General features: G+C 39.6%; 48 protein-coding genes and 1 pseudogene. 25 read left to right on the top strand and 24 right to left on the bottom strand.

Translation table 11 applies throughout. The annotated features are described in order from the left end of the window. Window positions 1–621 precede the first annotated feature (621 nt). The 3 genes from H5158_RS09875 to H5158_RS09885 all read right to left on the bottom strand — a co-directional run bounded on the left by H5158_RS09875 (window position 622) and on the right by H5158_RS09885 (window position 2,256). Complete coding sequence (locus tag H5158_RS09875) at window positions 622–1,101, bottom strand: YchJ family protein (protein ID WP_149982847.1); 480 nt, start codon at window positions 1,099–1,101, stop codon at window positions 622–624. Window positions 1,102–1,141: 40 nt separating this feature from the next. Beyond that, a complete protein-coding gene (locus H5158_RS09880; protein ID WP_182739938.1) occupies window positions 1,142–1,576 on the bottom strand; it encodes a SulA-like leucine-rich domain-containing protein in 435 nt (144 codons plus the stop codon). A gap of 224 nt (window positions 1,577–1,800) precedes the next feature. Beyond that, complete coding sequence (locus H5158_RS09885) at window positions 1,801–2,256, bottom strand: sel1 repeat family protein (protein WP_182739939.1); 456 nt, start codon at window positions 2,254–2,256, stop codon at window positions 1,801–1,803. A 127-nt stretch (window positions 2,257–2,383) separates the two neighbouring features. On the opposite strand from H5158_RS09885, the gene H5158_RS09890 reads away from it, so the two are divergent. Then, window positions 2,384–3,676 carry an NCS2 family permease gene (locus H5158_RS09890; protein ID WP_182718438.1) on the top strand — a complete coding sequence of 431 codons (1,293 nt, stop codon included), beginning with the start codon at window positions 2,384–2,386 and terminating at the stop codon, window positions 3,674–3,676. Window positions 3,677–3,698: 22 nt separating this feature from the next. Here H5158_RS09890 and H5158_RS09895 read toward each other — a convergent pair whose 3' ends face one another. After that, on the bottom strand, window positions 3,699–4,457 hold the full coding sequence (locus H5158_RS09895) for a hypothetical protein (protein WP_149982843.1): 759 nt from the start codon (window positions 4,455–4,457) through the stop codon (window positions 3,699–3,701). A 317-nt stretch (window positions 4,458–4,774) separates the two neighbouring features. On the opposite strand from H5158_RS09895, the gene cysB reads away from it, so the two are divergent. Beyond that, complete coding sequence (cysB, locus tag H5158_RS09900; protein ID WP_145241047.1) at window positions 4,775–5,752, top strand: HTH-type transcriptional regulator CysB; 978 nt, start codon at window positions 4,775–4,777, stop codon at window positions 5,750–5,752. Between the two features lie 59 nt (window positions 5,753–5,811). Here the strand turns inward: cysB and H5158_RS09905 are convergent, their stop codons facing one another. The 3 genes from H5158_RS09905 to pabB all read right to left on the bottom strand — a co-directional run bounded on the left by H5158_RS09905 (window position 5,812) and on the right by pabB (window position 9,233). After that, complete coding sequence (locus H5158_RS09905; protein ID WP_145241045.1) at window positions 5,812–7,188, bottom strand: L-serine ammonia-lyase; 1,377 nt, start codon at window positions 7,186–7,188, stop codon at window positions 5,812–5,814. A 99-nt stretch (window positions 7,189–7,287) separates the two neighbouring features. Continuing rightward, window positions 7,288–7,881 carry a CoA pyrophosphatase gene (locus H5158_RS09910; protein ID WP_246175607.1) on the bottom strand — a complete coding sequence of 198 codons (594 nt, stop codon included), beginning with the start codon at window positions 7,879–7,881 and terminating at the stop codon, window positions 7,288–7,290. Window positions 7,882–7,886: 5 nt separating this feature from the next. Further along, window positions 7,887–9,233 (bottom strand): aminodeoxychorismate synthase component I, encoded by a 1,347-nt coding sequence (gene pabB, locus H5158_RS09915; protein WP_182718437.1) that lies wholly within the window; start codon window positions 9,231–9,233, stop codon window positions 7,887–7,889. A 165-nt stretch (window positions 9,234–9,398) separates the two neighbouring features. On the opposite strand from pabB, the gene H5158_RS09920 reads away from it, so the two are divergent. The 8 genes from H5158_RS09920 to H5158_RS09955 all read left to right on the top strand — a co-directional run bounded on the left by H5158_RS09920 (window position 9,399) and on the right by H5158_RS09955 (window position 24,345). Further along, window positions 9,399–10,925, top strand: coding sequence for a fumarate hydratase (locus tag H5158_RS09920; protein ID WP_145241038.1), 1,527 nt, complete (start codon window positions 9,399–9,401; stop codon window positions 10,923–10,925). A 401-nt stretch (window positions 10,926–11,326) separates the two neighbouring features. Continuing rightward, window positions 11,327–12,367, top strand: a complete 1,041-nt coding sequence (locus H5158_RS09925) for a Glu/Leu/Phe/Val dehydrogenase (RefSeq protein WP_182718436.1) — start codon at window positions 11,327–11,329, stop codon at window positions 12,365–12,367. 93 nt (window positions 12,368–12,460) lie between these two features. Next, window positions 12,461–13,096 (top strand): CatA-like O-acetyltransferase, encoded by a 636-nt coding sequence (locus H5158_RS09930; RefSeq protein WP_182739940.1) that lies wholly within the window; start codon window positions 12,461–12,463, stop codon window positions 13,094–13,096. A gap of 174 nt (window positions 13,097–13,270) precedes the next feature. Further along, window positions 13,271–16,165, top strand: coding sequence for a ligand-binding sensor domain-containing diguanylate cyclase (locus tag H5158_RS09935; RefSeq protein ID WP_182739941.1), 2,895 nt, complete (start codon window positions 13,271–13,273; stop codon window positions 16,163–16,165). A gap of 318 nt (window positions 16,166–16,483) precedes the next feature. Then, window positions 16,484–18,421, top strand: a complete 1,938-nt coding sequence (locus H5158_RS09940; RefSeq protein WP_149982837.1) for a hypothetical protein — start codon at window positions 16,484–16,486, stop codon at window positions 18,419–18,421. A 436-nt stretch (window positions 18,422–18,857) separates the two neighbouring features. Further along, on the top strand, window positions 18,858–20,090 hold the full coding sequence (locus H5158_RS09945; RefSeq protein ID WP_182718433.1) for a M23 family metallopeptidase: 1,233 nt from the start codon (window positions 18,858–18,860) through the stop codon (window positions 20,088–20,090). Between the two features lie 141 nt (window positions 20,091–20,231). Next, window positions 20,232–21,056: a M90 family metallopeptidase gene (locus H5158_RS09950; protein WP_182739942.1), complete on the top strand. Its 825-nt coding sequence runs from the start codon at window positions 20,232–20,234 to the stop codon at window positions 21,054–21,056. A 106-nt stretch (window positions 21,057–21,162) separates the two neighbouring features. Further along, the gene (locus H5158_RS09955) at window positions 21,163–24,345 is read left to right on the top strand and encodes an amidohydrolase family protein (RefSeq protein ID WP_182739943.1); all 3,183 of its coding nucleotides are present in this window, start codon (window positions 21,163–21,165) and stop codon (window positions 24,343–24,345) included. Between the two features lie 46 nt (window positions 24,346–24,391). Here H5158_RS09955 and H5158_RS09960 read toward each other — a convergent pair whose 3' ends face one another. Continuing rightward, window positions 24,392–24,973: a TetR/AcrR family transcriptional regulator gene (locus H5158_RS09960; protein WP_182739944.1), complete on the bottom strand. Its 582-nt coding sequence runs from the start codon at window positions 24,971–24,973 to the stop codon at window positions 24,392–24,394. A 99-nt stretch (window positions 24,974–25,072) separates the two neighbouring features. Here H5158_RS09960 and H5158_RS09965 point away from each other — a divergent pair, with 99 nt between their 5' ends. Continuing rightward, a complete protein-coding gene (locus tag H5158_RS09965; RefSeq protein WP_182739945.1) occupies window positions 25,073–25,546 on the top strand; it encodes an HPP family protein in 474 nt (157 codons plus the stop codon). A 33-nt stretch (window positions 25,547–25,579) separates the two neighbouring features. On the opposite strand, the gene H5158_RS09970 is transcribed toward H5158_RS09965, so the two are convergent. Further along, complete coding sequence (locus H5158_RS09970; protein WP_182739946.1) at window positions 25,580–25,945, bottom strand: hypothetical protein; 366 nt, start codon at window positions 25,943–25,945, stop codon at window positions 25,580–25,582. A 150-nt stretch (window positions 25,946–26,095) separates the two neighbouring features. On the opposite strand from H5158_RS09970, the gene H5158_RS09975 reads away from it, so the two are divergent. Then, on the top strand, window positions 26,096–26,848 hold the full coding sequence (locus tag H5158_RS09975) for a Nif3-like dinuclear metal center hexameric protein (protein WP_182718427.1): 753 nt from the start codon (window positions 26,096–26,098) through the stop codon (window positions 26,846–26,848). Window positions 26,849–26,882: 34 nt separating this feature from the next. Here the strand turns inward: H5158_RS09975 and H5158_RS09980 are convergent, their stop codons facing one another. Further along, window positions 26,883–27,647 (bottom strand): ElyC/SanA/YdcF family protein, encoded by a 765-nt coding sequence (locus H5158_RS09980; protein WP_182739947.1) that lies wholly within the window; start codon window positions 27,645–27,647, stop codon window positions 26,883–26,885. Window positions 27,648–27,699: 52 nt separating this feature from the next. Continuing rightward, window positions 27,700–28,587: a LysR family transcriptional regulator gene (locus tag H5158_RS09985; RefSeq protein WP_182718425.1), complete on the bottom strand. Its 888-nt coding sequence runs from the start codon at window positions 28,585–28,587 to the stop codon at window positions 27,700–27,702. Window positions 28,588–28,876: 289 nt separating this feature from the next. Here H5158_RS09985 and metE point away from each other — a divergent pair, with 289 nt between their 5' ends. Beyond that, window positions 28,877–31,150, top strand: coding sequence for a 5-methyltetrahydropteroyltriglutamate--homocysteine S-methyltransferase (gene metE / locus H5158_RS09990; protein WP_182739948.1), 2,274 nt, complete (start codon window positions 28,877–28,879; stop codon window positions 31,148–31,150). Window positions 31,151–31,189: 39 nt separating this feature from the next. On the opposite strand, the gene H5158_RS09995 is transcribed toward metE, so the two are convergent. Together H5158_RS09995 and H5158_RS10000 are read right to left on the bottom strand one after the other, a co-directional pair. Next, a complete protein-coding gene (locus H5158_RS09995) occupies window positions 31,190–31,336 on the bottom strand; it encodes a DUF2897 family protein (RefSeq protein WP_145241011.1) in 147 nt (48 codons plus the stop codon). A 54-nt stretch (window positions 31,337–31,390) separates the two neighbouring features. Continuing rightward, complete coding sequence (locus H5158_RS10000; protein WP_182718423.1) at window positions 31,391–31,933, bottom strand: acyloxyacyl hydrolase; 543 nt, start codon at window positions 31,931–31,933, stop codon at window positions 31,391–31,393. A gap of 238 nt (window positions 31,934–32,171) precedes the next feature. Here H5158_RS10000 and H5158_RS10005 point away from each other — a divergent pair, with 238 nt between their 5' ends. Together H5158_RS10005 and H5158_RS10010 are read left to right on the top strand one after the other, a co-directional pair. Next, window positions 32,172–32,768: a phospholipid-binding protein MlaC gene (locus H5158_RS10005; RefSeq protein ID WP_149982826.1), complete on the top strand. Its 597-nt coding sequence runs from the start codon at window positions 32,172–32,174 to the stop codon at window positions 32,766–32,768. Between the two features lie 260 nt (window positions 32,769–33,028). After that, the gene (locus tag H5158_RS10010; RefSeq protein WP_182718421.1) at window positions 33,029–34,366 is read left to right on the top strand and encodes an ankyrin repeat domain-containing protein; all 1,338 of its coding nucleotides are present in this window, start codon (window positions 33,029–33,031) and stop codon (window positions 34,364–34,366) included. A gap of 131 nt (window positions 34,367–34,497) precedes the next feature. Here H5158_RS10010 and H5158_RS10015 read toward each other — a convergent pair whose 3' ends face one another. From H5158_RS10015 to H5158_RS10035, 5 genes are read right to left on the bottom strand one after another with little or no spacing between them, the layout of a single operon-like run. Beyond that, window positions 34,498–34,962: a DUF2069 domain-containing protein gene (locus H5158_RS10015; protein ID WP_145241003.1), complete on the bottom strand. Its 465-nt coding sequence runs from the start codon at window positions 34,960–34,962 to the stop codon at window positions 34,498–34,500. Further along, window positions 34,959–35,513, bottom strand: a complete 555-nt coding sequence (wrbA, locus tag H5158_RS10020) for an NAD(P)H:quinone oxidoreductase (RefSeq protein ID WP_145241001.1) — start codon at window positions 35,511–35,513, stop codon at window positions 34,959–34,961. Before wrbA ends, H5158_RS10015 begins: the two co-directional genes overlap by 4 nt. Next, window positions 35,513–35,860: an arsenate reductase (glutaredoxin) gene (arsC, locus tag H5158_RS10025; RefSeq protein ID WP_182739949.1), complete on the bottom strand. Its 348-nt coding sequence runs from the start codon at window positions 35,858–35,860 to the stop codon at window positions 35,513–35,515. The genes wrbA and arsC overlap by 1 nt, the downstream gene beginning before the upstream one ends. Before the next feature lie 54 nt (window positions 35,861–35,914). Further along, entirely contained in the window at window positions 35,915–37,375 is a 1,461-nt protein-coding gene (locus H5158_RS10030) for a M48 family metalloprotease (RefSeq protein ID WP_182718419.1), read from the bottom strand. Window position 37,376: 1 nt separating this feature from the next. Beyond that, the gene (locus H5158_RS10035) at window positions 37,377–38,042 is read right to left on the bottom strand and encodes a hypothetical protein (RefSeq protein ID WP_149982822.1); all 666 of its coding nucleotides are present in this window, start codon (window positions 38,040–38,042) and stop codon (window positions 37,377–37,379) included. 133 nt (window positions 38,043–38,175) lie between these two features. Here H5158_RS10035 and H5158_RS10040 point away from each other — a divergent pair, with 133 nt between their 5' ends. The 3 genes from H5158_RS10040 (at window position 38,176) to H5158_RS10050 (ending at window position 41,888) form a co-directional block, all read left to right on the top strand. Continuing rightward, window positions 38,176–38,394: a sulfurtransferase TusA family protein gene (locus tag H5158_RS10040; RefSeq protein ID WP_149982821.1), complete on the top strand. Its 219-nt coding sequence runs from the start codon at window positions 38,176–38,178 to the stop codon at window positions 38,392–38,394. Beyond that, a complete protein-coding gene (locus tag H5158_RS10045) occupies window positions 38,387–39,460 on the top strand; it encodes an AI-2E family transporter (protein WP_182718418.1) in 1,074 nt (357 codons plus the stop codon). Before H5158_RS10040 ends, H5158_RS10045 begins: the two co-directional genes overlap by 8 nt. Window positions 39,461–39,638: 178 nt before the next feature. Next, on the top strand, window positions 39,639–41,888 hold the full coding sequence (locus tag H5158_RS10050) for an aminotransferase class V-fold PLP-dependent enzyme (RefSeq protein ID WP_182718417.1): 2,250 nt from the start codon (window positions 39,639–39,641) through the stop codon (window positions 41,886–41,888). A gap of 81 nt (window positions 41,889–41,969) precedes the next feature. Here the strand turns inward: H5158_RS10050 and H5158_RS10055 are convergent, their stop codons facing one another. Further along, complete coding sequence (locus H5158_RS10055) at window positions 41,970–42,998, bottom strand: LacI family DNA-binding transcriptional regulator (protein WP_182718416.1); 1,029 nt, start codon at window positions 42,996–42,998, stop codon at window positions 41,970–41,972. A 349-nt stretch (window positions 42,999–43,347) separates the two neighbouring features. On the opposite strand from H5158_RS10055, the gene pgi reads away from it, so the two are divergent. From pgi to H5158_RS10080, 5 genes are all read left to right on the top strand, one after another. Further along, window positions 43,348–44,994 (top strand): glucose-6-phosphate isomerase, encoded by a 1,647-nt coding sequence (gene pgi / locus H5158_RS10060; RefSeq protein WP_182739950.1) that lies wholly within the window; start codon window positions 43,348–43,350, stop codon window positions 44,992–44,994. 302 nt (window positions 44,995–45,296) lie between these two features. After that, window positions 45,297–46,769, top strand: a complete 1,473-nt coding sequence (zwf, locus tag H5158_RS10065) for a glucose-6-phosphate dehydrogenase (protein WP_145240983.1) — start codon at window positions 45,297–45,299, stop codon at window positions 46,767–46,769. 2 nt (window positions 46,770–46,771) lie between these two features. Then, a complete protein-coding gene (gene pgl, locus H5158_RS10070; RefSeq protein WP_149982816.1) occupies window positions 46,772–47,482 on the top strand; it encodes a 6-phosphogluconolactonase in 711 nt (236 codons plus the stop codon). Between the two features lie 1,015 nt (window positions 47,483–48,497). Beyond that, window positions 48,498–51,119, top strand: a complete 2,622-nt coding sequence (locus H5158_RS10075) for a TonB-dependent receptor (RefSeq protein ID WP_182739951.1) — start codon at window positions 48,498–48,500, stop codon at window positions 51,117–51,119. A 57-nt stretch (window positions 51,120–51,176) separates the two neighbouring features. After that, on the top strand, window positions 51,177–52,733 hold the full coding sequence (locus H5158_RS10080) for a tryptophan halogenase family protein (protein WP_182718413.1): 1,557 nt from the start codon (window positions 51,177–51,179) through the stop codon (window positions 52,731–52,733). 2 nt (window positions 52,734–52,735) lie between these two features. Here the strand turns inward: H5158_RS10080 and H5158_RS10085 are convergent, their stop codons facing one another. Next, window positions 52,736–53,416 (bottom strand): DUF6445 family protein, encoded by a 681-nt coding sequence (locus H5158_RS10085; RefSeq protein ID WP_182739952.1) that lies wholly within the window; start codon window positions 53,414–53,416, stop codon window positions 52,736–52,738. A 362-nt stretch (window positions 53,417–53,778) separates the two neighbouring features. Between H5158_RS10085 and H5158_RS10090 the strand changes: the two genes are divergently transcribed. Both H5158_RS10090 and H5158_RS10095 read left to right on the top strand, forming a co-directional pair. Further along, complete coding sequence (locus H5158_RS10090; protein ID WP_145240973.1) at window positions 53,779–54,483, top strand: SapC family protein; 705 nt, start codon at window positions 53,779–53,781, stop codon at window positions 54,481–54,483. Between the two features lie 123 nt (window positions 54,484–54,606). Then, on the top strand, window positions 54,607–55,641 hold the full coding sequence (locus H5158_RS10095) for an isoaspartyl peptidase/L-asparaginase family protein (RefSeq protein ID WP_182739953.1): 1,035 nt from the start codon (window positions 54,607–54,609) through the stop codon (window positions 55,639–55,641). A 32-nt stretch (window positions 55,642–55,673) separates the two neighbouring features. On the opposite strand, the gene H5158_RS10100 is transcribed toward H5158_RS10095, so the two are convergent. From H5158_RS10100 to H5158_RS10115, 4 genes and pseudogenes are all read right to left on the bottom strand, one after another. Beyond that, on the bottom strand, window positions 55,674–55,841 hold the full coding sequence (locus H5158_RS10100; protein ID WP_182718410.1) for a DUF2496 domain-containing protein: 168 nt from the start codon (window positions 55,839–55,841) through the stop codon (window positions 55,674–55,676). Further along, a complete protein-coding gene (locus H5158_RS10105; protein WP_182739954.1) occupies window positions 55,834–56,106 on the bottom strand; it encodes a late competence development ComFB family protein in 273 nt (90 codons plus the stop codon). Before H5158_RS10105 ends, H5158_RS10100 begins: the two co-directional genes overlap by 8 nt. A 38-nt stretch (window positions 56,107–56,144) precedes the next feature. Next, a pseudogene (locus H5158_RS10110) lies at window positions 56,145–57,047 on the bottom strand (histone deacetylase). A gap of 2 nt (window positions 57,048–57,049) precedes the next feature. Next, complete coding sequence (locus H5158_RS10115; RefSeq protein ID WP_182718407.1) at window positions 57,050–57,670, bottom strand: primosomal replication protein; 621 nt, start codon at window positions 57,668–57,670, stop codon at window positions 57,050–57,052. Window position 57,671: the final 1 nt, after the last annotated feature.

Raw genomic sequence — 57,671 nt, forward strand, 5'->3', positions numbered from 1 at the left:
AAAAAATATAAAAATAATAACGATTTATTTTCTAGTTTTTATTATAGTGTTTTTTGATACTTGAAATTTAGTTAACATTTGTTCCTTTATTGTTTTTTGATATGACTAGATATTTGCATGTTACGGGGCTGGTTCTAACGCAATATTGATATGCTTTATGGATGAGTTAGTTGTTTATAGGTGTTGTTGTGAAGTACTAGAGTATGTTGACCTTTCAGAATTAAAATTTGTTTAATCTAGGAGTGATTTAATCGTGACAAGAGGTTTTTAACCTAGTGGGCTCGCTACTGCTACCGCGTTATTCTACTGGCGGAAGTAATCTGAGCTTCGGATAATAAATCTATCTCCAGCGGCTATTTTTCAATGTTAACTGCGTTGAATTTATTTGTAATAGGCATGCTATTGACGCGTAAATTCGCCTTATTTTCCCTGAAAATTTTGGCTGGAGAGTAAAAGTAATATTAGTGCTATAAATCAATGCGTTAGAAAATACATGAACCAAAATTTAGGTTAAGCAACAAAGAGTTAATCGCACTTAGACAGACCACGTTGGCTTGCGAGTTTTTTGAATTTATGATTATTTATAAATACTTACGGTAAAAACTATACTCTAAGAAAGTGTTACACGCTGTGGCATTTTTTATATTTTTTACCACTACCACACGGGCACTCATCATTGCGGCTAATTTTTATATCTGCAACAGGGAAGATCTCACCATCGAGATAACGCCACTGGCCATCTTCTTTTATGAAGCTTGATTTTTCATGCAGTTGGCAAAACAAGTTTTGATAAAAATAGCTAACACAAAATTCAACACAACCAGTGTACTCTTGCTGATCTGCACTGATCACGGCTAATTTTATAAAGCGGCAACTATTAGCAAAATCGGCAATTTCTCTGAGTGGGTTTGCTGCTTGTTTTTCTTGTGCATAAGTTTGGTAAATATACTTAGCATTTTTTAAGGCATAAGCAACAAAGCGAGAGCGCATTAGTTGCTCTGGGCTTGTTGCTTGTATATTGCCTAAATGCAATTTTTCACAGCAATCGCTATAGCTTTGTTCGCTGCCACATAAGCAAAGACTGTCAGTGAGTGAGGTCATAATTAAAATACGCTTTATTAAAAAACGGCATTTTAACAGCTTATTGTGCTAATGCTATCTCTGTAGCTTGTTGGGTTTTAGTAAAACAGTATAGTTTTGCACTGGCTTGATCTAACTTTAATGACAGGTTAGCTATTTGATTGTCTCTCACAATGTCTGTCCAGGTGATCACCGCTGCAAAGTTACCGTTATGTAGTGCAGAATTTAGTACATACTCTAAATTAACCAGATGCTTTTGCCTGATCACTAATAGTTTACTGGTATCAATAGAACATGAATCGAGTAAAGCTTTACTTGGTACGTGATCCGGTGCAATCAGTAACGTCCATGCGTTTTTATTATTGTAATGGTGTAACACCTTTAGAAGTTCAAAAGTTGCAGATATCTCATCTTCTATCTGAATCAAATTTACTGATGCGCTTAAATTATCTTGTTGATAGCTTTTAACTGTTCTGATGGTAATTGGCTGTAACATAAGTTTCACTCACTGGTTGTTTATACAGTACTCATATACAGTAGTTTATACAGTGTTTGTGTGCAAGTGTTTTTTGCTATCTTTTTGAACGATTTTTATATTTATTTGATACCATCAGCTTTGGAAATATGCAGAAAATAAAATAATATTTTATAAAACAATATATTACTTAGTTACATTGAGGCGGCAATTGATTTTAATGAAAAGGGTAGATTAGTCCCTTTTCAAGGTGAGTTGGGGATCAGGTGAGCAAACTGCTGTTGGTGTATTTGCTCATACAGTGTTGCAGCATAACACTGGGCATCTTTAAAGCGGCGGGTGGCTAGATGTTTACGTAAATCAGTTAAGGCAGTTGCTGCAGGCTCATAGCCTTGGCTACTGGCTAAACTTAGCCATACTGCGCCATGAAAAACACTACTAGGTACGCCTTGGCCTTTGATAAAAAATAATCCGAGATAAAATTGGGCTCGCTGATTACCTGACATTGCAGCTAAGCGCATCCATTTAGCTGCGAGAGGAGGTTGATCATTTTTTAAATAATACAGGGCTTTATTAACAGTGTTATCAGGAGTATCAGCTTTAACCGCACTGTGTGGGGCTTTGCTCGGTTGGGTGATAAACGATAATACGTTTTCTAACTGTTGTTCTAAATCTAAGCCGATTGGCGAGGTATCTGTCATAGTGCCACACATATTATTGTTGTCATTTACCTGCTCAGTTTAGTCTAATATCAGGTTAATTGTCCTGTTATTCTTGAAATATATGATAAAATCACGCAATTATTGTCATCTAAAATGAAACTCACTTATGCTCGACGCGTTATTTAAAATTAGCGACCACAACTCGACTGTGCGCCGCGAATGTATTGCTGGTCTCACTACCTTTATTACTATGGTTTATATTGTGTTTGTCAACCCTGCTATGTTGGCTGAAGCTGGTATGGATCAAGGTGCTGCGTTTGTGGCAACTTGTATTGCTGCCGCTATTGGCTGCTTTATCATGGGCTTTTGGGCAAATTATCCGTTAGCTTTGGCTCCTGGTATGGGGCTTAATGCCTTCTTTACTTATGGTGTTGTATTAGGTATGGGCTATACCTGGCAAGCAGCATTAGGGGCTGTGTTTATGTCGGGCTGTATTTTCTTGTTCCTGAGTTTGTTCAAAGTCAGGGAGTGGATAATTAATGCTATTCCATTGGTGTTAAAGCAAGCCATTGCAACAGGAATTGGAGCGTTCTTAGCGTTAATTGCGCTTAAAAATGCCGGGATCATTGTGGCCAGCCCTGCAACATTAGTGCAGCTGGGTGATATAACGGCTGCCGGTCCATTGTTGGCTATTTTTAGCTTTTTTGTTATTGCAGCGCTACTTTATCGTGATTTTAAAAGCGGTGTTTTGATCAGTATTTTATTAGTAACTGTGATCGCGCTAAGTCTGGGTTTGGTAGAGTATCAAGGCGTGATATCTATGCCACCTTCAATTGCGCCTACTTTTATGCAACTTGATTTTTCAGCGGCATTTGAGTTGTCAATGCTTAGCGTCATTTTTGCATTGTTGTTCGTTGATTTATTTGATACATCAGGCACTTTAGTTGCGGTAACTCAAAAAGCAGGCTTAGCGGACGAAAAAGGTAATATGCCACGTTTAGGACGAGCATTAAGTGCTGATAGTGCCGCAACCATTGCCGGTTCAGTATTGGGCACTTCGACCACAACCTCATATATAGAGTCAGTTGCAGGGGTGTCTGTGGGTGGCAGAACAGGACTTACAGCTGTGGTTGTAGGAATGTGCTTTTTATTGATGATGTTTTTTGCACCTTTGGCGAAAATGGTGCCAGCTTATGCAACTGCGGGAGCTATTTTATACGTGTCGGTGCTAATGCTACAAAACCTCAAGTTTGTAAATTGGGATGATATGACAGATGCCATTCCAGTGAGTGTGGTATTACTGATGACGCCGCTAACATTCTCCATTGCTCATGGCATTGCACTGGGCTTTATTTCTTATACAGCTGTTAAAGTATTGTGTGGTAAACGAGAACAAGTAAGCATCAGTGTGTGGATATTGACAGCGATGTTTGTGATAAAATTTGCGTTTTTATCCTAAGTTAATACAAAGAAAAAGTGGTTTACCACTTTTTCTTTGGTGCAAAAAGCACGTCTAAATCATCTTGTTCTTGCTCTGCTTTTTTCTTCAGTGCAGTTGCATTGGAGGCTTTAAGGTCGGTGCTTATTGCTTCTAAATAACCTTCGAGTTCTTGGCGTTTTGTAGTTATATAATCGTCGCTATAAGCTACTGCTGATACAGTTGCGTACGCTTTTTCAAAGTATTGGCGTGCAGAACCGACCATATTCGCAGAGCGCGCTGAGATACCTCGTTTAATCTGGCTTTCAATATTAATTCGTAATTGGAGCTTTTCTAAGCGCTTGTCTTCAGCAATAAAAATTTGGCTGTCTACTTTTCCTTTACCATGCTCTGAGCGAAGCACTGCACGTACTTTCTTGATACCTTGAATAAGTGCTATTAATTGCTTGTCGTTATCGGGTAACACTAAGTTTTCTGAGTTAGCGGTGTCGATTGAGTTCCCTAAACGTTCATTGGCTTCTTTTAAGCGATTCTTTAACTCTTTTGAATTAGGAGATAGCTGCACCATTGCTGCTAACGCATCATGAATACGCCGTTGCAGAATACGTAAAATATGTTCTGACATAGGTATGTTGGCGCTATTTACTAGAACATCTTCTGATTCTTCAATGATTTTTTTTTGTTTGGTTAAGTCTTTACGGCGTTCTGTTTCTTGTTTCTCTTTATGCTGTTGTACCGCACTGACCCAGAGGGCAATGACAATCAGTGCAACAATCAACATAATAATAATAGAAACGATCATGGTTTAGGTCTCAAATTTCACAAGCTAATAATTTTAATCTTACATTAAATATATGCTAACGGGATAGTTTTGCGCGGCTTATGTAAAAAAGAATTCACTTTCTCATCATTTATTACTATCTGCGTATGATATTTTTTCATTTTGCGCGTCAGCTCAAAAGATGGCTACCTCAAGACGAGGGATTATGCTAGCCTAAGCAAATAACCTTATAAATACGATTCCAGACAGCCTTTTTCTATTGTTAATCAGAAAAAACTTGGCTTGACGCGATGTAGCATTTATAAATAAGCAGTATAACTACACTAAAAAATGCAGCCATGAAATTACAACAACTCAGATACATCGTCGAAGTCCAAAATCATAAACTTAATGTTTCAGCAACCGCTGAAAGTTTGTTTACCTCACAGCCAGGTATTTCTAAGCAAGTACGTATGTTGGAAGATGAGTTGGGCGTGCAGATTTTTGGGCGAAGTGGAAAACACTTAACCCACGTTACCAGCGCGGGCACTGAAATAATTAATATTTCCCGTGAGATCCTTTCTAAAGTAGAGGGTATTAAGGCGGTTGCAAATGAGCATACATTACCTGATCAAGGTAAGTTAAATATTGCCACCACACATACCCAAGCACGGTATGCACTGCCAAGTGTGATCCAAGGATTTATGAAAAAGTACCCTGCGGTGTCATTGCACATGCACCAAGGTACGCCGCAGCAAATTTCTGATGCTGCTGCTCGAGGCGATGCTGATTTTGCAATTGCCACTGAAGCACTGCATTTATACTCTGATTTAGTAATGTTACCTTGCTATCACTGGAATCGCAGTATTGTGGTGGCAAAAGACCATCCACTAGCTAAAAAAGCAGAGTCGCTGACCGTTGCCGATATTGCCCAGTATCCACTTATTACTTATGTATTTGGTTTTACTGGCCGTTCAGAACTTGATAAAGCATTTAATGCGCAGGGACTTGAACCACACATTGTATTTACAGCAACTGACGCCGATGTGATTAAAACCTATGTACGCTTAGGTTTAGGTGTGGGTGTTGTAGCATCAATGGCGATTGATCAAATTGCAGATACCGATTTAGTGTGTATTGATGCAAGCCATTTATTTGAAGCCAGCACCACTAAAATTGGCTTTAGAAAAGGCAGCTTTTTACGTACGTATATGTATGATTTTATAGAGCGTTTTGCACCACATTTGACCAAAGAGCGGGTTGAGCGAGCGAGTTTACTACGTAATCAAGATGACGTAGATAAGCTGTTTGAAGATATAGAGTTACCGGTTAAGTGACTTTAATCTTTTGAAAACAAAAAAGCCGCATATTGCGGCTTTTTTAATGACTATAAAACTTAACACTCAATTATATTTACAGCTAAGCCACCGCGAGCGGTTTCTTTATATTTAGTTTTCATATCGTTACCAGTATCAAGCATGGTTTTAATAACTTTATCCAATGATACTTTTTGCTCGCCACTGCCACGAATAGCCAAACGCGATGCATTAATTGCTTTGATAGCTCCCATCGCATTACGTTCAATACACGGCACTTGTACTAATCCACCGACAGGGTCGCAGGTTAACCCTAAGTTATGCTCCATGCCAATTTCAGCGGCATTTTCTACTTGTAATACACTGCCACCGACAATTTCAGTCAGTGCACCAGCAGCCATTGAACATGCGACGCCAACTTCGCCTTGGCAACCAACTTCAGCACCTGAAATTGAGGCATTCTTTTTATACAGGATGCCAATTGCAGCGGCAGTTAATAAATAACGAGTTGCAATATCGCGGTCTATTTCTTTAATGAATGTGTGGTAGTACATTAATACCGCAGGTAAAATACCTGCTGCGCCATTAGTTGGGGCTGTAACTACACGGCCACCTGCAGCGTTTTCTTCATTAACAGCAAGGGCAAACAAATCCACCCAGTCCATTGCGCGTAGGGGGTCATTGCTGACTTCAATATTGAGCTTTAAGTACAGGCTAGGGGCGCGACGTTTAACTTTCAAACCACCAGGTAAAATTCCTTCGGTGCGCATACCGCGTTCAATACAGGCTTTCATTACTTGCCAAATATTGAATAGTTCATCTTTTATTTCATCTTCTGTGCGTAAGGTTTTTTCATTTTTCATCATCAAGCTTGATACGCTATAGCCTGACTCCTTACACATTTCTAATAATTCTTTGGCACTGCCAAATGGAAAGGGGGCTGGATTTTCTTCACGGACAGTGAGCGCAGCTTGTTTTTCGTTTTCAAATTCTTCATCGGTAACAATAAAACCGCCACCAATTGAATAGTAAACTTTACTATGGAGTTTTTCGTCGCCTTTAAAAGCAATGATCTCCATTGCATTTGAGTGTTTTGGCAAAGTTTTACGACGGTGGAATACAATCGCTCCTTGTTTTGGAAACTTTGCTTGATGCACTTGATTTAAGTGGATCACTTGTTCATTTTCAATTTTAGCGAGAATATCGTCTACTAAATCGGCATCAATGGTTTCCGGATCATAACCCGCAAGTCCGAGGATAACTGCTTTGCCTGAACCATGGCCGATACCTGTTTGTCCCAATGAGCCATATAGCTCAACTTTAATGCTGGTGACATCGGTTAACAAGTTTTGTTGTTGTAGTTCGTTAACAAATAAACGCGATGCGCGCATTGGGCCGACGGTGTGTGATGATGACGGGCCAATGCCAATACTAAACATATCGAATGCACTGATCATAATAACTTTACTCTACTTTTACTCAGCACGATTGCTGCCTTTGAACGGTCGCACATAATAACGCGTAATTGTACCCTTGTAACCCTTTGCAATTGAGATTTATACTGGTATGGCAAGCTGTTTTGTAAAGTTTTTAATAATGCTAGCAGTAGCTCCCCAAAGTAGTCCGTAAGGAGTTGAAAAACCTTGTAAAGTAATCGTTTTGCCAAAGCGATGAAAAGGTAAGGGTTGCCAATTGTTTACATCAGCGAGTGCGCTGACGGGCAGCAAAAAACTGGCGGCCACTTCATTTTGGTCTGCATGCCAATGTGTATCTGGGGCTAATACACCAACGAACGGTGTAATCGTAAAGCCGGTAAGAGTTGAGTAATCGCCTAATTGACCGATGACAGTGACATTTGATGGGGCGATATTTAGCTCTTCACTAAGTTCACGCAGTGCAGTATGGCGTAAGTTTGCATCGCTCAACTCATGCTTACCACCTGGTAAGCAAATTTCCCCAGGATGGTGATTTAAGAACATTGGGCGTTTGCATAGTAATATGTGCGCGCTGTTATCTATATCAATCAGTGGTAACATAACGGCACTGGCTCGTTGGGGACGTTGTTTAAAATGTCTCTTATCAGCTGGCTGTATATACTCATTGGCAGGCGCAGTTAGCTGAAAACGAGCCATAAGCTGTTTGCTATTCACACAGGTTACTTCAATAAAGGTAAGATTTTATTTACTTTATCGTAAGTTTCTTGGTATTCCAAATCCACTTGTGAATCAGCAACAATGCCGCCGCCAGCCCAACAATAAATATGTTGTTTGTGACACACTAAAGTTCGGATGGTAATACTGGTATCCATATTGCCACAAGCGCTTAAATAACCGATTGAACCACAGTAAATACTGCGCCGATGCGGTTCTAATTCTTCAATGATTTCCATCGCACGAATTTTGGGTGCACCGGTTATTGACCCTCCCGGAAAAGCAGCATACAACTGATCAACCGCAGTTTTATCGTCAGCTAACTTTGCTGTCACGGTACTGACTAAGTGGTGTACTGCAGGAAAACTTTCAATCGCAAAGAGTGACGGGACTTGCACGGTACCAGGTTTGGCAACTTTACCTAAGTCGTTGCGCAGTAAATCAACAATCATCACATTCTCAGCGCGATCTTTCGCTGAATTTTGTAATCGAGTTGCTTGTAACGCATCTTCTTTTTTATCAAGACACCGTGGCAGCGTTCCTTTGATTGGCTTGGTTTCAACCTGATTATCATTAATGGCAATAAAGCGCTCAGGAGAAATAGATAAAATAGCGCCATCAGGATGATTAATAAAACTTGAAAATGGTGCTTTGTTAGCTTCGCGCAAAGTACAATAAGCATGCCACGGTGAGCCTTGATACTGCGCTGTAAAACGCTGTGCTAAGTTTATTTGATAACAATCGCCACTTTTTAAATATCCCTGAATTCTTGCAAACTTAGCGCTGTATTGTGCGCGGCTCATATTTGATGACCAGCCTCGGGTGATTTCAAATGGCGAGGTAATTGGAGAGGCGTGAGCTAACTCCTGTAGATACATTGCTGATCTATCAACATCAGGCTGTGCGACATAAAACCAACTGTGCAGCTTTTTATCATAGATAAGTGCATCCAGATAGAGACCAATAGCTAGTTGTGGCATATCGATATCATCGATAGCTTGGCTGGGAAGTTTTTCAATGACTCGGCCAAGGTCGTAACCAAAATACCCGAGCCAGCCGCCACTAAAAGGTAGGTTAGGCTGAGTTTTACTGCTATCTAGAGTATTTAGCTGTGCTTTAATAATGCTAAAACAATCTTGTTCAGTTGCCTTGTCATCAATAAACGTGTGGTTATTTTTAACTTCGAGGCGCATTTTTGGTGCAATAGCAATCAGATCGTAACGACTATTTATATGGTCGCTGTTGGCTGAATCCAGCAGCACGGCATAAGGTAAATGGGCAAAATAGGCGAAAACCTCTAGGCAGTTGAGCGAAATGTCTAATTGAATACAGGTTTTTTGTTGCTTTATCATCTATTTTTTTACCCTGAAGAACTGGCTCGAAACGGGCTAGGAGGGTATCATAAGTTATAATTTTTTGGCAGCGTTTAGTGACGTTGCCTAAGCGCTGTACAAACCACCGTCACTGGTTTGGCCTAGTTTACGTGTTCTCACGTAAAGGTAATTTAAGGAACCCCTATGAGTACAATTCGTCAGCAAGACTTTATTGATAGCATTGAAGATGCATTGCAGTATATTTCGTTTTATCATCCACTTGATTTTGTTCAAGCGCTCGAAAAAGCCTATAACAAAGAACAAAGTAAAGCGGCAAAAGATGCCATTGCGCAGATTTTAATTAACTCGCGGATGTCGGCAGAAGGCAAACGTCCTTTGTGCCAAGACACAGGTATTATTACCTGTTTTGTGAAAGTAGGTATGGATGTTAAGTGGGACAAAACAGATTTAACCGTACAGCAAATGGTTGACGAAGGGACGCGTCGTGCTTATTTGAATCCAGATAATCCATTGCGTGCATCTATTGTTGCAGATCCTGCAGGTAGCCGTAAAAACACCAAAGATAATACGCCTTCGGTCGTGCACATTGATTTAGTGGCAGGCGGCAATGTTGAAGTTATGGTGGCAGCAAAAGGCGGCGGCTCTGAAAATAAAAGTAAAATGGTGATGCTAAATCCATCTGATGATGTGGCTGAATGGGTCGAAAAGACCTTGCCGACCATGGGCGCTGGTTGGTGTCCACCAGGCATGCTAGGTATAGGTATTGGTGGAACGGCAGAAAAAGCCGCAGTAATGGCAAAAGAATCACTTATGGATCCAGTTGATATCCATGAGCTTATGGAACGTGGCGCAGAAACCACCGAAGAGAAACTTCGTTTAGAAATATTTGAGCGCGCAAATAAGCTCGGTATTGGCGCACAAGGCCTTGGCGGTTTAACAACAGTGGTTGATGTGAAAATAAAAACCGCACCGACTCATGCGGCCTCAAAACCTGTGGTTATGATCCCAAATTGTGCGGCGACTCGCCATGTACATTTCACATTAGATGGTTCAGGTCCTGCAAACTTAAAAGCGCCAAAACTTGAAGATTGGCCAGAAGTCACATTTGAAGTGGGTGAGGGTACGCGTCGTGTTGACTTAAATACGCTAACTAAAGAAGATACGCATGAATGGAAAATGGGCGAAACAGTATTACTGTCAGGGACTATATTAACTGGTCGTGATGCAGCGCATAAACGTCTGCAAGATATGATCAATTCTGGTGAAGGGTTACCAGCAGGTGTTGATTTTGACAATAAGTTTATTTACTACGTTGGCCCAGTTGACGCGGTACGTGATGAAGCAGTGGGCCCTGCAGGTCCTACAACAGCAACTCGGATGGATAAATTCACTGACATGATGCTAGAAAAAACTGGCATAATTGGCATGATTGGTAAAGCGGAACGTGGCCCTGCAACAGTTGAGTCTATCAAAAACAATAAATCTGTGTATTTGATGGCCGTAGGTGGAGCAGCTTACTTAGTATCTAAAGCAATCAAAAAAGCCCGTGTAGTGGCATTTGAAGATTTAGGTATGGAAGCTATCTATGAATTTGAAGTAGAAGATATGCCAGTCACTGTCGCAGTGGATAGTGAAGGCGCAAATGCGCATACCCAAGGCCCAGCAATTTGGAAAGCTAAAATTGCAGAGTTAGACGCTAAGTTAAAATAAGTATTCGCTTTATTATGCGGTATTTGAGTCTTCTCAGATACCGCTTATCAGCTCTGACCAGTTGGATGTAAACCACCTAATCTCCCGCAAACACCCATCATTACTCTCTTGTTGCTGTTTATTGCCTTGTAATTTAAACTTTACAATAATATTCAAATTGACGTTCACGTAAACGTTATCATGCTATATTTTTAGTTAAGTTAATTAGCTATTCTAAAAAGTAACTTTTTTTGAATTTAAAATGTTTAAAATTGCGATAAATTAGCTTATTTATTACAGCGCCTGATATTGATAGGTTTTATCATCTCATATAGTGGCAAGCTGTAATATGAAGTGGTAGAGTCTCGGCAATTTCAGCGTGCATACCCTCTCACGGGTTACAAATTTCGGAGTAAGATAAAGTGGCTGTGTTCAATCGAGTTGATTTTGATAACCACGAACAAGTGGTTTTTTGTTCAGATAAAGAATCAGGCCTTCGTGCAATTATTGCCGTTCATAATACTAATTTAGGTCCTGCTGTTGGTGGTTGCAGAATGTGGGATTACGCAAGTGATGACGACGCTGTTGTCGATGCGCTTCGTTTATCAAAGGGTATGACCTACAAAAATGCGGTAGCACGTTTACCATTTGGTGGTGGTAAATCTGTGATCATTGGTAATGCCAAAGAAATTAAGTCTGAACAGTTATTCCGTGCATTTGGTCGCCAATTAGAGCGCTTAAATGGTAGTTACTATTCTGCTGAAGATGTAAACATCACCTGTGATGATGTGGCTATTATGAATAAAGAAACTAACTATGTATTAGGCCTTGAAGGTAAAAGTGGTAACCCATCACCATTTACAGCGTATGGCACATTTTTAGGAATTAAAGCGGCGTTACAACATCAACGTGGTCACCAAGACTTGAGTGGCATTAAAGTGGCAGTACAAGGCTTAGGCGCTGTTGCTTATGGCTTATGTAAACATTTGCATGACGCGGGTGCGACCTTGTTTGTAACTGATATCAACCAAGTGGCAATTGATCGAGTCGTGAATGATTTTACTGCGACTGCTGTAGGCATTGATGAAATATACGACCTTGATGTCGATGTATATGCACCGTGTGCACTTGGTGCAACAGTAAATGATGCGACTATTCCACGCATTAAAGCGACAATTATTGCTGGTTGTGCAAATAACCAATTAGCCGAGTCTCGCCACGGTGAGATCATTCGTGAAAAAGGTATTTTATACGCACCAGATTATGTGATTAACGCAGGTGGTATTATTAATGTTTATTATGAAACAGCGCCAGAAGGTTACAGTGCTGAGGCATCAAATAAACATGTTGAGGGGATTTTCAAAACCTTAACTGAAATTTTTTCGCGAAGTGAGAAAGAGCAAAAATCAACGCATTTGATCGCAGACGAACTCGCACAAGAGATAATCGAAAACGGTTTATAATAAACGCGTTTAGGCGTGCAATTGCACGCCTTTACATTATTCAGTAAATCCCTCACGATACGGTCATCCTGACTTGTATAGTTTTCTAAAGATATGACGCCCATCGATTTAGCCACATGGCCACGCCAACAACATTTCTCACTGTTTAAAGAGTTTACGCAACCTTATTTTAATGTATGTGTACAATTAGATATGGGGGCGCTGTATCAGTATTGTAAATCACAGCAATGCTCTTTTTTTCATGCCTATATCTATGCGACATTGCAGGCAAGCAATGCTTATCAACCAATGTTACTGAGGATCATTGACGGTGTACCTTGGCAACTAGCTGCTCAACGTGCCAGTGTTGTAGAGCTTGCTGATGATGATACCTTTAGGTTTAGCTATTTTTCACAACAAGCTACGTTTAACGACTTTCAAGTGCATGCAAATAAAGTTAGCTTAGCTGCAAAGCAACAGCCATTATTCTCAACTGCTTTTGCGCAAACCGAAGGTCAGACTGATTTGATCCATATTTCGGTTTTACCGTGGTTGAACTTTACAAGCTTCTCTCACGCACATACACAAGGTAATCATTTCGGCATTCCTAAATTAGTGTTTGGACAGTTTGATGCGCAAAAGGGGACATTGCCTATCTCAATAGATGTGCACCATGCATTGATGGATGGTTTACATGTAGCGAAGTTTATTGACCAGCTGCAGCAAAGCATAGACGCTCTGTGTGCTTAGCGTAGTCGTAAACGAATTGTGTTATTTAGTTAATGAAAATAAAACTCAGACTATGTTAGTATAATTCCTATACAAAAAATATAATGATAATTAACTACTAGTAAATCATTATCTATTTAATTTGCGTTAATGCTAAGTTGTTAGCTCGCCATAATTACGAAGGCGTTTAGTATAATGATTCGTTTAGGTCTTTGCTTTTTCTTTTTTGTTGTTTTTAGCAGCTTTGCTGCTGAGCAAACCCGTTTACCTCTTAATGACTACTTTGCCGAAACTTGGAATACCCGTTCTGGTTTGCCTCACAATAGTATCAATAGTGTGGTGCAAACAAATGATGGCTATATATGGATTGCCACATGGGAAGGATTAGCCCGATTTAATGGCCGTGAGTTTAAACTATTTACACGCACGGAAATAACTGGTTTACCAGATTCTGGTTTACGTAGTTTAGCCCCACAAGCTGATGGCGGTTTATATATCGTGGGTGCCCGAGGTGGGATCAGTCATTTATATCAAGGGCAATGGCACGCTAAGCCTAATGCCACTGCGATGGTAAATCATGTATTAAAAACACCTTCCGATGAAACTTGGTTAGCTCTTGAGGGCCAAGGTGTTGTATATCGAGAGTTTGATAGTGCGCCGGACACGGCGATTTTAGAAAACTTCAGTGCTTATCGCCTAATAGAAGACAAAGCCGGTATGATTTGGGCTGCAACCAGCAAAGGCTTGTATCAAATTAATAATAAAACAGCGCGATTAATTACTCCCGATTCAGGTTTACCACAAAGTCCAATATACACCTTGTATTTGACCCGCCAAGGTGAACTCATTGTAGGCAGTGAACAAGGCGCATGGAAGCAGGTGAACAACCGTTTTGTCAGTATTCATGCTCAGCTTAAAGATGAGGCTATCTCAAGTATTTTACAAGATGATCATGATGATCTTTGGTTTGGTACGATCAATAAAGGGGTGTTTCGATTAAGCCCGTTAGGACTTGAACAACTTGATGCTGACGCTGGTTTACCAGCCAATCGGATTTTATCGCTATTACAAGATCGTGAAAATAGTATTTGGGTTGGCACAAATGGCGGTTTGTACCGATTGCGTGAAGCTGCTTTTTCAACTTGGACCACAAAACGCGGTTTAACAGGGGACTATGTTCGCACCGTGCTGTCCCATTCAGATGGTAGCTTATGGGTAGGCGGCAGCCTAGGTTTAAACCGTATTGAAGATAATAAAGTAAACACATTCCCTGCTGCTTATGGGAATGATTCGTTATCGGTTTTAAGTTTAGCTGAGGATGCGCAAGGACATATTTGGCTAGGGACTTATACCTCAGGTTTGATGAGGATTATCAATGGTAAAGCTTATCCTGTTCTAGATCGTAAAAATGGCTTAGCCAGCAATGAGGTCAGGGCGTTATTATTTGATAGTGCAGGGCGCTTATGGGTAGGAACCGCAGCAGGATTGACACGAATAGATGTGGATGGATCACTGAAGCAGTTTTCAAGTGTAGATGGTTTACCTGGTGATTTTATTATAGCCCTTAGCGAAGACAATTATGGCAATGTATGGATTGGAACTGGCGTTGGGGTGGCTTTTTTTAGCCCAAGTTTAGAAAAGTTTACGGCTAAAGTATTTCCAGCCCATTTTGATGCTGAATATGCTTTTGGTTTTTATGCTGAATCTGAATATATCTGGATGGCGACAGACCGTGGTCTTGTCCGGTGTCATATCCCAACCGGAGAGATGAGTATTCTTGGGCGTGAACAAGGCTTGCCAGTTGATAAGTTGTTTCAAGTTGTGGCACAGGGAGATTCGTTTTGGTTATCTAGTAATCGCGGTGTGATCCAAGTTAATCAACAGCAAGTCAAACAGCGACTCGCCCAGTTAGCACAAAATAATGCGTTGCCAATCCAGTATCAGCTATATGATGAAGGAGACGGCATGCTTAGCGCCCAGGCTAATGGCGGGTCTAATCCTGCTGCGGTGTTGCATAAAGATGGCAGTATTTGGATTGCTACAGCGCAAGGGGCAAGTACTATCGTCCCTGAACGATTAAAGCAAGCTACAAAGAAGACATTACCGACAATTATTGAGGCCATGTATGTAGATGGCAAAATGACCCCCTTAGTGCAGCAAGATGAAGAAATCATTTTACCGGTGGGTGTTTCGCGGCTCTCTTTTCATTATGCGGGCTTAAGTTTTATTATGCCCCATCGATTGAATTATCAGACCCAATTGGCTGGCTATAACAATGTGTGGGTTAACCGTAATCAACTCAGTATTACAGAATATACTAACTTACCACCGGGCAAGTACACGTTCAAAGTACGTTCTGGCTACCCTAATGGGCAATGGCAAGATAATGATAAAACCTTAACGTTTGTGATCCAGTCATATTTCTGGCAAAAAACTACTTTTAAGATCATGGTTTTTATCGGTTTATTAGCATTGGTCTACGGGCTTTATAGATACCGACTTTATCATTATAAAAAAATAGAAATCGAGCTGATCAAGCGGGTTGAGCAACAAACTAATGATCTACAACAACAAACAGATGCCTTTGCTCATCAAGCAACCCATGATCAACTAACTGATTTGCCAAATCGTCGTGCCTTTGATTGTTGGCTCGCGGATAATTTTGCTGACTTTAAGCAACATGATTCACCTCTGGCTATTGCGATTATGGATATTGACCATTTTAAGCGAATTAATGACGGGTGGTCACATATTGTTGGCGACCGTGTAATTTGCGTAGTTGCTCATATACTAGGAGAGCTCAATGAGAGTGATGATAGTCAAGTTGCTCGCTGGGGAGGTGAAGAATTTACATTACTATTCCCTCATAAAACCGCGCAACAAGCCGCTCAATTATGTGAAGAATTACGTGTGCAAATTGCAAACTACGATTTTTCAAACATAGCTAGCGGGTTATCGGTAACGGTTAGTTTTGGAGTCGCAGATTCATTGGCAGTTAATGACTATGACAGGTTACTGGCGCAAGCTGACCAAGCGCTTTATCAAGCAAAAAGTAATGGCCGAAATCGAGTCGAAATAAATAAAATATAAAGATTAAAATGTGAAGTGAAAAGGTTATTAAAAAATTCTTTGACTGTTATCCTTCGTAGTTAAATTACTTACTATGAATACTTTAACTTTACTTATTGCTAATGTTATTTTCTATATTAAATGGACAGTCGATTTTATACATTAATTGCTATAAAAACAAACAATCCAGTTGGTTGTGGGGGATAAATAGACAATTCATCTTATGTTCAGATACTTAAGCCCCTGATTTGGGATTGTATTGTTGCGTTATAAGCAAGTACTTCGGTATACTTCACATGAGCCTAATCTGGGTAAAAATAATAAATACATGGAGTTTAAATGTTAAGAAAATCTGCTATTGCACTTGCTATTTCATCTAGTTTTTTCCTTTCTGGTTGCCTAGAAGTTGAAGATAATAATGACGATATCGTAGCTGCTATTGAAAATAATACTGATGCTCAAGCTGAGCTAAAAAGTGTAACTTTAACTGGATCAGTTAAACACTTATTAACAGGTGAGTCTGTTAATAATGCCCAAGTATCAATTAAAATTGGTAATGACTGGAGCGAGCCTGTCGCTGTTTCAAACGGTTTATTTGAATTAAATGAGCTTCCAAAAAACTCTGACTTTGTTCTGCTTGTCTCCAGTGCTGATGGTTCTTTTCAGGAGCGTGCTTTTTACGGTAAAACGAATTACGGTATAGCTCAATTGGGAAGTTTAGAAGTTTCAAGTGCTGAAACTGTGCAGTTTGAAGTACTGCTTAATGGTGAAAATACACCTGTAGCAGGGCTTGAATTTAGTTACAGTATTTCCACTGCATTTAATATGTACAATGAATTTTCGAATCGTAATGAACATTTTATTCGTTCTACCTATAATGCAGATACTGGTATGTACTCTATTGCTAAAGTAGCCGGTTTTACTGATCTGCTATCAATGGACCTTGATGTTGACAATGATGCTGTTGATGATTTTAGTTATAACAATCAGTCAGACAGTATTAGCCAAATTAATATAAGCGAGTTAACCAACGGAAATACTTTGTATGTTTCTAAAACAGCTGAAAACGCAAAGTTTGAAGTCCGTGTTTCAGTAATTAATGAACTTGGTAATACATTTGATAATTTGAACTTTGTTTCATTAAAAAATCTTACTAAAGGAACGCCAGCAACTTTCGATGCTGATAGTAAAGAGTATATTTTTGAATATAATGGTAGTTCAAAGATGAAGCTACTTTTACCTAGTTTCGTAGATAGTTCAGGTAATCGCTATGATACAGGTGAAGTAAATCTTTATGCTACAAATGGTGGGGTGTCAGTTACTAACTCAAGCTTTAATAATTTAAATCGTTTTTATGAACTAGACGATGGTGTTTTATCACTAGTAATAAAGCCAAGAGTATCGTCGTTTTCCTCTAGGCCGCGAGTTGTTAGTGCCATAGCAGATGAAACATCTCAAAACTTCTATATGTTTATGGAAGCGCCTATTGAGTTAGTTGATAGTGCTGCGTCATTAATTAAGAAACGTCAAATAACGGTTGTTAAAGGTACTGATGATGAAAACGATTTTATTGCACAAGGCGTAACGCAAATTTCGTTTAATGACGTTTCTGTTCCTTTTACCTCATCGCTTAAATATAACGATACATTTGTTACTCTGTCACCAGCCGCTCCTCTTGTCGGCGGTCATTATGAGTATAACATTGAAAAAGTCAGTGTGAAGTCTACAGGTGAAGTCGTGAATATCTCAGCCGCAAGCTCATTTCGTATTGCAGATCAATCTCCTTTTGATATCAATCAATTGCGTTGGGATAATAATAACGGATTAACTGACGGCAAAACTATAGTACTTAAGAATACAGCTAATGAAGATGTTGGTTTTAAGCGTAAATCAAACAATGGTAGTCTTTACTTACCAGCATCAATAGCAACCTTAAGTCATTTTAAAGTTAATTTGCTAGGCTATACAGCCAATGGAAAAGTAAATCCTGCACTAATTGAGAGCACAATTGTATCTGATGGCAACATAAATATTAGCGAGATTAATACAGTTTCAGTTGCTGTTAATGAAACTATTTTAATTGATGACTACTCTGTTGATTTCTACACAAGTCTTCCTGATCGTCAGTGGTATAAGTTATCAAATAATACTTATCAAATAGAAAATCTTGATGACAATCAATTAAGCAGTAAAAATAATGTTACTTTTGGTTATGAGTATGCTGTAAAAGGCAGTTCTGAAATTGTTACAGGCAAAATCACCTTACCTGTGCTTTAAAGGTTAGCTGTTTCTGCGGGGGGGAGTTTTGTACTCTCCCCCTTTTTTATCTTCCTTAAAAGGGGGGGCTCACTGAGTTAATAATGTATTCGACAGATATATTTCCTGTTATTAGATATTGACTATTCTGGGGTCAGATAAACTCGTAAGTGTCATTAACAAAGAGTGCTATACGATGGACTTGTGTATTGATAATTAAGATGATCCCAAATTCAATTTTGAGGTTATATATTTAAATCGCCTAGAAGCTTGGTTTGTTGACAATATGGGTGTATGTTTTTTTGGTAGATAAACACGCTACAGGCCATTGCTTTTCGAGTATATAATATATACAAATACATATATTAAAACATTTTATTAACATTTGGTTGAATTTGATGCTATACCTTTTGTTCCCACTTTGGGACCTTTTTGATGTGAACAGAAGGAACAAAAGATGAAAAGTAAGATGATATATGTAGCTTTAGCAGGTGTTTTAGGTGTGTCGCCAGCGTTGTTTGCACAAGGCCATAAGCATAATGATTTTAACTTTACTGCACAGTCCATTGAGTCACTTAAGTTAACCTCCTTGGTGGCTGTGGACGATACTCAGTTTGTGTTCAATAATGACTTGTTGCGTGAAGATTGGGATAATTTCTTTGCTCTGCATGCGCCTGTACTGGAAGATAAAAAAGAGCGTGTTTTGCACTGGGCAGGTTATACAAGTATCAACCCTAAAGTTATCTTAGCGTTGATTGAGCTGCAAAGTGGCTTACTTTCTGATCCTGACGCAGATATTAATAATGCTTTTGCAGGTTTATCTGACGAACACGGTTTTGATGCCCAGCTAGAAGATGTGGTAATGATGTTAAGTCAACGTTTTTATGCATATAAACAGTGGCAAGATAGCCAAGCCACCCCGGAAACATCAAAGTATGCGGGCGAGGAAATCACCAATAGAGTCAATACCAACAGCAGTACTGCAGCGACAGTAGCATTGGTCAGTGTTCTTAAAAAACAAGTATTAAGCAAAGATAATGTTAATTACGCTAAGAGCGATCTGACCGGCTTTTTAGCGACGTTTGAGCGTCTATTCCCTGATAGTCGCGCTCAGTTACAAAGATCCTCTAAAAGTGCACTACAAAGTAGCAATCAGCAGTTTGCTGCGGCTAGTTTTTCAATGAACTTACCATGGTCATCAGGTTATTATTGGTACAGCGGTGGGGCTCACTCTAATACTGGCTCTGGTTATCCATATTCATCGCTTGATTTTAATAATGGCTCTGGTGGTTGGGGCACAAATACACCATATGTTCAAGCGGCGCATGGCGGTACTATCACACGTTTTTCGTCATGTAATATCCGCGTAACGCATTCGAGTGGATATTCAACCAACTATTATCATATGTCTAATCTGCAGTATAGTAGCGGTGATTTTGTGCAGCCAGGTGCATGGCTCGGTCGTTATGCGAACAATTATAACCAAGCACTATGTGAAGGGGGACAATCATCAGGTCCTCACGTGCATTTTACTTTGTTGTATAACGGCCAGCAGGTGTCATTACATAATCAATATATTAGTGGTCATCGTATTGATGTCGGCAATAGCAACTACGATGATAATTGTAATCGTTTCTACTTTGAGCGTAATGGTTACCGTACTTGTGCATGGGACCGTTTATATCGTTAATATAATTGATTTTACGTAATAATATAGTTGACCGCCTTTAACATAGTTATGGGCGGTTTTTTAGCTGTTGCTAGGCTAGATGATTGAATTTTATCCTCACAGGACATATTAATAAGCTACACCTGTTGATAGGACCTCGTAATGGTAAATGGATTATTAATATTTGCGCTGATTGTGTTTGTAGTTGTTTATTGGCGTTGGCCGGTTATTCAAAACCGCTTGTGGCAAAAAAAGTATCAAGATTATCGTTTAGATGAAAAGCAAAAAACATTATTGTTACGGTATATGCCTATCTATCAAAAAATGACGGATGCTGATCGGGAAAAATTAGAGCGTCATATTGTCTGGTTTCTAAATGAAAAACGCTTTATTGGTTGTGATGGTTTAATTCTAAACGAGAGTATGAAGTTAATAATTGCTGCGGATGCATGTGTGTTGGTGCTTAATAAACCATGGCCACTTTATCAAAATGTGAAAGAAATTTTGCTGTACCCAAGTGCCTATTACGCGCCGCAGACATCTCGTGATAGTGCCGGATTAGTAAGCTATCATAATACTGTTCGTCAAGGCGAGTCATGGCCTGGAGGGACTTTAGTTCTAAGCTGGCACGATGTGCTTGAAGGGAATCGTTTACCCAGTGACGGACATAATTTAGTGTTTCATGAATTTGCTCACCAACTTGATCAAGAAACAGGTAAAACCACAGGCACGCCTATATTAGCTAAAGAGGCAGATTATAAACAGTGGGGGCGTGTTTTTAGCCGCGCTTATAATCAGTTAAAAACTCATGTTGCGTATAATATGCCGCATGTTATTCATAGTTATGGTGCAACTAATGAAGCCGAATTTTTTGCCGTGATCACCGAAACTTTTCTCGAAAAGCCCAGTGAGCTGCGCCATTATGATCCTGAAATATACAGTTTATTGGTCGGCTATTATCAGTTTGATCCAATAAAATGGCATTAACCGCCAAATAACGACGCTTTATCAGATATCGCTGGTAACTTGCTGCCGTTTTTGTTGCAATCATGTTTATAAGATGAAAACCGCAATAAAAATAAGCGAGAAGGCGATGAAACAAATGCTTCATACAGCAATGGCTGTAGCTGTGTCACTGGCGCTATATGGTCAGGCTCAGGCACAAGATAATGATGACAAAAAATGGCAAGTGGATGCGCCACAAGGGCAATTTGTTGATGCTAATATTAGTGTCTCTCAAGGCACTTGGATGAATATCGATGTCAGTCCTGATGGCAAAACCATTGTGTTTGATTTGCTGGGCGATATTTACACTATGCCGATGGCTGGTGGCACTGCCACTCAACTGACCTCTGATATCGCATGGCAAATGCAACCGCGTTTTAGTCCTGATGGTAAACATATTGCGTTTACCTCTGATCAAGGTGGCGGTGATAATATCTGGTTGATGGATTTAAACGGTGAAAATCAAACGGCGGTAACCGATGAAACGTTTCGCTTATTGAACAGCCCCGCATGGAGTCCCGACGGCGACTATATTGTTGCTCGTAAGCATTTTACAGCGAGCCGTTCATTAGGCGCAGGTGAAGTATGGCTTTATCATAAAGCGGGTGGCAAAGGTGTACAACTCACTAAACGTGAGAATGATCAAAAAGATTTAGGTGAGCCGATGTTCTCACCGGATGGCCGTTATGTGTACTTTTCACATGATGCCACACCGGGTAAAACCTTTCATTATTCAAAAGATTCGGTTGCTGGCATTTATAAAATCAAACGCTATGATCGCGAAACGGGTGAGATAGAAACGATTATTGATGGTATGGGCGGCGCGATTAGACCAACCCCGTCGCCAGACGGTAAGAAGCTTGCGTATATTAAACGAGATGATTTTCAAACTAGCCTCTACCTATATGACTTAACCAGCGGTAAGCATACTAAGCTATATGACAAGCTTGAACGTGATATGCAAGAGACTTGGGCTATTCATGGCGTGTATCCAACTATTGCATGGACACCAGATAATAACCAACTGATATTTTGGGCTGGCGGTACTATTCATAAACTTGATGTGCAAGATGGCGATGTAGAAACCGTACCATTTGAAGTTAAAACCAGTAAGAAAATTCAACAAGCAGTGCGTTTTACACAAAATATTGATAGCGATGAATTTGCTGTAAAAATGTTGCGTAATGTACAGATTTCGCCGGATGGTGAAACAGCAATTTTTGAAGCGCTAGGACATATTTATAAACGCGATTTAGAGTCAGGAAAAATAAAGCGTTTAACTGAACAAAATGACCACTTTGAGTTGTTCCCGCAGTTTTCCCGTGATGGTAAAAAAATAGTCTATGTAACCTGGGATGATAACGAACAGGGGGCTGTTCGAGTTGTCTCTGCGCGTAGTGGTCGCGGTGATGATATTACCACAGAGCCAGGTAAATATGTTGAGCCAACATTTAGTCCTGATGGCAAAACGGTAGTGTACCGTAAAGCCTCAGGAGGCAGCATTTTAAACCCTGATTGGTCACTGCATCCGGGTATTTATGCAGTGAGTAGCAAAGGCGGGAAAGCTGAGTTAATTTCTAAAAGTGGTTATCAGCCGCAGTTTGCATCAGCTAATGATCGAGTTTTTGTGATGAGCCCATGGCCTAAGCCAACGCTAAGTGTGGTTGAACTTGATTCGAAAAAAATCACTAAGCTTTATGAGTCAGAGCATGCTACTGAGTTTAGAGTATCGCCTGATGGCAAGTACCTCGCTTTTGCTGAACGTTTTAAAGTGTTTGTTACGCCATTAGTGCAAAGTGGTAAAACCATTAATATTGGTCCTAAAGACAGCCAATTTCCGATTGAGCAGTTATCTGTTCGTGCAGGTGAGAATATCAGCTGGAGCGCCAGCAGCGATAAACTGTATTGGACGCTAGGCCCAGAGCTTTATCATGCAAGTTTGGCAGGTTTATTTGATATCAATAAAGCGGATGACGCTGACTTTAAAGTAAAAAGTGGCGATAACATTGGCTTTAGTAGCAAAATGGCTGAACCAAAAGGCATGATAGCTTTAACGGGCGCACGTATTATTACCATGAAAGGCGAGCAAGTCATTGAAAATGGTATACTATTAACCGATGGTAAACATATTAAAGCCGTTGGTACAGCTGTTGATATTAACATTCCAAAAGGCGCACAGGTAATTGATGTATCTGGCAAAACAATTATGCCAGGAATTGTTGATGCGCATGCGCATGGTTCACAAGGCAGCGATGAGATCATTCCTGAGCAAAATTGGAAAAACTTAGCGGGCCTATCGTTAGGCGTCACGACAATTCACGATCCATCAAACGATACAACAGAGATTTTTACAGCCAGCGAAATGCAAAAAGCGGGGACTATTGTAGGCCCACGTATTTTCTCAACCGGTACTATTTTATATGGTGCCAATATGCCAGGTTATACATCACACATTGATTCGTTAGATGATGCTAAATTTCACTTAGAGCGATTAAAGAAAGTTGGCGCGTTTAGTGTTAAATCATACAACCAACCACGACGTGAACAACGCCAACAAGTAATTGAAGCTGGCCGAGAGCTTGAAATGATGGTGGTGCCAGAAGGTGGTTCATTATTACAGCATAATTTAACGATGGTGGTTGATGGTCATACGGGCATTGAGCACTCAATTCCCGTGGCGAATATTTATGATGATATCAAGCAGCTTTGGTCACAAAGTGATGTAGGCTACACGCCAACACTTGGTGTGGCATATGGCGGCATCTGGGGAGAAAACTATTGGTATGATAAGACTGATGTGTGGAATCACCCGCGCTTAAGTAAATTTGTGCCAAAAAACCAATTATTACCACGTTCAATGCGCCGTGTTAAAGCACCCGATCACCACTATAATCACTTTAACAATGCACGGGTAGCAAAAGAGCTACAAGATTTAGGTGTTTTAGTGAATCTAGGTGCACATGGTCAGCGCGAAGGCCTTGCAGCGCACTGGGAGATTTGGATGTTTGCTCAAGGTGGTATGAGTCCACTGGAAGCTATTCGTGCGGCGACGCTTGATCCGGCCAAGTACATCGGCCTTGATCAGAATATCGGCTCATTGGAAGTCGGTAAACTTGCTGACCTAATGGTGATTGATGGTAATCCACTGACTAATATTCGTGATACAGATAAAGTTGATTATACGATGATCAACGGTCGGTTATTTGATGCCGCGACTATGAATGAAGTTGGCAAAAAAGCACGCGACAAATTGTACTTTGAAGATAAGTAATTATTAGTGTTATAACCAATCAAAAGCGGCTGAACAGCCGCTTTTTTTATATGCTACTTGCTATAAGTTGGCGTAATAATACTGGGTCTTGCAATAGTGTATTACTGGAGTGCGTCACTCTAGCCTGACAGATCATACCTTCTTTTAAGGTCATTAATAATTGTGCTAACTGTATGGTTTTTTCTAACTGACCTTTAAGTTGTTCTGTGTGTGAGAGTTTATCGAACAATAATTGTAAAACTGATTCTTTGTGTGCTTTGCAAAGCATCGCGATAGGGTGCTCGCTGTGTGGAAACTCCGCTGCGGTATTAATAAAAAAACAGCCATTAAAAGGTCCAAGCTCAGAGACTTTATTATCTATCCAAGCGGAGAGTGCGCTAAAAAGTGCATTAGCCACTTCGAAGGGGGTATTGCAGTTTTCTAATTGTTCATACAACCACTGATTAAAGCGCTGATCTCTGAGCTCTAAACACGCACAGATCAACTCATCTTTACTGACGAAATGATTATAAAGCGTTTTTTTTGCAACACCTGCTTCTTTAAGTATTTCATTAATGCCTACCGCATGGATCCCTCTTTGATAGAACGCACTGAGTGCGGTATTAATTATCTGGGTACGTTTATCCATGGTTGCTCCTAGTCAAAAAGTAAGCTTGACATAAGTAGACCGACTTGTCTATCATCTAAATGTAGACAAGTCGGTCTACCTCTAAAGGAAGTAATATTAATGAATGATGTATTTTACAAAGCCGTTATCGCGGGTATCTTTTCTGCACTGACACTTTCGGTATTAGCATATTTAGAAAGTTTAGGGAATTATGGTGTATGGCTTATGGCACCATTTGGCGCAACTGCGGTGCTGGTGTTTGGTGTACCAAAAAGCCCTTTAGCAAAAGCAAAAAATGTTATTGTAGGGCATTTCATCACTGCCGTGATAGGTTTGGCTTTTATTAGTTTTATAGGCGTGGATCCGATCAGTATTGCTATTGCGACTGGATTAGCTGTGACCGCAATGATGTTGACTAACACCATACATCCTGCAGCAGGGGCCAACCCTATTTTAATTATGGTCAGTGGTCAAAGTTGGGACTTTTTGATTATGCCAGTTCTTGTTGGTACCGTGTTTATTGTTATCTGTGGGTATATATCAGGGTGGTTGAATACAAAACTCAACGTTGTTGGCCATAAAAAAACCGCTTAAAAGCGGTTTTTTTATGCTACGAGTCTAAAGTTATTACACAACACCGCGAGGTAAGCGGCAATCGTGATCTTTTTTAGCTAGGTACACAATCCAAAACTCTTCGGCAGTGTAACCTTCTTCATTAGCTGTTGTTATAGTAAATGGTGCTTTTTTAACAGCTGCTTTAGCTGGCACTGCTGATTTAGTTTTAGTTTTCTTAGCAGGTGCTGCAGGTTGTGCAGACGTATCGCCTGAAGTTAGCTGCTCTGTTAATTCAGCAACTTCTGCAAGGCGCAAGTTTTTGCCGCCGTCTATGCTGTACCAACCAGGTTTGCTGGTGATTTCAGGTTTCTTACCATTGGCTGCTTGGTATGCTGCTTCAAAGGCATTTAATACTTCTGTTTTGTCTAGTTTGCTCATCAGAGGCCCTATACGTTGTAAACACAGATTGAGAATATTTATTTATACCTATTTTTGACTTACTTTTCAATTTTTTGCGATTTTCCTTCCATTTTAGCCCTATAAACGCCAAAATTTGCACAAAATTTAACGCTAATCTGGAATAAAAAAATGCAGCGCAGAGAATTTAACCAATTACTAAATACCATTTTAAGACCTGATTCTATTCAAGACTTTTGCCCAAATGGGCTACAAGTCGAAGGACGTGAACAGATAAAAAAAATTGTTACAGGTGTCACTGCCAGTCAAGCATTAATCGATGCTGCAATTGCGCATGGCGCAGACACAATATTAGTTCATCATGGTTATTTCTGGAAAGGTGAAGCGCAACCTATTACCGGTATGAAAAAGCGTCGCATAGCTGCGTTACTTAATCATGATATCAATTTATTTGCCTATCATTTACCTCTTGATGTGCATCCATCAATCGGTAATAACGCGCAATTAGCACAGCTACTTGATTTAGAAATACTCGATGGTTTGGAGCCTGTAGCAAATAGTGTCGCAGTCAAAGGGCGTTTAAAAATCCCAATGAGTGGTGAGCAATTTGCACAAAAAATATTAACAGTGCTTGCTCGTGAACCTTTAGTGAGTCTAGTACGTGATGAGCTAATTGAGACCATCGCTTGGTGTACTGGAGGTGGTCAAGGTTATATTGATTTGGCTGCTAGCCAGGGGATTGATGCCTATTTAACAGGCGAGGCTTCAGAGCAGACCATTCACAGTTCGCGTGAGCAAAAGATCGATTTTTTTGCCGCAGGCCATCACGCCACCGAACGCTATGGCATAAAAGCGCTCGGTGAGTTATTGGCTGAGCAACATGGTTTTGATGTAACCTTCATTGATATAGACAACCCAGTTTGAGTTGCCAGCTAATTCACTTTAAGTGAGTTAGACCTTAAAGCGCTTCTGGATCAATCCAGCGGCGCACACTTATCCACGCACTACCGATTACTTCATGCCAATAACTTGTGACTGCCTTTAATACTTCAACACTTGGAATATATTGTTTGTGATGAGGCCACGCTGAGAAATCGTAAAAATCAGTGGCGGCGGGAATAACATCAACGCCTTGGCTATTAAATAAATCTTTTGCTCGTGCCATGTGACTTGCCGAAGTTACCAGTGCAACTTTAAAATCAACTAGAGTAGGTGCTAAAAGCCGTGCTTCATCGGCGGTATCCATAGCCGCAGGATTTTGTTTAATACGCTGCGCATCAATACCTAAGCTTATCGCGGTTTGTTGCATCAAACTACTGTTGGTCACTTTATTGTAACCGCCACCGGAAACAATAAGTTGAGCTTGTGGGTACACATATGCTAAGCGCATACCTTCGATTAGGCGGCTTTTAGCACAATTACCAAGTTGGCTATTGGCGTTAAGTTTTGGGTTAGGATTTATATCACAACCAAGTACCACTATTTTATCGAGTATCGGCTGTTTATTTGTATCAAAAACATACTTTAACTGTGAATTTGGAGCAATTATTTTTTGACCAATAAAAGGGGTACTGATCAGCAATAAACTGGTAATTGCGATTAAACCAATAAATATGCTGACTTTCTTGGTACGCAGTGCGATTAATAAGCAAACAAAGCACAGTAGAGCAAACAGAGGCAATGGCATTAGCATTGCACCGAGGATTTTTTTCAGTTCAAACATCACAGTAGCACACATAAAGGGGTTTTCTGTATGCTACTGGGTTAAACCTATTTTATCGACCGTTATTTAACTTACAGGTATTTAAAAAGTGGCGATACACTGGGTTATCTTTCATATTCTTTTTCATGGCTAAATACATTGGACGGGTTAATCCCAGCGCGCCTAATGGAATCGACTTAATGAGTCCTTGGCTTTCATATGGTGTTACTAACCAATCCGGTAATGCTGCAACCCCCATTCCGGCACTGACAAGCTGAAAAATGAGCAAGCCCTGATCTACGGTTTTCAAGGTGCCATCAAAACGTGCATTTTGAATAAAATGTTTGAAGATATCCTGACGCTCTCGTGGAATAGGGTATGAAATAATCGTCTCGTTTTTCAAATCAAGCGCCGTTACATAGGCTTTTTTCGCTAGTTCATGATCTGGGGCAACAATTAATTTAAGCTTAAAATCAAATAAATGTGCGTATTCAAGTTTATCTGGTTCACGAATGTCTGAAGTGAGTACTAAATCTAATTCATCACTGAGCAGCTCAGGAATAGCGTCATAACTAAAGCCGCGCTCATAATCAACTTTGATATCAGGCCAAAAGTTATTGAATTCTTTAATTGTTGGTAATAACCAATGAAAACAAGCATGGCATTCAACACTGAGTCGTAATTGTGAAATTGGTTGATTAAGACTTTCTTTTAAACGGCATTTGGTTGCTTCAACACGCGGGAGTACTTCGCTGGCAAGTTCAAGTAATAGCATACCTTGTGGGGTAAAGCGCACCGGTTGAGTTTTACGTTCAAATAGTTGGCAATCAAGCTTGTTTTCTAAATCTTTGATTTGATGAGATAAAGCGGATTGAGTCAAAAATAATTCGCGCGCAGTATTTACCAAAGAACCGGTTTCTTTCAAGGTTGCGATGGTCTTTAAGTGTTTTACATCAATCATCTTTAATAATTCTCATGGTAAAGGTGAGTTTAACTCAGATTACAGCCATAATACGCCTTAAATTAAGATGCATCAACGTCTAGATGGCTATAAACCCCGTTTTTTTACGTGAAATTTACAAATCTACTATAGCACCATATTTGACAGCGATGTCATTGTGTTTTTTGAGTTTGCAAAAAATCATTTCCATGAATTTACCTCAAGTTGAAACTGAGGAAGCATCAATTGTTTGATGTCAGGTATAGGTTTATGGTTTTAGCTATCTAAACAGCTGGAAGGGAATTTCAACATGGCACAATTACATAACTTAGGTTTTCCTCGCATAGGTAGAAAGCGTGAACTAAAATTTGCAGTAGAATCATACTGGGCTGGTAAAATCAGCCAAGAGCAGTTGCTTGATCAAGGTAAGACGATCCGGGCAGAAAATTGGGCTCTTCAAGCAGATGCTGGGATTGATTTATTACCGGTAGGTGACTTTGCTTGGTATGACCATGTGTTATCTACCTCTTTATTGATTGGCGCAGTGCCCAAGCGTCATCAAAAAGCGGATGGTAGCATTGATCTTGATACATTATTTCGTATTGGGCGTGGTCGTGCACCAAGCGGTTGTTCATGTGCAGCAAGCGAAATGACAAAGTGGTTTAATACTAATTATCATTACATAGTTCCAGAGCTAACTCATGATCAGCAGTTTCAACTAACTTGCACTGAGTTATTCGAGCAAGTTACTCAAGCACAAGCATTGGGGCACAATGCAAAAGTAGTATTGGTCGGCCCAGTCACTTATCTTTACTTAGCAAAATGTGCAGGTGAGGAGTTTGATAAACTTAGCTTACTTGAAAAACTATTAGCTGTTTATCAAAACGTGTTCGCTAAATTAGCGCAGCAAGGGATTGAATGGGTACAGGTTGATGAGCCTATATTAGGTTTAGAGCTGACTGAAGATTATCAAGAGGCATTAAAAACAAGCTTTCGTGCACTTGCAGGTCAAGGCGTGAAGTTGTTACTTGCTAGTTATTTTGACTCAGTCACTGCCTACTTTGATGATATTGCAGGTTACCCTGTTGATGGCGTACATTTTGATTGTGTTGCAACAAATGTTGATGTTGCAAAACTAGATATATTATTAAGTACAGATCAAGTTTTATCATTAGGCGTAGTAAATGGCCGTAATATTTGGCGTACTGATTTAGAGGCTGTATTTAATAGCATAAAAGACATTGCGCTAAAGCGCGGTGATAATCTATGGCTTGCCCCATCTTGTTCTTTACTGCATACACCGGTTGATTTAGAGCAAGAAGAAAAGCTCGATGATGAACTTTGTTCATGGCTTGCATTTGCAAAACAAAAAGGCCAAGAGCTGTCATTATTAAAAGCCGCGCTTGAAAGCAATGATATCAGTGAGCTCGTTGCTTATTCAGCACCTATTAAAGCACGCTTAACCTCTACTCGTGTAAATAATACAGCTGTACAACAGCGTGTAACTGCACTCACCGCAAAAGACGGTAAGCGTAATCATGCATTTGCTCAACGTATTGAAAAACAACATGCAGCACTTAATTTACCGCTACTGCCGACCACCACGATAGGATCATTTCCACAAACTCAAGTAATTCGTCAAGCACGCCGTGATTATAAAGCCGGTGAATTATCTGCGGATGATTATCAAAGGCAAATTAAAGCAGAAATTCGCTACGCTGTTGAAGAGCAAGAGGCGCTTGATTTAGATGTGTTAGTGCACGGCGAAGCGGAGCGTAATGACATGGTTGAATACTTTGCTGAACTATTAGAAGGCTTTGCTTTTACCCAGTTTGGTTGGGTGCAAAGCTACGGCTCGCGATGCGTGAAACCACCTGTAATTTGGGGGGATATATCACGTGAAAAAGCGATGACGGTTCAGTGGACAAAATACGCACAGTCGCTGACGAGTAAGAAAATGAAAGGCATGCTAACAGGTCCTGTAACTATTCTGTTTTGGTCATTCATTCGTGATGATTTAGACAAACCCACCATCGCTAATCAAATTGCACTTGCGTTACGTGATGAAGTGGTCGATTTACAAAATGCCGGTATTGATATTATTCAAATTGATGAACCTGCATTTCGTGAAGGTATGCCGCTTAAATGTAGCCAATGGCAAGCATATTTAGAATGGGCAGCGTATGCATTTAGGGTCTCAGCAAGCGGTGTGAAAGATGAAACACAAATTCATACTCACATGTGTTACGCCGAATTTAACGGTATTATTGCCGCGATTGCAGATATGGATGCCGATGTGATCACCATTGAAACCTCACGTTCTAACATGGAACTACTTGAAGCATTTGAGAATTTTGATTATCCAAATGATATTGGTCCAGGTGTATATGATATTCACACTCCGAATGTACCGGATATTGCATGGATGAAAACGTTGATCCATAAAGCCGCACGAAAAATACCGGTTGCGCGTTTATGGGTAAACCCGGACTGTGGTTTGAAAACCCGTGGTTGGCAAGAAACGCGACAAGCTCTTGATAATATGGTTAAAGCAACCAAAGAGCTGCGTGAGGAGCTGCAGTAAAGAACATCTCCTACGATGTAAAGCCCTAACAAAACTTAGTTAGGGCTTTTTTTGTTGCTCTGATTTGAGTTCATCTTCATCGGTTGGTTTTTTAAAATCCATTTTTGCTGAGTGTTTGATCAGCAAAATATTACCGATAATGATTGCCAACACTAAGATGATGATGAGTATATGCCAAATTTGCATGGTGATCTCTAACGAGTCATTTATAAGTACTTAGTGTAGCAAAGATTTCTAGGGTTAAAAACGTCTAGAAAACGACAGCGAAATAAAATCAAGACCTGGGTTTGGTCTTTTAAACCCTGCATTTGAATAGTGTAAATAACGCACCGCAGCTTTGGTTTTTCCAAAATCAGCAACAAAGCCTAGTCGGTCTTCAAACTGGTAGTGGGTACTCACATTTTTGCCGGCGAAGTGAGTGTCATTGACTAATGAAACCCCTATGCCGGCTTCGAAATACAAAGGAATACCGCGCACTGAGCTGATCAGATGTTGAAATACCGGGGATATTGCAAGGACAACATTTGTCTGATGGCTATTATCTGCGCCGTATTCCCAAATATTAATACTTGATTCTAAGTAAATATGGGTATTTTCAATTAATGATTGTAGTGCCGGAGCATGGTATTGGTATGCCAGTTTTAAACCTTTAACATCACCTTCCCCCTGAATGTAATCAATGGCATAGCCATGAGGAGAAAGTGTATAGGGCGCGCCATAAGATAGTCTGCTGAACATGGAAATAGATAATAAAATCAATACAGTTAATGTTTTAAATAACATGGAGAAGCTCTTTAGATGAAAACGTTATTTACAAAATAAGGGCGTGGGGGAGGCTAATTCAAGTGGCATAAATTCACAGACTCTGTGTGTTATTGCATGAGCTTAGCTAACAATATGAAATAAAAAGATTAAATCAATTGATGCTGTACTGGCACTAATAAGGTGCTATTTTGAGGCTTTTTAATCTCTTATGAACAGCGTAAATTACGCTACAAGATTTACTTAGGACTTATCAACAATGATTTCACTTGGTCGTTATTTATTATTAATCGCGCTAGTTTTTAGTGCTTCCTTGTTTGCGCAAACACAACAGTCACCTAATCAGTTATTAACTCAGGTAGGCGATCAGCTGTTTAGTGAAATTGGCAAAATAAACAGCCAAGGCACAGCGAGCAAAAGTGACATGGCACACATTGTTGATCAGTATTTAATGCCTAATATAGATGTTAAATTTGTTTCCTATAAATTATTAGGTAAGCATATTAAAGGTATCGATCGCCAACAAGCGACTGCATTTATAAGTGCAGTGGAGCATTACTTAACCACTACCTATGCTAGTGCATTAATGAAATATACCGGGCAAGAAATAAAATTCGAAGAAAGTAACGATGCTGCAGAGAGCGAGTTTGCCACGGTTAAGACGCAAATTATTGCAGATAATGCGCCAACGATTGACTTACACTTTAAGCTTCGCCAAGGTAAAGATGGTAGCTGGAAAGTATATGATATTGTCGCTGAAGGTATTTCGTTACTCAGTGCAAAGCAAAAAGAAGTTATTCAACGAATTTCAGAAGTTGGCCTTGACCAAGTGACAGCTGAGCTTAACAGTAAGTAATCATTTCCAAGTAAGTCTCCAACCTAAAGCACCATGCAGTGTTAACTGCATGGTGCTTTGTTATTTTCTTTTAAAATCACACGGTTTGGCTATAGCGTGTGGTTTTGGGTATGCTAGAATAAGCGCTTACATACCCACTGGTATCACTAATTTACTGGGGTACTTAAAATTATATTAAGCGCAGTGTCAGTTTGTAGTTGTTAAACTCTTTTACTGACCTTTGTACCGAGCAAGATAGACACTGGAGTTGTGTTTTTTTAATGGAAAATGTACTTATTTGGCCTAAAGAATACCCGTTATTAGTCAAAGGACTTATTGAGCAAAACGGTGCATTTATTTTAGACGCTTTAGAAGCATGGCCGGCTTGTCGCTCGACTGAAGAAGACAATGGCGTGTGTACCACTGTGCTACCGCCTATCTATTATTTAACCTGGTTAACTCCCCTTGAGCCATTTGAAGAGTGTTTTTTCCAACATATCTGTGAATATGATGAAGCCGCTCAACAGTATATTTCGGCAGCTAAAGATTACTATTTTGATAACGAGTATAGCCCAGAGAGTTTAGTGCTATTACTTTGCCAACGCCTTGAAAAATATGCAGCTGTAGCGTCACAAACAACGATAGAAACACCCGTTACGTTATTATCTCAGTTATTCTCAAAACGCTATTTTACAATCATCGAGTATGCGCTCAATGCGGGCAGTAAAATGAGTGCTGAAGATGCCTTGGCACTGTGGAAAGAAGTTGATTTTCGTGAACGTTTTAGCACCTTTATACCTGACTCAATCGATGACGTTAATGCGTTAAGTGAATTAGCGGCGAAAAAAGTTGCTGGCGGAAAGGATTATTTCACCTTATTAACCCAAGTATCACCAGATGTTGACTCAGTGGTGCTATTAGAACAAGCACTGTTGGCGCATTTGCGTTTTGACACAGCTAAACAAACGATGGCGATGCGTTTTATAGAGCAAGGTGCAACAGGCACGTTGGCGGATGAAAATGGTAAAACGGCCTTTATGTGGGCAGTTGAAAAAGGGTTTGTTAATTTAGTACAAACCTTATTAGATAAACAAGATAAAAAACAACGTGATGCCCTTGGTAACAGTGCTTTACATTATGCGGTACTAGCAAAAAATGAACCTTTGATGGTGCTATTATTGAAGTCTGGCTATGACTTTCGTGTTCGTAACTGTGATGGCTTAAGTTGTTATCGTTTAGCAGTGAGTGTTAAAGCCAGTCAGTTAGTGAAATGCTTAGAGCGTGATTTTGGTATTAAAGAATTATCGCCGGATGGACAATTTTCGCGGATCAAAAAAGTCCACGCCTTACATGCCATCGTGACTTTATTGTTGCCGCTACAGTTGTTTTTCTTTTTTGATGATTCGATTGCAATTAAAAGTGAACTGACGCTTTGCTTAACCATGTTGGCAATTGTCTGCTTCTTTTTTGCAATTAGTTTGAAGCGCTGCGCTTTATACCCTCATATTAAACACCCATGGGGGTTATTTGTACTGCGTTGTTGCTCATTGATCAGTTTAGTTGGGCAGCTAGGCTTAGCAAGTATTGTTGCATTGGCAACGTTAAGTGAAGTTGTTTAAGCTTCTTGCATGTACCGTAGACAAAAACGCGCTAATTAAGCGCGTTTTTTAGTTGTTATACCAATCGTGTTAAGTTACTGACCATTTAGCTCGCTAGAATGGTTAAATATTTAAGTCGTTTGGTATTAACTTTAGTCTTTTTTATTAAATTCATGAGCCGCTTTTTCTGTTGCTAACTCATCTTTTAGTTTTTGAATTTTTAGCCCCAGCTCTTGACCTCGGTGACGTGCATAATAAGTACAACCAATAAACATCATACTGGCGAACAGCAGCTCTAAAACGACCCATATTAGTTGTTCTTGTGCGACCCACAGTAGGGTAAAACCGTGAATAAAATAGAACATAACAATAAAGTTTGCCCATGCATACGTATAAGGTTTATCTTGAATGATGCCTTTTAGCGGCAGTAAAAGCGGTAAAATATACACAACAAAAATAAATCCATTGCTATGACCTTCTCTAGGCTCTAATAAAAACAACCAAAGTGGCATCAGCAGTAACAAGCCAATATAGCCAATTATTGCAATACGTTGAAAACGGATAGTAATAGCCTTTTTCGGTGTGAGTTGTGGGTTTAAATCGCTGTGCGATGTCATTGTAATTTTCTCGTGATTTTAACTAAGCGTTGGCCAACGCTTTGGCAAATTTTAATTTCGTCTTTACTTAATTGCGCGCTATTTTGTGCACCAGCAACATGGCTTGCACCATAGGGAGTGCCACCGGTTTGTGTGGCAAGTAACTCAGGTACTTCATACGGCACACCCATTAACAGCATACCGTGGTGTAATAACGGCAGTGACAAATTAAGCAACGTTGCTTCATTGCCACCATGCATGCTACTTGATGATGAGAATACACAGGCTGGTTTATCTATTAATTGCCCTTTTAACCATAAGTCGCTGGTGGTTTCCCAAAAAGCTTTGGCTTGTGAGGCCATCATACCAAAGCGAGTAGGGGTGCCAAATGCTAACCCATCACACTGGATTAAGTCATCTTTGCTGATCACAATATCGTGAGGTTCTCTAGCTACAAAGGTTCTTAGCAGTGCAGTACCGCCTTGGCATTCAATCGACTCTGCAATTTCATGTGCCATGGCTGCAACAGAGCCGTGACTTGAATGATACAACACAACAATAGTGACGCTCATTAAAGTACGCTTAGTACGTTTTCTGGTGGGCGACCCAGTGCGGCTTTATTGTTATTTACAACAATAGGGCGCTCAATTAATTTTGGATTGCTAACCATGGCTGTAATGAGTGCGTTTTCATCATGCTCATTTTTAAGGTCTAACTCTTTGTAAATATCTTCTTTAGTACGCATTAGTTCACGTACTGAAGAAAACCCTAGCTGTTTAACTAAGATGCTGATTTGCGCATGATTCAGTGGGGTTTTTAAGTATTCGATTATCTCTGGCTGAATCGATTTTTGCTCAAGTAGAGCTAATGTTTCACGCGATTTTGAACAACGTGGATTATGAAAAATAGTAACAGACATAGTAACAATCCAATTAGATAAAGTAAGGCTATTTTAGGCCAAGCAGCACCAGACTTAAAGCCTTGCGAGCTCTTTTTGCATTTGGCGGTATTGCGTTAACAATGCTTTGAGACGTTGTTGTTTAATTAGCTCTTGTGGTTCTACAAAGTTGAGTGCTTTTTGTACTTCGTCAGCGGCTTTTAAGTAGGCGCCGTATTGTGCAAGAACGTCGGCATTTGCTTCATGATAAGCGGCTAAGTTATCTTGCTTTTTATAGGCATCTGCAAGAAGTTGCATGCCTAAATTATGTTCAGGCTTTTCGAGTAAAAATGATTTTAATATTTGCACTGCAACATCGTATTGCTCAGCTTCAAGTGCAGCATTGGCATAGTTTAAGGTAATAACTTGATTGTTAGGACGGTTTTCATGCAACGCGGCTAAAAACTTTACTGCTTCGGCGGCTTTATTCTGAGCTATCAATAGATCAGTATGCGTATCAATATAGAATAAATTTTTAGGATCAGACTTTAAAAGTTCGTCTAAAATAGGCGCCGCTTCATCGAGCTTTTTTTGATCCAATAAACTAATACCCAAGCCATAATTAAGCGCTGTTTTATTATAAAAACTGTTTTCACGTATGAGCTTTCTAAAGAAATTTTCAGCCGCTTCTGGTGTTTGGTGGTAGCGAGCAATCACGCGGCTTTTGGCAAGGTTAAATTCTAAGCTATCCGGAAGTTGACGTTTTTCAAATTGCTGTGCACGTAAGCGCACATCAGACACGCGGCTCTCAGGTAATGGGTGAGTCAGCAAAAAGGCTGGTGGTTTGTATTTATAACGAATTTGCGCAGCAAGTTTAGTTAAGAATTCACTGGATGCGTAAGGATCAAATCCTGCATTATTGAGTGTTTGCATACCAATGCGGTCGGCTTCTTGCTCAGCTGAGCGGCTATGAGTGAGTTGACTAAATGCGCTTTGTGTTTGACTGGCTGAGATAATCGCGATACCGGCATCAGGAGACACAACGGTTGCTAAAATACCGGCAATCATACCGGCGATAGTGAGTGCGCTGTTATCTTGTTGTTGTTGCATGCGACGTGCAAGGTGGCGCTGGGTAACGTGGGCAATTTCGTGACCAAGTACTGAGGCAAACTGACTTTCGTTATCGGATTGCGCAATTAAACCGGTGTGCACCCCAACATGGCCACCATAAAAAGCAAATGCGTTGATTTCCGGATTGTTGATCCAAAAAAATGAAAACGGAAAGCGTACATCATTGGCATTGGCAACTAGCTTGCGGCCAATTGTCGTTAAATATTCATCAAGCACAGGATCATTAACAACCGGTGATGAGCCACGAATTTGCATCATCATCACCTTTCCGATAGCTTGTTCTTTTTCAAGCGGCAAAGCTTGTAATGCTGAAGTACCAAGATCTGGCAATGTAAAATTGGTTTGTGCCTTTAATGGCTCACTTACCAGCACACTAAATGTTAAAAGTGTACTGAATAATGTAATAAAGGCTGATTTAAGCTGCATTTTATTCCTTGTTATGGTTTTCACCTAGCATGAGTTTAGCAATGTCGATTTCGTCACTGCATGCTCTGCTATCTCGTTCGCACAATTGATACAATTCTTTGATTGTGACCCCATCTAGCTTTACAACGTTCAATTCTCGCTGTAAAAAACTAATGATTTTATGTACTACCTTGTGTGCATGGAGAATAAGCGCCTTATCTGCTTTGTCACCACGTTCAAAGTAAAAACCAATAAACTTATGTAATTGGTTAATCCGGATCAAACTTTTCATTGACACTGGATCCCACTCGTTAAACTCCATAAAGCGGTTATCTTTAACGTATTTATCTATTGTAACGTCTTTTGCGTAGGGTTGTGCCCATAATTCAAAGCCTCGGTCGGTGAACACTTGATGCAACGCAATTCTTGGCTTATTTTCACAGTGGATCTCCCCAAGAGTGTCTTCATGACCTCCTAGTAAATCGAGATTCCAATTGCGCCTATCAATTATTTTTTTCACGGCATTATCAAAACCGTGTTCTAATATCCCCTCCGACTCGCTCACTGAAGAGGCGACAAGGTGATAGAAGGGTGGGAGTTCACCCCAATTTATTTGTTTTTTATACCAGTTAATTTCTTTAAGAGTTGGATTACTGGGTAGTTGCGCTTTATTATGCGTGCCAGACATTAACTTATCCTTACTACAAACTATGCTACAAGGATAAACTATTGCGATGCGTGTTTTAAGAAAAAGTTACATTTGTTATTAATAGTACTGATAAAGACCGTATTATTCATTTTTATAGGGTAGATAATTGGTTATGCTAGAGCAAGACTTGCGCGGATTTAAATGCCCGCAGCAATTTATCCAGTTTAAGTTGGCTTTGCGCCAAGCTTTAGCTGCGGCGCAATCGATAAGATTTACACTTTTGGCAGACCAATCTACCAAAGATATGGAGCGCTTTTTGCAAAAAAATCATTATCAGTACAAATTAGAGCAACAACGTGGATTGTTAATCGTGGAGCTAAATCGTGTTTGAATATGTAAAAATGTGGTACGAAAGGAAGTTTTCAGATCCGCATTCAGTGACCTTATTGTTTTTATTACTCGCTTTAATGGCGATGTTTTATTTCTTTGGTGCACTTATTGTACCTGTGCTGATTGCTTTAGTGATTGCTTATCTGCTTGATTGGCCGGTTGCGCATTTAGAGGGTTTTGGCTTACATCGCTTTACTGCCACTATTATAGTGATGTTGATTTTTTCAGGGTTGATGCTGACCTTAGTGATCGGCATGGGCCCAATACTGTGGCAGCAAGCTAGTAATTTAGTGCAAGAAAGCCCGCACATGATAGAGCAGGGAAAATCTTTTTTACTGCACTTGCCTGAGCAATACCCCAGTTTAATTAATGCAGAGCAAGTACAATCAGTGGTCAGCAGTGTTGAAGCCAAAGCAATTGAGTTTGGCCAAGTATTATTATCGGTCTCGTTGACATCATTAAAAGATGTAGTGGCGTGGTTGATCTATCTTATTTTAGTACCATTACTGGTATTCTTTATGCTCAAAGATAAGCTGGAGTTGATCAGAAGTGCAGAAAAACTCGTTCCAAAACAAAGACGCTTAATCTTGCAGGTATGGCACGAAATGAACCAACAGATCATGAATTATATTCGTGGTAAGGTGTTTGAAATTTTGATTGTAGGCTCAGTATCGTTTATCGCGTTCACTATTTTTGATTTACGTTATGCAGCGCTATTGGGCGTATTAGTGGGTTTATCAGTATTGATCCCTTTTGTGGGTGCGGCACTTGTTACCATACCGGTTGCGGCCGTGGCATTATTTCAATTTGGTTTAGAAACCCAGTTTTGGACCATACTGATCATCTACGGCATTATTCAAGCATTAGATGGTAATGTGCTGGTGCCGTTACTATTTTCTGAAGCGGTTGATCTGAACCCGGTATTTATTATTGTTGCGGTACTGTTTTTTGGTGGCTTATGGGGTTTTTGGGGCGTGTTTTTTGCAATTCCACTAGCGTCATTGGTAAAAGCCTTACTCAATGCTTGGTCAACGAAACAAGAAGAACAACTGATTGAGCATAGCTAACACGAACTTTGTTTAATTAGCTTTATACCTAAATCACCTGAAGATTTAGGTATTTTGGGTATAGTATCAAATGGTATAGAAAACGCACTTGAGAGACTAATTGATTCTTACGCGACCCATTAATTTTATGTAGAATGGGTTATAAGATATATCTTTTAGTAATATGGTGCGTTTTTTAATGTCTGATTTAATATTACCTACTGACTCATCGTCACAAATTTACCTTGATGCAAACGCAACAACACCGGTGCTACCTTGTATTGCAGAGGTTGTTTCGCATACTATGCAAATCTGCTTTGGTAACCCTTCTTCTTCACACATTACCGGTATTCAAGCTAAACACTTATTAGAGCAAACACGTCAAAAAGCCCGTGATGTGATAGGTGCACAGCAGGGGGATATTTTATTCACTTCTGGGGCTACCGAAGGAATTCAAACAGCTGTCGTGTCTACGCTCATAGCAGCTAAAGAGCATGCTAAACCAAACCCAGTATTACTGTATGGCGCGACTGAACATAAAGCAGTACCTAATACATTAATACATTGGAATGCCGTATTGGGTATAAACGCAACCGTGCTTGCGATCCCGGTATCGAGTGATGGCCTTTTAGATTTAGATTTTATTGCTCAACACGCTGGTGATGCACTGATGATTTGTACCATGGCAGTTAACAATGAAACCGGTGTTTATCAAGATTTAAAAGCGATTGAAAAGGTAATACGAGCACATAACACGGAAGTTGCGTGGATGGTGGATTGCGTACAAGCGCTAGGGAAAACCGCATTAGCCCTTAGTGATACAACGATTGACTACGCGCCATTTTCAGGCCATAAACTTTACGCACCGAAAGGTATAGGCGTGTTGTATATTCGTCAAGGCAGTGCCTATACGCCATTTATTGCCGGTGGTGGTCAAGAAAGTGGCATGCGCTCCGGTACTGAAAACCTGCCAGGCATCGCAGGTCTTAACAAACTGTTTTGTTTATTGCTGGATAAAACAAACGATACGTTTAAATCAATCGATGTGTTAAACGGCTATCGTGAACAATTACATCAGGCTTTAGTGGATACCTTTGGTAATATAACCTTTAATCATACTTTTGCATTGTCAGTACCAACAACGTTAAATTTTGCTGTTGATGAACTCAGTAGTAAAGAAGTGATGGATTTGTTCGATGCGGCAGGTATTCGTATCAGTGGTGGCTCAGCCTGTAGCTCTGGCGCAAATCGTAGTTTTGTGTTAGATGCCATGGGCGTGAGTGATTGGCGTAGTGAAAATGCAATACGTTTATCATTTGGACCGGCGACAACACAGGCTGAAATAACCACTGCCTGTGCGCGTATTCGTTCACTTAAACCAATATTACAAGCTAATTGTTTGGTGGTTTCAGATTCGTCATCACCACAGCAAGAAGCGTGTGCATTAGGGTTAACACAATTTAGACATCAAGGTGCGTGTTGTTGGTTGTATGTCAGTCAAGATAAACAAGCAGTGATCATTGACCCAATTATTGAGCTTATCCCGCGGCTTGAAAAAATAGTACACACACAAAATTTAGCGGTAGCAGCCATTTTAGACACACATGCCCATCAAGAGCGATGCTGTGCGACTACATTGTTGGCTCAGGCCTTAAAATTCAGTTTGCATGACGAGCATGAATTAGGGTGGCCAGTGCAGCAAACGAGTATTGCATTACCTGAATGCACCATTGAGCGCTTAGCAACACCCGGGCACAGCCAAGATAGTGTTAGTTATTTATTGCGGTGTAACAACTCTCAACAAGTGCTATTTTGCTTTTGCGGTGATTTGCTGCTGCCTGCTGGGCTTGGTAATACTGCAATTGACGGTGGGGATGCGTTAGCTATGGCACACTCATTACGTCAACTATCAACATGCTTAGCAGAGTCGACAGTTATTTGTTCTGGTCATGACTACCAGCAATGTTTTGCTATTAATTGGCAAGTTCAACAGCAGCAAACGCCGTTATTGCATGCATTATTGAACAATGAACTAAGTGATACTGAATTTGCTAACAACAAGCAGCGCAGCGATGAAGACAATTTATGTAAATTTGCAACTTTGTGTGGTTATGCTGACAGTTTAAAATACAGTAGAGCTTACGAACTGAACGCCGTGCAAGCAAAAGATATGTTAACTGCAAGCGATGTCTATTTAATTGATACCCGTGAACCATATGAACATGGGGCAAACAATATTCCTCAGTTATTTGCAGTTAGCCCTGCGCGAGTGATGAATATTCCGCTAAGTAGAATGGCAAATGCATTAGTGGACAGGCAATTGAACCCACAGGGTAAATATATTTTACTTTGTCGCAGTGGTAATCGTTCAAAACAAGCGGCAACTAACTTATCTCAGCTTGGCTTTACTGACGTGTATAATCTCAGCGGTGGAATGGCACTGTTATAATAACAGGGCAGAAGACTGGCAATTGACTGATAATAAATAAGGCGCTTTTAGCGCCTTATTTATTATCAGTCAAGGCTGTAGCTACTGTTTAGGCCCTGAACTTTCACGGATCACAATTGATGGTGTAAATGATGTGATGATGTCTTTATCTTGGTTACGAGCACCGCGAGTTTTGGTAAATAATAACCGTGCTGCATGTTGAGAGATAACATCGTTTGCTTGATGAGCGGTAGTTAACTTTGGCCATGTCTGACGAGAGAAAGGAGAATCCTCAAAGCCAGTAATAGATAACTGTTCAGGAATAGCAATACCCATTAAGCGTGATGCAAATAGGGCTCCAGCGGCCATTTCATCGTTGCCACCTAATATAGCGGTTATAGCCAAGGTGTTATTCTCGGCTAACAAGTGCTTTGCACCTTCAACACCCGACTCAAACGAATATTTACCATCGTAAATAAAGCGTTTATCAAATTCTTTATGATTATCTGCCAGCGCTGCTTTATAACCTTCAAGGCGTTCAGACGTCGATTTATGTTCTTTATCGCCACAGATAAAGCCAATATTTTCATGTCCATGAGTTAAAAGGTGAGTGGTGATCTCATACGCGGCTTTATAATCGTTAACATAAATACAGGTGTCTTGATCATCATCTGATGGTCGCCCAGATAACACCCTAACGTAATGAATATTTAACTCATCGAGTAAATTGGTGATGCTACTTTGCTCTGATAATGGCGGTGTAAGCACAAGCCCAGCTAAGCGAGAGCGCTTTATCATGGTGATAAATTCATCTTTCATGTTTGCATCTGTATAAGTGCATGGATGGATCACCAATTCATAGCCTTCGTCTTTACAGCGAGAAAGCACACCATTTTGCATATCAATCACATAATACGCATTAGGATTGTCATAAACTAAGCCTACCGTAAATGATGACGTGCCAGCTAGGTTTCGTGCTGCAAGATTTGGCTGATAGTTCAGCTCTTTTACAGCATCCATGACTGTATCGTAAGTTTTTTTACGAACAGATGGTTCTTTATTTATTACCCGTGAAACCGTTTTCATCGAAACCCCGGCGAGCCTCGCTACATCATTTATAGTTACTTTCATAGAGTTACTTTTAGGTTATTGTTTTAGTGTTGATATGTTCCTGATAAGAATACACCTAAGTAGACTTAACAAACGTGTTATTCATTATTTCTTCATCAAGACCAGTTAGTGTATCTAATGTTCAGTAAAATTAGCAGTAAAATAATTGAGATAATTTTTATGATACCGGTGTCAAATGAGTAAAAGTACGTTATTATCTCGATTGTAAAATATAAAATTAGCTTGTTGATAGCGTTGTCATTCTAACTTATCGTTAAATTTATTTGTAAGTTAATACGCTATTAGTACACTTTTTTAATCTAAAGATAGTTATAAATCAGTTTGTTGCAAGTTTAAGGGGATGTTAAAAATGAGTTGTCGTTCACAGTTAGCTAGTTGGCAAGCATTACAAGTAAGTGCAAATAAGATGAAGGAAGTTCATCTTAAAGATTTATTTGCCAATAACAGCACGCGATTCGAGCAATTTTCGACTCAGATCCCAGGTGTTTTATTTGATTATTCAAAACAATTGATTGATAACAGTGTGATGGCACAGTTACTGTCTTTAGCACAAGAGTGTGATATCGCTAATTGGCGAGATAAAATGTTCAGCGGTGAAAAAATTAATATCACCGAAGATAGAGCCGTGCTTCATACTGCACTTCGTAACCGTAGTGCATCATCATTAGTTGTAGATGGCGAGAATGTAAGTTCGGTGGTTAACGCTGAATTACAAAAAATTAAGTTGTTCGTTGAAAAAGTACGTAGCGGGCAATGGTTAGGTTATACCGGTAAAGCCGTGAAAGATGTTGTGAGCATTGGTGTTGGTGGTTCAAACTTAGGCCCACAAATGGCCACGGAAGCACTGAAAAGCTATGCAGATGACTCATTAAAAGTACATTACGTTTCAAATGTTGATGGCGTACAAATTGCGTCAGTATTGAAAGACATCGATCCTGAAACAACTTTGTTTGTGATTTCGTCAAAAACCTTTACTACATCTGAAACCATGACCAATGCAAAAACCGCCGTTGCATGGTTTTTAGAGTCAGCCGATGACAAGCAAGCCATTGCTAAGCACTTTGTAGCAGTGAGCACTAATTTAGAAAAAACGGCAGCGTTTGGTATTGCTGATGAAAATGTATTCACAATGTGGGATTGGGTAGGTGGTCGCTTTTCATTATGGAGTGCGATAGGCTTACCAATTGCATTGTATTTAGGTTTTGATGCATTTGAAGCGATTCTTGAAGGCGCTTTTGAAGTTGATGAACACTTTAAAACGGCCGAATTTGCAGAAAATGTACCATTGTTAATGGCTTTGTTGAGCTTATGGAATACCAGCTTTTTAGGTTTCGACTCACAGGTTATTTTACCTTACGATCAAGCATTACACATGTTGCCAGCTTATTTGCAGCAAGGTGAAATGGAAAGTAATGGTAAGCACGTTAATTTTGCGGGTAATACCGTACCGTATACTACAGTGCCAATTATTTGGGGTATGACCGGCATTAATGGTCAACATGCTTTTTATCAGTGTTTGCACCAAGGCAATGTGATTGTACCGGCTGATTTTATTGCCTCTATTAAACCTCAGGTTAATATTGGTCAGCATCACGACATTTTATTATCGAACTTTTTTGCACAAACAGAAGCGATGATGATGGGGGTTGATGCCGAGCAAGTTCGCGCTGATTTAACCGCAAAAGGCAAATCAGAGGCTGAAATAGCCGCGCTAATTGATCATAAAATCCACCGTGGTAACCGTCCTACAACATCAATGCTGTTAGATACGGTTGATGCAAAAACGGTGGGGCGATTAATTGCCTTATATGAGCATAAAATTTTCTGCCAAGGCATCATTTTAGAGATCTGTTCTTTCGATCAATGGGGTGTTGAACTTGGTAAAGGCTTAGCCTCAAAAATTGAAGCTGAGTTACTGGATGATAATATAAACCATCCACATGATAGTTCGACAAATGGCTTAATGAGCTATTATAAACAACGTCGAGCGCAGTAAAAAATTCGCACAGCACAATCAATTGTACTGTGTAACCAAATACCTTTGAACGGGTAGCGCTGGAGTTCTTAGGGCCTGTATATTTGTGAGAGGATATACAGAGCCCCTAAGACTCATTTAATTACCAGTTTGAAATGAATACAGCTGAATCAATATTCAGCGATAAAAACAAGCGAATTCAACAGGCTTTTTCTCGAGTACGATGCCAAAAAGCTGACATCAACTAAACAACAAGAATGTATGCCCGCACTATCAATAGTGGATAGTTGACAACTGGGCATAGCAAACGTAGAGAGTAAATTATGTTAAATCCTTTTGATATTGTAATTTTTGGGGGCGGTGGTGATCTTGCATTACGCAAATTATTACCTGCAATGTATCGCGCATATCAAGAAGGCAACCTTCCACAAGGTTCGCGTATTTTACCGACGGTTCGTGAAGAAAGTAAACGTGCGGAATACATAGAAACAGCTCATCAAGCGCTAAAAGAATTTTTAGGTAAAGGTGAGTTTAATGCCAAAGATTGGAAAGCTTTTTCAGCGTGTTTGGTGCCAGTAGTCACGAATGTAACCGAAGCAGACGATGATTGGGATAAACTAAAAACAATACTAGATGAGCACGATGCAGACAAATCTCGGGTGTTCTATTTATCACTTCCACCTGCGGTATATGGTAGCTGCTGTGAAATACTGTCTAGCAAAGGTCTGATCACTGCTACATCACGTGTCGTTGTTGAAAAACCAATTGGTTATTGCGGTAATTCAGCAGAAGAGATCAATGCAAAAATTGCTGAATACTTTAGCGAAGAGCAAATCTTCCGTATTGATCATTACTTAGGTAAAGAAACGGTACAAAACTTAATGGCACTGCGTTTTTCAAATTCATTATTTGAAAATATGTGGGATGCTAAATCAATCGATAATATTCAAATCAGCTTATCTGAAACTGTTGGCCTTGAAAGCCGTGCTGGTTTTTATGATAAAGCCGGTGCTTTACGTGACATGGTGCAAAACCATTTATTACAATTGTTATGTTTAGTCGCGATGGAATCACCAAATAAACTTAATGCAAACAGCATCCGCACCGAAAAGCTGAAAGTATTAGAATCATTGCGCCCACTTGTTGCAACGGATGTAGATGACAACATCATTCGTGGTCAATATGTACCCGGTGATTTGGATGGCAAAATTGTCCCTGGTTACTTAGAAGAGTTAAATGAAGGTTCAAGTAAAACAGAAACATTTGTTGCTATTCGAGCGCATATTGATAACTGGCGTTGGGCGGGCGTGCCATTTTACCTTCGTACAGGTAAACGTATGGCAAAACGTTGTGCCGAAATTGTCGTTGAATACAAAAAAGTATCACACAATGTTTATGGTGATAATGTTGGCAATATTGAACCAAACCGTTTGGTTATACGCCTTCAGCCTGAAGAGACAATTCAATTAACCTTGATGTCAAAGCGTCTTGATAATTTAGAGATGCAATTAGAGCCGGTAACCATGAACATTGAGCTATCGCAAGCTTATAGCAATGGTTTCCATTCAGATGCGTACAAGCGCTTGATGTTAGATGCAGCTGCAAATAATCCATCCCTGTTTATTCATCGTGATGAAGTACGTCAAGCTTGGAAATGGATTGACCCAATTATCGAGCGCTGGCAAGAAAAAGGTAAGCCTGCTTTATACCGTGCTGGTAGCTGGGGGCCTGATGATGCTGATGAACTATTAGCTGAAAATAACCATGTTTGGTTTAACACTGGCGATAAGGCATAACAATGGCAACCATCGTAGAGAAATTTTTTGATTCAAAAGATGCATTAACCGCTGAGTTATCTACAACACTTGAACAAAGTTTAGTCAACGGTATTGAAGCTGATGGCCGTGCCGTACTGATGGTATCAGGTGGTTCATCACCTGCACCCGCTTATAAGCACTTATCTAATCTAGCATTAGATTGGGCAAAGATAGATGTTGCTATGGTTGATGAACGTTGGGTTGATGCAGCACATGAAAAAAGTAATGAAGCGTTTATTAAGAGCACGTTATTACAAAATCATGGGGCGGCAGCTAACTTCATTACTATGAAAAACAATGCCGAGACTGCCCAACAGGGTAGTGCAGAATGTGAAGCTGCGTACCAACAACTGAAACGTCCATTTGATGTAACTATATTAGGCATGGGACCGGATGGTCATACCGCTTCATTATTTCCACATGCGGGCGGTTTACAGCAAGGGCTTGAAACATCACAATTGGTATGTGCAATTAATGCTATAGAAAGTGAAGTAACAGGGAATATTACCGAACGTATGACGTTAACTTTAGCAGCGATTGCGCAGTCTAAAGTGGTTAAGTTACTGATCAGTGGAGAAGAAAAGCTTGCTGTATATAAAGCAGCAAAAGCCGGTGGAGATGAAAACGACATGCCACTACGTGCAGTTTTAAATCACCCAACAATAAATATTGAAGTTTATTGGGCTCCGTAACGACCCCAATCGACCCAAACTTTAAAATGCAGGCTATAAAGCCTGCATTTTTGTTTCTCTTCTAAATTTATCTGTATCGCACTTGCAAGATCTTTATTATTTTCGCTTATTTATTTTTATCGAAAACAACAGTTATACAATCGTGTTAAGTTACTGACCATTTATAGCTTCGCTAGAATGGTTAAATATTTAAGTTGATTGGTATTATATAACGCCCGGCAATTATTAAGTTTGGAGCGTAATGTGATCTATCTGCCAGTGACTTATCTTCACTAAATAACAAGCCTCACAAATAGTGTGAGTTAACTAGTTGTTTGTTGAAATGTGGCTACTTATGCCTACTTTATTAAAAACATGAGTATCTTAGTGGTTTAAAAAACTTCACTAACTACATTAAAAATTATCCATATAGAACAATTATATGAGTAATTTTCACGGTTCCTATAGCTCTCTAAAATTTTCAATGAAAAGGGTAGGCTATTGGGGGGAAATAAAGGTAGACATTAATAGCGTAACTCTTTAAAATACAAAAATGACAACGCTGTCATTGGTGTTGATAACTATTAATAAATTCCCCTTGATAAATTATTTGCCCTAATTTATCTACAATATTAATGTGAAAAGGTGTGTTTTTTTCATCCAGCTAAAGTTATATTCTTATCAGCAAATAAGCGAAATATCATTTCTGTATAGTTAAAGTGGAACGTTTTTTTTACACTAAGACTTATCTAAAATCATAAAATTACCTAAAACAGTGCATTTGGTTTTCTGTTTTTGAACTTAACCATGCTATATTCCCGCCGTAAAACTGTAACAATTTATAAACTCTATTTTTTTAATCTATTAATATTCAATTGGTTAGTATTTTTATAGCTATTTTTTTGCACAAAACGGCTAAAAAGATGTAGCACAAATGTAATTTAGAGTGTATGGTTTGTTACTAGATGACAACGCTGTCATCATCACTGGGCAGAAGTGATAAATAAAACCAACAAAATGATTCAAGGGGAATCCTGTGTTAGCTAAAAATTTTAAAAAAAGCTTATTAGCAGTAAATATCGGTCTTGTAATGAGTGCCGGATTCACTGGTGCTGTTTATGCAGCTGACGAAGTAAAAGTTCAAGAAGACGTAGAAGTCATTGAAGTACGTGGTATTCGTCGCTCTTTAGAGGCATCAATCAATACTAAACGGTTTGCTGATGGCGTTGTAGATGCTGTATCAGCAGAGGATATTGGCAAGTTTCCAGATAGTGATGTAGGTGAAGCTTTAGGTCGTATTCCTGGTGTTGCAGTTAATCGCCAGTTTGGTCAAGGGCAGCAAGTTTCTATCCGTGGCGCATCTAATCAACTAACGTTGACTACATTAAATGGTCAAAATGTTGCTTCTACAGGTTGGTATGACCAACAAGCAATTGACCGTAGCTTTAATTACACACTTTTACCACCACAGATGATTTCTGAAATTAAAGTATATAAATCTTCTCAAGCAGATTTACTTGAAGGTGGTGTTGGTGGTTCGGTTGATGTTATTACTCGTAAACCACTGGATCTAGATTCTGGCACTGCATTTATTTCAGCTGAGGGCACATATTCAACGGCTTCTAGCGAAACAGATCCTGCAATTTCAGGCCTCTACAGCTGGAAAAATGATGAAGAAACATTTGGTGTTCTTGCCGCTGTTGCATGGGAAGATACAACATATGTGCGCCGTGGTAATGAAGCATCTTACGCATGGGCAGGTGCAGAGTCTGCTAACTATTTTGAGCAAAATCGTGAGCGTACTGCAGTAGATTTTACAGCTCAATATTCACCTACAGATAATATGAGCTTCGCTCTACATTATATGAATTTAGACTTAAGTGCAGATAATAATAACAACAGTCTTTTTGTCTTCTCTAATACTGATAGTTGCTCACAATTTAACGATGCCGGTGCATGTTTAGTCCGTGAAACAAATGCAGCTAATCCAGCTGGACAAACGTTCTTGCAAACATTCGCTCGTTTTGCATCAATGAATTCAGAAACAATCGATTTATCGTTTGATTACGTTAGCGATAATTTTAAACTTGAAACACAAATAGGCACAACTAAAGCTGAAGGTGGTACTGATTTAACTCTTAATCATGCTGCTTTTATCGGCTTTCCAGAAGATGTTTACGGTACAATTGATGCAACTGGTGAATATACAGATATTGATATTGCTGTGAATGGTTGGAATGAAAATGACATTGATACAGTATGGGCGGATAGAGGTCTTCAAGAGTGGGCAACACAAATTGCGCCAAATGAGGATAAAGAGACATACTTTCAAACTGATTTAACTTTGATGCTGGATAGTGATTTCATTACCAGCGTTAAAACAGGTGTTCGTTGGTCTAACCATGAAGTAACAAGAGAATCTTTGCGAGCAGCACAAGGTGCACACGTTAGCGTTGATCCTTTGCAATACTGGAGTGGTACAGATACTGCTGGTATGCAAGATTTAACAATTCCACTACCAAATATTAACGCGATGAAAGCGAATGGCTTAGCGGCTGTTCAAAACTGGTATGAAGACCGTTCTGGCTTTGGTACTGTTGAAGAGGAAAACCTTTCAGTATATGTAATGGCAAATTTTTCCGGTGAAGCCTATCGCGGTAACTTTGGTGTGCGCTATGTATCAACATATGCGGAGTCAGATTTTTATGCACCAGATCCAACTTTTGTTGACCCAAATGGGATTGCGCAAAATAACGGCCTAAGCTCAACAATCGACACAGACCAAGGTCATTATAGTGAACTTTTACCAAGTTTTAACTTAGCATATGATATAAATCAAGATACTATTTTACGTTTCTCTATTGCGCAAGTTATCTCTCGTCCAAACTATTCAGATATGTTTGCATCGCAATCGTTAGCAGGTTATGGCGATACACAGTTAGGTAATCAGTCGGTTACAAAAGGAAGCCCTTCACTTAGCCCGTTTAAGGCAACTCAGGCTGATATTGGTTTTGAATATTACTATGGTGACTCTAACTTAGTTGCAGTTACTGCTTTTTATAAAGATGTTAGTAACTTCACTACGTCTGAGACATTACGTAACCAAAAAATTGGCATTACAGACCCCGTTTGTAAATGTGATGATTGGACCGTGAACACACAAGTAGACGGTGATGGTGGCGAAATTGCAGGGGTTGAGTTCCAAATTCAACATGCGTTAGCAGGTGGCTTCGGAACCATGTTTAACTATACCTTCGCTGACAGTTCTGCCGATCCGGATAATTTCTCTGATGGCATTGATGTTTTCACTGATAGTTCAGAGCATACAGTTAACGCAGTCGGCTATTATGAGAATGATGACGTTTCTGTACGTCTAGCTTACAATTGGCGTTCAGAGTATATGATCCGTGAAACAGGCTTTTATGGAAACCGCTGGCACGATGATTTTGGTACACTTGATTTAACAGCAAGTTATAATTTAACTGAAAACTTCACATTGCGTTTTGCTGCTACAAACTTACTTGAAGAAGATAGCATTCAATACGCTGCAGCAGATGCAGATAACGAAGCAACTAAAATTTCACTTAAAGATGGCTATCCAGCTTGGTCTTACCAAGGTGAAGCTACTTATGCAATTGGTGTAGATTTCCGCTTCTAAATTAAGATTAAGATATATAATTAAGCCCCGTTTTCGGGGCTTTTTTGTGAGAATACTATGAATAAAAAAAACATAAGGGATATCGTCATTTTAGGTGGGGGGACAGCAGGTTGGCTTACTGCAAACCATATTGCATCTCACTATAAAGAAAGCATAGCAGCAGGTAACCTTTCAGTAAAATTAATTGACTCACCGGATGTAGCGACAATTGGTGTGGGTGAAGGTACAGTGCCAGTAATAAGAGAAACACTCAAAAGTTTTGGGATTTCAGAAACTCAACTATTAGTGCAATGCGATGCAACATTTAAACAAAGTATCAAGTTTGTCGATTGGACTTATAATCCCTCAGAAAAACCCAATAATTTCTACCATCATCTATTTGAATACCCACATTTAGGGAATGATTCAATAAATGCATTTTGGCTGCAGAATAAAGATATATGTCCTGATCATTATGCTTCCTGCGTATCAATACAGCATGACATATGTGAAGCAAATTTAGCCCCTAAAAATATTCAAATTCCAGAATATGGTGGTATTGTTAATTATGCATATCACTTAGATGCAAGTAAATTTACAGAGCTACTAAAAGAAAATGCGATTAATAATTTAGCTGTTAAACATACTCATGCCCATGTGTCTAACGTAAAGCTCTCATCTGATGGTTATATTTGTGAGTTAGAGCTGTTAAATGAGGGCGTGGTTAGTGGTGACTTATTTGTTGATTGTAGTGGCTTTGAAGGAAAGTTAATAAAGAAAACACTTAATGGCTCATTTGTAGATAAATCAGATGTTTTATTATGCGATACCGCACTTGCAATACAAGTTCCTTATGGAGAACACGAAAAAATTATTAAACCTTATACTGTCGCACATGCGAAAAAGGCTGGGTGGATTTGGGATATAGGTTTAACTACAAGAAGAGGGGTTGGTTTAGTTTATTCTAGTAATCATATAAATGAAGAAAGCGCTTATAAAGAACTAGCAAAGTACCTAGGTAAAGAGCCTGTTAATGCGCGCAAAATACCTATGCAAACTGGGTATCAAAAAGAGCCGTGGTTGAAGAATTGTGTTTCAATTGGCTTATCTCAAGGGTTTGTTGAACCGCTTGAGGCAACCGGGCTACTTGTTTTTGATATGACAGCAAAAATATTAGCAACGAAGCTACCAATTAATTTTAATGAGATGCAAAATATTGCCAAAGATTATAACCAGCAAGTAGGTGCAATTTGGGAAAATATTATTGATTTTATAAAACTACATTATTGCATTTCAAAACGTGATGATACGCAATTTTGGCTTGATAATCGTGATGAAGCAAATATTCCTGATGGCCTTTTACAAAAACTAAAGTATTGGCATACCCATATTCCTAGTCAGTTTGATTTTGAACGTACGACAGACCTTTTTAAGCTCGAGAATTACTTATACGTAATGTATGGTATGGATTTTGAGATTGATAGAAATGCAATCTCGCAGAGGTATCCAAGTTTAAGCTCAGCGACAGCTCATATCAGTAAAATACAACAGGCAAGTATATTAGCAATGAAGAGCTTACAGGGGCAAAGAGATTTACTCATTAAGATTAAACTGCATGGTTTAGGGAAAATATAAATCTAAGTAATATTATTATCAAACGAGATAAAGGAAGTAATTGTTAGGCGGCCTTTTGCTATTTCATTATTTAGTTTACATTGCGATGGAATAATCGCTGAGTGTAGTACATTACCTGGGTATATGAATAGTCTAGAAGGCTTAGCTTTACAATATGCTATTAGCTCATAATACTCATTATCTTTATCAATATAGCCATTTAACTTAGCTTGAAGAGCTTCTTCTTTTGCTGTTTGATTAAAGCTTTCCTCTGTTTCAAGATTAATTCTTTCAAGGTTTGTTTTTCTGTGTGAAAACAAACCTGTGCCACCAAACTCTTCACCACATAAGTAGTGCACTATAGCTAGTTGGTTGTTCTTGGTTCCATCATAATGAGGGATTTTTTGTAATTGCGATAATTCTTCACTGGGTGTTTGAGCAATCGCATAATTTGAATTTAAAGATTCAATTTTAGAACCTTCTAAATTAAAGTGATTGACTATTTTTGGTAATATACTTTCAATGAAGGTGAAATATTGAGGTGTTACTCTTGACCAAATTCCTGGATAATAATTTAGTGCTTTGATCCAGTCACCTTTATAAAAGCTTGCACTCTTTTTCCAGAGTTCACAGTCTTCATCAGGTAGGTCAATAATAGCATATGGATTGTTTCCTACTTTAGTCTTTTCAAGCCGGATATTCAAAAAGTAAAGCCTCGATTAATTGATGGAAACACACCATATTTAAGTTAAATATGATTCAGTTTGATTAGGCCACTAAAAGGCACTTTTCTTCGATTACAAATTACTACCCATAAGTTAAGAAAAACTTAATTCGGTATATGCATTAGTATTTGGATGCCGTCTAATTCTATATTTTTTTTCTTGTAGTTTAAAGTAACTTGTCTGACAGCTTCCTAAAGATAGCTACATTAAGCTTCTTATGTTTAAAATCATATGATAACTGCAAATTGCAACAAACATTTCACTTCCATTTTTGTAGCAAAACCTTTAGCCTTAGGGTACTAACAGCAAAAATATAAACTTATTAATAACGGAGCAGTAACATGGCGGAGCAACAAGTACAGCCTTTACACAATGAAAAGCATGCCAACACTAAAATTCAAAACGGCATCAATGTAGAATTTTTAAAAACTCAACACTTAGTGCCTGTCGTTGCACATGAGTTCGCGCGTGTAGCAAATGAGTTTCCAATGTCTTTCGTAAAAAATAACGAGACTGGTCAATTTCAAGCTGTAGCTATGTTTGGTTTAGAGCCTGGCGAAAACCTTTTTGTAAAAGACGGTAAGTGGACTGCAGCGTTTGCTCCTATGGCAACAACACGCTACCCACTGGGTCTAGTTAAACACCCACAAGAAGATCAATACGGTATTGTGATTGACGAAGCAAGCCCATTAGTGGGTGAAACTGAAGGAAATGCATTATTTGAAAACGGTGAAGAGACAGATTACTTAAAACGTCGTAAAGAAGCACTTGTATCATTTATTGAGTTTTCTCATGTAACTGAAGCATTCACAAAATATCTTGCTGATAAAGAGCTTTTAGTAGCGCAAACACTAACAGTTGATATTAAAGGCGAGAAAAAAGACATCAATGGTATTTACCTTATTGATGAGAAAAAACTTAACGAGTTAAGCGACGAAGACTTTTTAGAGCTTCGTAAGCGTGGTTATTTAGCGCCTATTTTCTCTTTCTTAACGTCTACGCATCAAGTAGCACGTTTAGCTCGTTTGAAAGCGCAACAAGCGTAATTTAAACGAAATATTAAAAAGCGCCTTTGGGCGCTTTTTTTATGTCTTTTATCTGGTTAGGGTTGTAATTTAGCGCCAATTTATTCACATTGGTTATACTTATTTCCAACACAAGCTACCTGTATGAACAAGTCACTTTTTAGCGCTTTAGTTAGTGCGTGCTTTATAACGTTTAGCCCATTAGCCATAAGCGCTAGTGCACCTTTCGCTATCGCTATTCACGGTGGGGCGGGCACGATTGAAAAAAGCCGTTTTACTCCAGAGCAACAACAAGCTTATCGCTCTAAACTCAAAGAGGCGGTAGAAACTGGCTATAAAGTACTTGAGCAAGGTGGCGAAAGCCTAGATGCAGTAACCGCTGCAATCAATGTATTAGAAAACTCGCCATACTTTAATGCCGGTCGAGGTGCGGTATATACCTATGACGGCGGCCATGAATTAGATGCGTCAATTATGGATGGTCGTGATCGTCAAGCGGGCGCTGTTGCGGGTGTTAAACATATTGAAAATCCGATTAATTTAGCGCGCTTGGTGATGGAAGAATCGGTTCATGTGATGCTCAGTGGTCAAGGTGCTGAAGAGTTTGCCAAAGAGCAGGGCGTTCCATTGGTCGAAAATAACTTATTCGATACGGATAACCGTTATAAAGCGTTATTAAAAGCAAAAGAAAAACTAGATAAAGCCAAAGCTACCAGTAAAGATTATCAAGCTGCGCATCAGGCGTTACCCCTCAATTATAAAATGGGCACTGTGGGTGCTGTCGCACTTGATAAAAACGGTAACTTGGCGGCAGGTACTTCAACGGGCGGGATGACTGCAAAGCGTTTTGGTCGCATTGGTGATGCCCCTGTAATTGGTGCTGGTACATTTGCTGAAAATGCGTCATGTGCGGTATCTGCCACTGGCCACGGCGAGTATTTCATTCGTTATAATGTCGCGGCTGATATTTGCGCACGAGTTAAATATCAAAGTAAGACTATTACACAAGCGGGTGATGAAGTGATTAATAGTGTGCTAAAGCCGATTGGTGGTACTGGAGGAGTGATCATAGTTGATAGCAAAGGTAATATCAGCTTACCGTTTAATACCAGTGGTATGTATCGGGCCAGCAAATCAAATACGCAAGCGACCTATGTGGCAATTTTTAAAGACGAATAATACGATTATGTAAATGTACTACAGCCAGTAAACTATGCTGGCTGTATGTTAGTATTGAGGCGTTTTTTTTCATAATCGCTTTTGATTATTTCAAGTGCTTTGAGCACATCATCAGCGGCAACGTCATGTTGTTCAAGCAGCATTATTAAGTCTACGGCTAATTTTACGTGTGTAGGTGCTTGGGTTAACTCTTTACTCATGTCCGGCCTTTTTTTTCGCTATTTGGCTGATTGCAACATCAATGGCAATATTTACTCGTTCCTCCATATGAGAGCGTTCAACGTGTGGTAAGTAAAACTCCATATCTACATCATAGCGAATGTATCGGGCAGGTAGTTGGTTTAGTACAGTACAGCAAAAATCAGCCATTACGTCTTCACTATATTGCTTTTCAAGTTGTCGTTTAATGATTTCTTCAATCATAATTTTTTCATAGTAATTGTGTATGTCGTCATGTAATCGCACTGTGTTATCTACCTTAGTAGTATTAAGCTGTTTTTAGTTTATACCAAGTGCGGGTATAAATCGACAATCGCTTGAAAAAGCAGCTTATGAACCTCAACTAACTTTTGTGTATCTCGCTGATAACCGCCACCGAGCGCGCACATTAAAGGAATTGAGTGCTGTTTGCAGGTTGCTAAAACCAGCGAATCGCGTTGATATACACCCTCTAAACTAACATCAAAATAGCCTAATTCGTCTTGGCTACAAATATCAGCTCCGGCGTTATATAAAATAATATCAGGCTGATGAAGACGGATACAAAAAGCCAAGGCATTAGCGACTGTTTTTAAATATTCATTATCGCTGCAGCCAGTGTTGAGTTAGAAATCATAATCAGAATGCTGCTTTAAACGTGGAAAGTTTTGCTGACAATGAATCGAACAGCTAATCACTCCATCAAGAGAGCCACAAATTTCGGCTGTGCCATCACCTTGGTGTACATCACAATCAAAAATCAGCACCGTTGATGCTTGCTCAGTGTTAATGAGGTGAGCGGCGGCAACCACGAGGTCGTTGAAAATACAAAAACCACTGCCGTAAGCATTATAAGCATGATGATATCCGCCGCTGAGATTTACCGCCAGCTGCGTTGTTAAAGCGTATTCAGCGGCTTGAATACTTGCACCAACAGAAAATAAAGTGCGCTCTACCAGTTGATTTGACCATGGGAAACCCATTTTCTTTATTTCTTTGTCAGTTAACTGCCCGCTAATAAAGCGTTCAACATACTCATGGCTGTGGCAAAGCTGGAGCTGTTCATTAGTCGCTTTATTTGGGCTAATAAAGTCAGTAAAACCAAGCTCTGCAATTTCTTGTTTTAGCAATTTATATTTAGCGATTGGAAAACGATGGCGTACAGGCAGTTCAAGCGCAGAGTATAGTGGATGATAAAAAACAGTCATAGCTAGCGTAATTGTTGTTTTTCAACTATTTGAATTTTTTCTTCGGTGGCAGATATTGCCTTACGGCAGCGACCAAGGCGGCCATGAAGAGCAAGGATCTCTAAATTAATGGCTTTTGCTTTTACAGGACCCACATTTTGCATTCTTAGCTTACATTCTTCAACCATTAGCACTAAGCGACGCTCGAACTCATGATTTTGTTTGAGTTCGTCATATAGCTCATGGGCGGGTTGCATAATTTGTTTTACAGCTTGTTGGTAAGGTGCCGATTTATTATAGGTTTTACTACGGGGTTTGTAAGTGCTTTTGTTTTCTTTTTCCCAAATAGGGGTTGATTTAATGACGTTAAATACGGCTTGCACCTGATTACCGATACGCTCTAAAGCATAATTATGAGCATGGCGACGCTCCAGTGGTGGAAGGCTATTAACTTCATCTTCAATTTCTAACACATAATCAACTAATTTCATGCTTTTAGTAGTAAACACACCTCGGTCAAATAAACTGGGTTGTGCCTGCATATAGCGGTTTTTAGCAAATAACTTGGCTTTATCAAATTGCTCAGCATGCTGCTTTAAGGTTGCAACTTGTTGGCAAAGCTTATCAAAAGAAGCTGTTCGCATT

This window comes from Pseudoalteromonas sp. SR45-6 (assembly GCF_014163545.1).
GTDB classification, from domain to species: Bacteria; Pseudomonadota; Gammaproteobacteria; order Enterobacterales; family Alteromonadaceae; genus Pseudoalteromonas; species Pseudoalteromonas rhizosphaerae.

Bases quoted from the DNA above. Each gene is read 5' to 3' on its own strand.
- H5158_RS09905 (WP_145241045.1), bottom strand. From the start codon at position 7,188: ATGATCAGTGCATTCGATATGTTTAGTATTGGCATTGGCCCGTCATCA.
- zwf (WP_145240983.1), top strand. From the start codon at position 45,297: ATGTTAAATCCTTTTGATATTGTAATTTTTGGGGGCGGTGGTGATCTT.
- H5158_RS10035 (WP_149982822.1), bottom strand. From the start codon at position 38,042: ATGTCTGGCACGCATAATAAAGCGCAACTACCCAGTAATCCAACTCTT.
- H5158_RS10090 (WP_145240973.1), top strand. From the start codon at position 53,779: ATGGCGGAGCAACAAGTACAGCCTTTACACAATGAAAAGCATGCCAAC.
- H5158_RS09950 (WP_182739942.1), top strand. From the start codon at position 20,232: ATGGTAAATGGATTATTAATATTTGCGCTGATTGTGTTTGTAGTTGTT.
- H5158_RS10030 (WP_182718419.1), bottom strand. From the start codon at position 37,375: ATGCAGCTTAAATCAGCCTTTATTACATTATTCAGTACACTTTTAACA.
- H5158_RS09995 (WP_145241011.1), bottom strand. From the start codon at position 31,336: ATGCAAATTTGGCATATACTCATCATCATCTTAGTGTTGGCAATCATT.
- H5158_RS09965 (WP_182739945.1), top strand. From the start codon at position 25,073: ATGAATGATGTATTTTACAAAGCCGTTATCGCGGGTATCTTTTCTGCA.
- H5158_RS10095 (WP_182739953.1), top strand. From the start codon at position 54,607: ATGAACAAGTCACTTTTTAGCGCTTTAGTTAGTGCGTGCTTTATAACG.
- H5158_RS09880 (WP_182739938.1), bottom strand. From the start codon at position 1,576: ATGTTACAGCCAATTACCATCAGAACAGTTAAAAGCTATCAACAAGAT.
- arsC (WP_182739949.1), bottom strand. From the start codon at position 35,860: ATGTCTGTTACTATTTTTCATAATCCACGTTGTTCAAAATCGCGTGAA.
- H5158_RS09980 (WP_182739947.1), bottom strand. From the start codon at position 27,647: ATGTTTGAACTGAAAAAAATCCTCGGTGCAATGCTAATGCCATTGCCT.
- pgl (WP_149982816.1), top strand. From the start codon at position 46,772: ATGGCAACCATCGTAGAGAAATTTTTTGATTCAAAAGATGCATTAACC.
- H5158_RS09985 (WP_182718425.1), bottom strand. From the start codon at position 28,587: ATGATTGATGTAAAACACTTAAAGACCATCGCAACCTTGAAAGAAACC.
- H5158_RS09945 (WP_182718433.1), top strand. From the start codon at position 18,858: ATGAAAAGTAAGATGATATATGTAGCTTTAGCAGGTGTTTTAGGTGTG.
- H5158_RS09895 (WP_149982843.1), bottom strand. From the start codon at position 4,457: ATGATCGTTTCTATTATTATTATGTTGATTGTTGCACTGATTGTCATT.
- H5158_RS10000 (WP_182718423.1), bottom strand. From the start codon at position 31,933: ATGTTATTTAAAACATTAACTGTATTGATTTTATTATCTATTTCCATG.
- H5158_RS09970 (WP_182739946.1), bottom strand. From the start codon at position 25,945: ATGAGCAAACTAGACAAAACAGAAGTATTAAATGCCTTTGAAGCAGCA.
- metE (WP_182739948.1), top strand. From the start codon at position 28,877: ATGGCACAATTACATAACTTAGGTTTTCCTCGCATAGGTAGAAAGCGT.
- H5158_RS10015 (WP_145241003.1), bottom strand. From the start codon at position 34,962: ATGACATCGCACAGCGATTTAAACCCACAACTCACACCGAAAAAGGCT.
- H5158_RS10005 (WP_149982826.1), top strand. From the start codon at position 32,172: ATGATTTCACTTGGTCGTTATTTATTATTAATCGCGCTAGTTTTTAGT.
- H5158_RS09935 (WP_182739941.1), top strand. From the start codon at position 13,271: ATGATTCGTTTAGGTCTTTGCTTTTTCTTTTTTGTTGTTTTTAGCAGC.
- H5158_RS10050 (WP_182718417.1), top strand. From the start codon at position 39,639: ATGTCTGATTTAATATTACCTACTGACTCATCGTCACAAATTTACCTT.
- pabB (WP_182718437.1), bottom strand. From the start codon at position 9,233: ATGATAAAGCAACAAAAAACCTGTATTCAATTAGACATTTCGCTCAAC.
- H5158_RS09960 (WP_182739944.1), bottom strand. From the start codon at position 24,973: ATGGATAAACGTACCCAGATAATTAATACCGCACTCAGTGCGTTCTAT.
- H5158_RS09890 (WP_182718438.1), top strand. From the start codon at position 2,384: ATGCTCGACGCGTTATTTAAAATTAGCGACCACAACTCGACTGTGCGC.
- H5158_RS10080 (WP_182718413.1), top strand. From the start codon at position 51,177: ATGAATAAAAAAAACATAAGGGATATCGTCATTTTAGGTGGGGGGACA.
- pgi (WP_182739950.1), top strand. From the start codon at position 43,348: ATGAGTTGTCGTTCACAGTTAGCTAGTTGGCAAGCATTACAAGTAAGT.
- H5158_RS09930 (WP_182739940.1), top strand. From the start codon at position 12,461: ATGACGCCCATCGATTTAGCCACATGGCCACGCCAACAACATTTCTCA.
- H5158_RS09920 (WP_145241038.1), top strand. From the start codon at position 9,399: ATGAGTACAATTCGTCAGCAAGACTTTATTGATAGCATTGAAGATGCA.
- H5158_RS09875 (WP_149982847.1), bottom strand. From the start codon at position 1,101: ATGACCTCACTCACTGACAGTCTTTGCTTATGTGGCAGCGAACAAAGC.
- cysB (WP_145241047.1), top strand. From the start codon at position 4,775: ATGAAATTACAACAACTCAGATACATCGTCGAAGTCCAAAATCATAAA.
- H5158_RS09885 (WP_182739939.1), bottom strand. From the start codon at position 2,256: ATGACAGATACCTCGCCAATCGGCTTAGATTTAGAACAACAGTTAGAA.
- H5158_RS09955 (WP_182739943.1), top strand. From the start codon at position 21,163: ATGAAACAAATGCTTCATACAGCAATGGCTGTAGCTGTGTCACTGGCG.
- H5158_RS10115 (WP_182718407.1), bottom strand. From the start codon at position 57,670: ATGCGAACAGCTTCTTTTGATAAGCTTTGCCAACAAGTTGCAACCTTA.
- H5158_RS10040 (WP_149982821.1), top strand. From the start codon at position 38,176: ATGCTAGAGCAAGACTTGCGCGGATTTAAATGCCCGCAGCAATTTATC.
- H5158_RS10055 (WP_182718416.1), bottom strand. From the start codon at position 42,998: ATGAAAGTAACTATAAATGATGTAGCGAGGCTCGCCGGGGTTTCGATG.
- wrbA (WP_145241001.1), bottom strand. From the start codon at position 35,513: ATGAGCGTCACTATTGTTGTGTTGTATCATTCAAGTCACGGCTCTGTT.
- H5158_RS10100 (WP_182718410.1), bottom strand. From the start codon at position 55,841: ATGAGTAAAGAGTTAACCCAAGCACCTACACACGTAAAATTAGCCGTA.
- H5158_RS09975 (WP_182718427.1), top strand. From the start codon at position 26,096: ATGCAGCGCAGAGAATTTAACCAATTACTAAATACCATTTTAAGACCT.
- H5158_RS10010 (WP_182718421.1), top strand. From the start codon at position 33,029: ATGGAAAATGTACTTATTTGGCCTAAAGAATACCCGTTATTAGTCAAA.
- H5158_RS09940 (WP_149982837.1), top strand. From the start codon at position 16,484: ATGTTAAGAAAATCTGCTATTGCACTTGCTATTTCATCTAGTTTTTTC.